This window comes from Cylindrospermum stagnale PCC 7417, assembly GCF_000317535.1.
Classification (GTDB): domain Bacteria; phylum Cyanobacteriota; class Cyanobacteriia; order Cyanobacteriales; family Nostocaceae; genus Cylindrospermum; species Cylindrospermum stagnale.
In genome coordinates this window covers 115,344-173,014 of record NC_019757.1, presented here as the reverse complement: position 1 = coordinate 173,014, position 57,671 = coordinate 115,344, and the positions used below count along the sequence as shown (strand labels likewise).

At 43.0% G+C, this 57,671-nt stretch carries 49 protein-coding genes and 2 pseudogenes (2 of these 51 cut by a window edge); 30 read left to right on the top strand and 21 right to left on the bottom strand.

What is annotated here, in order from left to right; translation table 11 throughout:
• A protein-coding gene (locus CYLST_RS00775; RefSeq protein ID WP_015205803.1) for a 2-isopropylmalate synthase crosses the window boundary here: on the top strand, window positions 1–11 show its 3' end. Its footprint begins 1,594 nt before the window's first position; the window shows 11 of its 1,605 coding nt (coding positions 1,595–1,605); its start codon lies beyond the left edge, outside the window; it ends in the stop codon at window positions 9–11.
• Window positions 12–74: 63 nt separating this feature from the next.
• On the opposite strand, the gene CYLST_RS00770 is transcribed toward CYLST_RS00775, so the two are convergent.
• Window positions 75–2,585 (bottom strand): HEAT repeat domain-containing protein, encoded by a 2,511-nt coding sequence (locus tag CYLST_RS00770; protein ID WP_015205802.1) that lies wholly within the window; start codon window positions 2,583–2,585, stop codon window positions 75–77.
• Between the two features lie 79 nt (window positions 2,586–2,664).
• Here CYLST_RS00770 and CYLST_RS00765 point away from each other — a divergent pair, with 79 nt between their 5' ends.
• Together CYLST_RS00765 and CYLST_RS00760 are read left to right on the top strand one after the other, a co-directional pair.
• The gene (locus CYLST_RS00765) at window positions 2,665–4,131 is read left to right on the top strand and encodes a RecQ family ATP-dependent DNA helicase (RefSeq protein ID WP_015205801.1); all 1,467 of its coding nucleotides are present in this window, start codon (window positions 2,665–2,667) and stop codon (window positions 4,129–4,131) included.
• A 724-nt stretch (window positions 4,132–4,855) separates the two neighbouring features.
• Window positions 4,856–5,491, top strand: coding sequence for a glycine-rich domain-containing protein (locus tag CYLST_RS00760; protein ID WP_015205799.1), 636 nt, complete (start codon window positions 4,856–4,858; stop codon window positions 5,489–5,491).
• A gap of 78 nt (window positions 5,492–5,569) precedes the next feature.
• Here the strand turns inward: CYLST_RS00760 and CYLST_RS00755 are convergent, their stop codons facing one another.
• Together CYLST_RS00755 and pheS are read right to left on the bottom strand one after the other, a co-directional pair.
• Window positions 5,570–6,043 (bottom strand): P-loop NTPase family protein, encoded by a 474-nt coding sequence (locus CYLST_RS00755; RefSeq protein ID WP_015205798.1) that lies wholly within the window; start codon window positions 6,041–6,043, stop codon window positions 5,570–5,572.
• Window positions 6,044–6,169: 126 nt separating this feature from the next.
• The gene (pheS, locus tag CYLST_RS00750; RefSeq protein WP_015205797.1) at window positions 6,170–7,162 is read right to left on the bottom strand and encodes a phenylalanine--tRNA ligase subunit alpha; all 993 of its coding nucleotides are present in this window, start codon (window positions 7,160–7,162) and stop codon (window positions 6,170–6,172) included.
• Between the two features lie 218 nt (window positions 7,163–7,380).
• Between pheS and surE the strand changes: the two genes are divergently transcribed.
• The 6 genes from surE to CYLST_RS00720 all read left to right on the top strand — a co-directional run bounded on the left by surE (window position 7,381) and on the right by CYLST_RS00720 (window position 14,887).
• A complete protein-coding gene (gene surE, locus CYLST_RS00745) occupies window positions 7,381–8,178 on the top strand; it encodes a 5'/3'-nucleotidase SurE (protein ID WP_015205796.1) in 798 nt (265 codons plus the stop codon).
• 285 nt (window positions 8,179–8,463) lie between these two features.
• Window positions 8,464–9,357, top strand: a complete 894-nt coding sequence (locus CYLST_RS00740; protein WP_015205795.1) for an MBL fold metallo-hydrolase — start codon at window positions 8,464–8,466, stop codon at window positions 9,355–9,357.
• A gap of 438 nt (window positions 9,358–9,795) precedes the next feature.
• A complete protein-coding gene (locus tag CYLST_RS00735; RefSeq protein WP_015205794.1) occupies window positions 9,796–10,884 on the top strand; it encodes a bifunctional riboflavin kinase/FAD synthetase in 1,089 nt (362 codons plus the stop codon).
• Window positions 10,885–11,062: 178 nt separating this feature from the next.
• Window positions 11,063–11,971 carry an AAA family ATPase gene (locus tag CYLST_RS00730; RefSeq protein ID WP_015205793.1) on the top strand — a complete coding sequence of 303 codons (909 nt, stop codon included), beginning with the start codon at window positions 11,063–11,065 and terminating at the stop codon, window positions 11,969–11,971.
• Between the two features lie 35 nt (window positions 11,972–12,006).
• Window positions 12,007–12,450, top strand: coding sequence for a hypothetical protein (locus CYLST_RS00725; RefSeq protein WP_015205792.1), 444 nt, complete (start codon window positions 12,007–12,009; stop codon window positions 12,448–12,450).
• Window positions 12,451–12,868: 418 nt separating this feature from the next.
• Entirely contained in the window at window positions 12,869–14,887 is a 2,019-nt protein-coding gene (locus tag CYLST_RS00720) for an NACHT domain-containing protein (protein ID WP_015205791.1), read from the top strand.
• Between the two features lie 375 nt (window positions 14,888–15,262).
• Here CYLST_RS00720 and CYLST_RS00715 read toward each other — a convergent pair whose 3' ends face one another.
• Window positions 15,263–16,582 (bottom strand): IS4 family transposase, encoded by a 1,320-nt coding sequence (locus tag CYLST_RS00715; RefSeq protein WP_041233356.1) that lies wholly within the window; start codon window positions 16,580–16,582, stop codon window positions 15,263–15,265.
• Between the two features lie 187 nt (window positions 16,583–16,769).
• Here CYLST_RS00715 and CYLST_RS00710 point away from each other — a divergent pair, with 187 nt between their 5' ends.
• From CYLST_RS00710 to CYLST_RS00670, 9 genes are all read left to right on the top strand, one after another.
• On the top strand, window positions 16,770–17,309 hold the full coding sequence (locus tag CYLST_RS00710) for a periplasmic protein (protein WP_015205789.1): 540 nt from the start codon (window positions 16,770–16,772) through the stop codon (window positions 17,307–17,309).
• Window positions 17,310–17,637: 328 nt separating this feature from the next.
• Window positions 17,638–20,430, top strand: coding sequence for a preprotein translocase subunit SecA (gene secA / locus CYLST_RS00705; protein ID WP_015205788.1), 2,793 nt, complete (start codon window positions 17,638–17,640; stop codon window positions 20,428–20,430).
• Window positions 20,431–20,721: 291 nt separating this feature from the next.
• On the top strand, window positions 20,722–22,197 hold the full coding sequence (locus tag CYLST_RS32925) for an alpha/beta hydrolase (protein WP_051056086.1): 1,476 nt from the start codon (window positions 20,722–20,724) through the stop codon (window positions 22,195–22,197).
• A gap of 386 nt (window positions 22,198–22,583) precedes the next feature.
• Entirely contained in the window at window positions 22,584–22,808 is a 225-nt protein-coding gene (locus CYLST_RS00695) for a hypothetical protein (protein WP_015205786.1), read from the top strand.
• Window positions 22,802–23,188: a type II toxin-antitoxin system VapC family toxin gene (locus CYLST_RS00690; RefSeq protein WP_015205785.1), complete on the top strand. Its 387-nt coding sequence runs from the start codon at window positions 22,802–22,804 to the stop codon at window positions 23,186–23,188. Before CYLST_RS00695 ends, CYLST_RS00690 begins: the two co-directional genes overlap by 7 nt.
• A gap of 26 nt (window positions 23,189–23,214) precedes the next feature.
• The gene (locus CYLST_RS00685; protein WP_015205784.1) at window positions 23,215–23,427 is read left to right on the top strand and encodes a DUF6887 family protein; all 213 of its coding nucleotides are present in this window, start codon (window positions 23,215–23,217) and stop codon (window positions 23,425–23,427) included.
• 279 nt (window positions 23,428–23,706) lie between these two features.
• Window positions 23,707–24,057 (top strand): hypothetical protein, encoded by a 351-nt coding sequence (locus CYLST_RS00680; protein ID WP_015205783.1) that lies wholly within the window; start codon window positions 23,707–23,709, stop codon window positions 24,055–24,057.
• Window positions 24,054–24,461, top strand: coding sequence for an HNH endonuclease (locus tag CYLST_RS00675; protein WP_015205782.1), 408 nt, complete (start codon window positions 24,054–24,056; stop codon window positions 24,459–24,461). Before CYLST_RS00680 ends, CYLST_RS00675 begins: the two co-directional genes overlap by 4 nt.
• 29 nt (window positions 24,462–24,490) lie before the next feature.
• The gene (locus tag CYLST_RS00670; protein WP_015205781.1) at window positions 24,491–24,823 is read left to right on the top strand and encodes a low molecular weight protein tyrosine phosphatase family protein; all 333 of its coding nucleotides are present in this window, start codon (window positions 24,491–24,493) and stop codon (window positions 24,821–24,823) included.
• 263 nt (window positions 24,824–25,086) lie between these two features.
• Here CYLST_RS00670 and CYLST_RS00665 read toward each other — a convergent pair whose 3' ends face one another.
• Window positions 25,087–25,530 carry a hypothetical protein gene (locus CYLST_RS00665; protein WP_015205779.1) on the bottom strand — a complete coding sequence of 148 codons (444 nt, stop codon included), beginning with the start codon at window positions 25,528–25,530 and terminating at the stop codon, window positions 25,087–25,089.
• A gap of 477 nt (window positions 25,531–26,007) precedes the next feature.
• Here CYLST_RS00665 and CYLST_RS00660 point away from each other — a divergent pair, with 477 nt between their 5' ends.
• Both CYLST_RS00660 and CYLST_RS00655 read left to right on the top strand, forming a co-directional pair.
• A complete protein-coding gene (locus tag CYLST_RS00660) occupies window positions 26,008–26,766 on the top strand; it encodes an RNA methyltransferase (RefSeq protein ID WP_015205778.1) in 759 nt (252 codons plus the stop codon).
• A gap of 174 nt (window positions 26,767–26,940) precedes the next feature.
• Entirely contained in the window at window positions 26,941–28,512 is a 1,572-nt protein-coding gene (locus tag CYLST_RS00655) for a serine hydrolase (protein ID WP_015205777.1), read from the top strand.
• A gap of 95 nt (window positions 28,513–28,607) precedes the next feature.
• On the opposite strand, the gene CYLST_RS00650 is transcribed toward CYLST_RS00655, so the two are convergent.
• Both CYLST_RS00650 and dprA read right to left on the bottom strand, forming a co-directional pair.
• Window positions 28,608–30,782 carry a PAS domain S-box protein gene (locus tag CYLST_RS00650; protein WP_015205776.1) on the bottom strand — a complete coding sequence of 725 codons (2,175 nt, stop codon included), beginning with the start codon at window positions 30,780–30,782 and terminating at the stop codon, window positions 28,608–28,610.
• A 189-nt stretch (window positions 30,783–30,971) separates the two neighbouring features.
• Entirely contained in the window at window positions 30,972–32,087 is a 1,116-nt protein-coding gene (gene dprA, locus CYLST_RS00645; protein ID WP_015205775.1) for a DNA-processing protein DprA, read from the bottom strand.
• A gap of 116 nt (window positions 32,088–32,203) precedes the next feature.
• Between dprA and CYLST_RS00640 the strand changes: the two genes are divergently transcribed.
• Window positions 32,204–33,343, top strand: coding sequence for an SGNH/GDSL hydrolase family protein (locus tag CYLST_RS00640; protein WP_015205774.1), 1,140 nt, complete (start codon window positions 32,204–32,206; stop codon window positions 33,341–33,343).
• 18 nt (window positions 33,344–33,361) lie between these two features.
• Here CYLST_RS00640 and CYLST_RS00635 read toward each other — a convergent pair whose 3' ends face one another.
• The 3 genes from CYLST_RS00635 to CYLST_RS00625 all read right to left on the bottom strand — a co-directional run bounded on the left by CYLST_RS00635 (window position 33,362) and on the right by CYLST_RS00625 (window position 35,572).
• Window positions 33,362–33,931 carry a peroxiredoxin gene (locus CYLST_RS00635; protein ID WP_015205773.1) on the bottom strand — a complete coding sequence of 190 codons (570 nt, stop codon included), beginning with the start codon at window positions 33,929–33,931 and terminating at the stop codon, window positions 33,362–33,364.
• An 11-nt stretch (window positions 33,932–33,942) separates the two neighbouring features.
• Window positions 33,943–34,599 (bottom strand): DUF2301 domain-containing membrane protein, encoded by a 657-nt coding sequence (locus CYLST_RS00630; protein ID WP_015205772.1) that lies wholly within the window; start codon window positions 34,597–34,599, stop codon window positions 33,943–33,945.
• A 178-nt stretch (window positions 34,600–34,777) separates the two neighbouring features.
• The gene (locus CYLST_RS00625; RefSeq protein WP_015205771.1) at window positions 34,778–35,572 is read right to left on the bottom strand and encodes an SAM hydrolase/SAM-dependent halogenase family protein; all 795 of its coding nucleotides are present in this window, start codon (window positions 35,570–35,572) and stop codon (window positions 34,778–34,780) included.
• Window positions 35,573–35,697: 125 nt separating this feature from the next.
• Between CYLST_RS00625 and pirA the strand changes: the two genes are divergently transcribed.
• Both pirA and CYLST_RS00620 read left to right on the top strand, forming a co-directional pair.
• The gene (gene pirA / locus CYLST_RS35050; protein WP_015205770.1) at window positions 35,698–35,853 is read left to right on the top strand and encodes an arginine synthesis PII-interacting regulator PirA; all 156 of its coding nucleotides are present in this window, start codon (window positions 35,698–35,700) and stop codon (window positions 35,851–35,853) included.
• 397 nt (window positions 35,854–36,250) lie between these two features.
• A complete protein-coding gene (locus CYLST_RS00620; RefSeq protein WP_015205769.1) occupies window positions 36,251–37,273 on the top strand; it encodes a tetratricopeptide repeat protein in 1,023 nt (340 codons plus the stop codon).
• A 580-nt stretch (window positions 37,274–37,853) separates the two neighbouring features.
• Here CYLST_RS00620 and CYLST_RS00615 read toward each other — a convergent pair.
• Both CYLST_RS00615 and CYLST_RS32095 read right to left on the bottom strand, forming a co-directional pair.
• Window positions 37,854–38,222, bottom strand: a pseudogene (locus CYLST_RS00615) (hypothetical protein); the annotation flags it as partial.
• An 85-nt stretch (window positions 38,223–38,307) separates the two neighbouring features.
• Window positions 38,308–40,287: a hypothetical protein gene (locus CYLST_RS32095; RefSeq protein WP_015205766.1), complete on the bottom strand. Its 1,980-nt coding sequence runs from the start codon at window positions 40,285–40,287 to the stop codon at window positions 38,308–38,310.
• A gap of 258 nt (window positions 40,288–40,545) precedes the next feature.
• Here CYLST_RS32095 and CYLST_RS00605 point away from each other — a divergent pair, with 258 nt between their 5' ends.
• A complete protein-coding gene (locus CYLST_RS00605) occupies window positions 40,546–41,865 on the top strand; it encodes an IS4 family transposase (RefSeq protein WP_041233351.1) in 1,320 nt (439 codons plus the stop codon).
• A gap of 171 nt (window positions 41,866–42,036) precedes the next feature.
• On the opposite strand, the gene aspS is transcribed toward CYLST_RS00605, so the two are convergent.
• Window positions 42,037–43,824 carry an aspartate--tRNA ligase gene (aspS, locus tag CYLST_RS00600; RefSeq protein ID WP_015205764.1) on the bottom strand — a complete coding sequence of 596 codons (1,788 nt, stop codon included), beginning with the start codon at window positions 43,822–43,824 and terminating at the stop codon, window positions 42,037–42,039.
• Between the two features lie 237 nt (window positions 43,825–44,061).
• Window positions 44,062–44,535, bottom strand: a complete 474-nt coding sequence (locus CYLST_RS00595) for a DUF29 domain-containing protein (protein WP_015205763.1) — start codon at window positions 44,533–44,535, stop codon at window positions 44,062–44,064.
• Between the two features lie 204 nt (window positions 44,536–44,739).
• On the opposite strand from CYLST_RS00595, the pseudogene CYLST_RS00590 reads away from it, so the two are divergent.
• Together CYLST_RS00590 and CYLST_RS00585 are read left to right on the top strand one after the other, a co-directional pair.
• Window positions 44,740–46,411: pseudogene (locus CYLST_RS00590) on the top strand (pentapeptide repeat-containing protein).
• A gap of 206 nt (window positions 46,412–46,617) precedes the next feature.
• Entirely contained in the window at window positions 46,618–47,199 is a 582-nt protein-coding gene (locus CYLST_RS00585; protein WP_015205760.1) for a Uma2 family endonuclease, read from the top strand.
• A gap of 67 nt (window positions 47,200–47,266) precedes the next feature.
• On the opposite strand, the gene CYLST_RS00580 is transcribed toward CYLST_RS00585, so the two are convergent.
• Together CYLST_RS00580 and CYLST_RS00575 are read right to left on the bottom strand one after the other, a co-directional pair.
• Window positions 47,267–47,659 carry a hypothetical protein gene (locus CYLST_RS00580; RefSeq protein WP_015205759.1) on the bottom strand — a complete coding sequence of 131 codons (393 nt, stop codon included), beginning with the start codon at window positions 47,657–47,659 and terminating at the stop codon, window positions 47,267–47,269.
• A 70-nt stretch (window positions 47,660–47,729) separates the two neighbouring features.
• Window positions 47,730–48,602 carry a zinc metalloprotease HtpX gene (locus CYLST_RS00575; RefSeq protein WP_015205758.1) on the bottom strand — a complete coding sequence of 291 codons (873 nt, stop codon included), beginning with the start codon at window positions 48,600–48,602 and terminating at the stop codon, window positions 47,730–47,732.
• A gap of 337 nt (window positions 48,603–48,939) precedes the next feature.
• Between CYLST_RS00575 and CYLST_RS00570 the strand changes: the two genes are divergently transcribed.
• The 3 genes from CYLST_RS00570 (at window position 48,940) to CYLST_RS00560 (ending at window position 52,558) form a co-directional block, all read left to right on the top strand.
• Window positions 48,940–50,247, top strand: a complete 1,308-nt coding sequence (locus tag CYLST_RS00570) for a voltage-gated chloride channel family protein (RefSeq protein ID WP_015205757.1) — start codon at window positions 48,940–48,942, stop codon at window positions 50,245–50,247.
• A gap of 399 nt (window positions 50,248–50,646) precedes the next feature.
• Window positions 50,647–51,951, top strand: coding sequence for an AAA family ATPase (locus CYLST_RS00565; RefSeq protein ID WP_015205756.1), 1,305 nt, complete (start codon window positions 50,647–50,649; stop codon window positions 51,949–51,951).
• The gene (locus CYLST_RS00560; protein ID WP_015205755.1) at window positions 51,944–52,558 is read left to right on the top strand and encodes an RloB family protein; all 615 of its coding nucleotides are present in this window, start codon (window positions 51,944–51,946) and stop codon (window positions 52,556–52,558) included. The genes CYLST_RS00565 and CYLST_RS00560 overlap by 8 nt, the downstream gene beginning before the upstream one ends.
• An 18-nt stretch (window positions 52,559–52,576) precedes the next feature.
• Here the strand turns inward: CYLST_RS00560 and CYLST_RS00555 are convergent, their stop codons facing one another.
• The 4 genes from CYLST_RS00555 to CYLST_RS00540 all read right to left on the bottom strand — a co-directional run bounded on the left by CYLST_RS00555 (window position 52,577) and on the right by CYLST_RS00540 (window position 55,944).
• Window positions 52,577–53,185 (bottom strand): Uma2 family endonuclease, encoded by a 609-nt coding sequence (locus tag CYLST_RS00555; protein ID WP_015205754.1) that lies wholly within the window; start codon window positions 53,183–53,185, stop codon window positions 52,577–52,579.
• 19 nt (window positions 53,186–53,204) lie between these two features.
• A complete protein-coding gene (locus CYLST_RS00550; protein WP_041232899.1) occupies window positions 53,205–53,849 on the bottom strand; it encodes a Uma2 family endonuclease in 645 nt (214 codons plus the stop codon).
• Between the two features lie 67 nt (window positions 53,850–53,916).
• Window positions 53,917–55,152, bottom strand: coding sequence for an LL-diaminopimelate aminotransferase (locus CYLST_RS00545; protein WP_015205752.1), 1,236 nt, complete (start codon window positions 55,150–55,152; stop codon window positions 53,917–53,919).
• Between the two features lie 177 nt (window positions 55,153–55,329).
• The gene (locus CYLST_RS00540) at window positions 55,330–55,944 is read right to left on the bottom strand and encodes a PEP-CTERM sorting domain-containing protein (protein ID WP_015205751.1); all 615 of its coding nucleotides are present in this window, start codon (window positions 55,942–55,944) and stop codon (window positions 55,330–55,332) included.
• Window positions 55,945–56,907: 963 nt separating this feature from the next.
• Here CYLST_RS00540 and CYLST_RS00535 point away from each other — a divergent pair.
• Window positions 56,908–57,618: a TIGR04283 family arsenosugar biosynthesis glycosyltransferase gene (locus CYLST_RS00535; protein WP_015205750.1), complete on the top strand. Its 711-nt coding sequence runs from the start codon at window positions 56,908–56,910 to the stop codon at window positions 57,616–57,618.
• Window positions 57,619–57,626: 8 nt separating this feature from the next.
• On the opposite strand, the gene CYLST_RS00530 is transcribed toward CYLST_RS00535, so the two are convergent.
• Window positions 57,627–57,671: the 3' portion of a hypothetical protein gene (locus CYLST_RS00530; RefSeq protein WP_015205749.1), read on the bottom strand. 627 nt of this gene lie beyond the right edge of the window; the window shows 45 of its 672 coding nt (coding positions 628–672); the start codon falls outside the window, past its right edge; it ends in the stop codon at window positions 57,627–57,629.

Sequence of the window (57,671 nt, the reverse complement as noted above, 5' to 3'; positions counted from 1 at the left end):
AGAAAGTGTAAAAATACCTCAAATATTAGGGTGGGTCAACAGCCCACCCGCAGATAAGCCTGTAATTTAACTAATCATGGTATTACAGTTTGCACAGTAGTAAATGGTGTATTTACAGAAGGTACCAACCCAGTCAGCTTACCCAACTTCTGAGGTATAAAGTCTGCTTCTTTGCTGCCTTGAACCTTAGATAAGTAGCAATCTCGCACTGCCAAAAGAAAGCCTTTGATCGCATCTTGTGCGCCTGTTTTGACTAAATCATCTGCCTTTTTGAAGAAAGACGATCGCCATTTGCCATCATTATTGCCATGCAAATCCACTAGATACAAAGCTGCAAGATACTCAGCTAAAGGGTCAAGACAGAAACGGATGCGGTCTTTAGCAGAACCGATAGTTTGAATTAGGTGCAGGCGGTTTTCTAGATAATCGAGGCGGGAATCGGGGTCGTTAACTCCTATTGCTGCTAATGCAGCGATCGCATCTGCACGCTTTGCTGTTGTTGGTTGATAACTTTGCTGCAAGCATTCCCAGGCGATGATTTTTGCATCTTGGTGAACAGTGCGGTCATCAAGTTTATCATCTGTAACATCACGATTGAGTTCATTGAGGTAACCCAACATCAGACTGGAGACAGTCTCCGGCAGATCAGCAACATTCGCTGTCACATCTCGACTCGCTATTAACTGTTCAGCGTAAAGTTTAGCCAGCAAGACAGTAATATTATGTTGACCAACCATCAGGGAAAGGCGGTTACAAGCGTCAAAAAATTCCTGATCGGTAAAGCGATCGCGTTTACCCCGCTGCATCAAATAAGCTTCCATAAAAGAAGATAGCTTATTAGCCTCAATCCGCAGGGGTTTAATTGTCGTCTTATTAACGCGCCCCAACTTTTCCTCAATTCGGGAAGTAATCACCAATGCATTCACCGGAAACTCTGGCGACTCAGGCTCAATTGCCTTTCGTGTAGTGGCATTCATTTCTGAGAAGCGGTCTACAATCACCAGAATCCGTCTCTTTCTTAACAACCGTAACAGTAATTCTTGGCAAATCGGCTCTGGCTCATCAATTAAAGCTTGCAACTGTCCGCGGATAGCTTCTAAAAGCGGCGATTTACCTTCAGTTACCCGAAATTCCTCTTCTAACAGCACCGGCAGCATCAAGTGTTTGCAGAGTCGGTTGTCCTCCGCCTCAGCCACTGCCCACCCAGCCATCTGACACGCTAAACTGGTTTTACCTATACCCCCTTCCCCGCAAATTACCAAGCAGCTACGTTGTTTCTCGAAGGTTGAGCGCAAATTATCAGGGGAAAGTTGGGGAACTGTTGTGCCATCGAGAACAACAGGAATGGGGATGTAATCGGCACGACTGCTAACTGTATCCTTTTTAGGAAATTGTTCGCGGGCTGATTTGATGTATTTAGCTACCCACGCATCTATTACTCTGGGATGGTAATGAAACCACCCAATAAACAGTACATATCGCAAAGGTACATTGACACTGACCAATGGCAAGGAAAAATCTGTGTAGGGTTTAAGGGCATTATTAATTTTCAACAGCCACAAAGGTGCTACCCGCAAAAGAATTAACCACAGAGAAGGCAATAGAATAACGTAGGCGGCAATTCCCAAGACTAATTTATGCTTAAACAGCCATTCCAGAAATCTATCGAATAAGCGAGTTTCTTTTTCTGCTTTCAAGGCATTAAGAGGGCGACGTATCCGCCTAATGTCCGTCTCTGTGAATTTATCTTTGTGTTCTTCTATAGTTGTCAAGACTTGCTCAAAGTCTGAGATGATTTGATTTAACTTTGAGGTGTGTAGAGCATTTCCTTTGTCCTGAAAACCTGCGGCTATTCCTCCCAAACCTTTTAGGGCACCTAAACGCACGTAAAACAGGTTGTCATTCAGCAGTGTAATTAAATCGGGGACAGCCGATGCTGCTTCTGTACCCATTGCTCCCAAAGCGTAGGCAGCATTGTATCGTACCCTGGGGTTTTGATCTTTTAATGCAGCAGTGATTACTGGGACAGCTACTTTCGCTTCTGCGCCAATTTTCCTGAGTGCAGAAGGGACATAAATGCGGACGTATTGCTCCTTGTCCTGCAATGCCGCAATCAACGATGGAACTGCTGCTTTCGCTGCTGTACCAATATTTCCCAAGGCTAAGGTGGCGTACAGGCGGACTTGTCCATCTTCATCTTGCAATGCCGCAGTTAAAGCGGGGACGGCTGGTGCTGCTTCTGCACCTAAATCCCCTAAAATCGAAGCGGCGTGCCAGCGAAGATTATGATCCTGATTTTTCAAAGCCTCAATTAGAGATGGAACTGCTGGTGAACCGATGTTAACCAACGCGTCGGCGGCAATGCTACTGATGTGAGCATCGTTGTCTATTAGCTTCTCGATTAGGGGAGCGATTTTGCTGTCAGTGATGATTTGCGCCCAACTATTACTTGTCGATAGTAGGAACAGTGTCAGGCATAAGACAACCACCTTGAGCGTAGCAAGTAATATTTGCCTGGTGTGCTTTGTCATTGGATCGGATTGAATCACCCGATAAACAACTCCAGTCAGAAAAACTATACCCATTGTAATCTAACTGTCAATATAGCTCTGCTATGGTTAGGGATTATACTGATTTGCGATCGCTTGCGCTTGATATGAATGTATGAATCAACCCTTAACCAAATCTTGGGATGAAGTCCGCACTGCCTTTAAAAAAATCTGGGGTTATGAAGATTTCCGTCCACCACAGGGAGAAATTATCCGCTGTTTATTGGCACAAAAAGACGCATTAATTATTATGCCCACAGGTGGGGGAAAGTCGATTTGTTTTCAACTTCCGGCACTGCTACAAACAGGTTTAACCTTGGTAATTTCGCCCTTAGTGGCGCTGATGGAAAACCAAGTTGAAGAACTACGTCAAAAACAGCAAAAAGCGGCACTTTTGCACAGTGAATTACCTTCATTCCAACGCCGTGCAACGTTGCAAGCTTTGGAAAGGCAACAATTAAGATTACTATATTTATCCCCAGAGACTTTACTAAGTGCGCCAGTTTGGGAAAGATTGTGTGAGCCACAATTGCAAATTAACGGTTTAATTTTGGATGAAGCACATTGTTTGGTGCAGTGGGGTGATACATTTCGTCCTTCTTATCGGCGTTTGGGGGCGGTGCGTTCGGCTTTGCTAAAATCAAAACCACCGGGAACAAAAATTAGCATTGCTGCTTTTACTGCTACGGCTGATCCTTTAGCCCAAAAAATTATTTCTACAGTTTTACAATTACAAAAACCTGAAGCTTTTCGCCTTAATCCCTACCGTGATAATTTGCATTTGAGTGTCCGCATTGCTTGGACTCCCAGAGGTAGGAAGCAACAACTATTAAAGTTTATTCAAAATCGACCAAATCAAGCTGGATTAATTTATGTTCGCACTCGGCGAGATAGCGAGAATTTAGCGCTGTGGTTAGCAGAGTTGGGTTATGTTACTGCTAGTTATCATGCAGGTTTGGGTGCAACAGAACGCCGCGCTGTAGAAGCCGGCTGGCTAAGTGGTAAAATGCCCTTTGTGGTGTGTACCTGCGCCTTTGGAATGGGGATAAATAAGCCTGATGTGCGGTGGGTGCTTCATTTTCACTCACCAAATCTGCTGTCTGAATATGTGCAAGAAATTGGCCGCGCTGGAAGGGATGGTAAACCGTCTGAAGCGTTGATGTTGATCAGTGAACCGACGGGATGGTTAGATCCGGAGGATAAGCAGAGACAGCGGTTTTTTGCGGAAAAAGTGCGATCGCAACAGCAAACAGCACAACAACTCATCAAAAAGCTGCCGCAGCAAGGAGAAGTCAACGCTGTAACCAAACAATTTCCCGATGGTGCGATCGCACTTTCCCTACTCCACAGCAGTGGACAACTCCAGTGGCTTGACCCTTTCCATTACACTATTACCCAAAAAACGGGAACTCAGCCACCAACGCAAATACAAGCCGCCCAACAAATGAATAAGTACCTTACCACTAAACAATGTCGTTGGCAGTATTTGTTAACCGCCTTTGGTTTCGTAGGGTCTCCCCGCCCTTCTTCTTCTTCTTCTTCTCCTTGGCGTTGTGGACATTGTGATCATTGCCGAAATTAGAACTACGCGATAATTTCCGGCTTTTTGCCCTTAAATTGCTGAAACCTTCAGCAATGGGATGAAGAATCAAATTGTTTATCTCGTTTTTCATTCAAAAGGTTGTTTTTATCAATTACCTCTACATTTCCTACTTGATGCCTAAGTCATAAGGTAGTGAAAACCCAAAAGATCAACAATTTAATATCTACCAAAAGAAGCATTATTATCTGTTTTATTTCTACCATCAGAGTTATGAATTTAAAACAAACAATGCCTAACCTTTGATTATGAGGTGGTTACCTACAAAATATCATTAGGTGGTAACCACATAATTAATAACTTTGACTGATTTTCAACACTCTATCAAGGAGTAGATAACTATGCTTCAAGATAATCAAGATCGTCAAACTGCTATTTCTACTTCCAAGCACCAGAGTGAATCTTCCCCCAACGAAGTTATTGAACTGTCCTTAGAAGACTTGTTGCAAATAACTGGTGGTAGACGTGGGGGATGCGGCGGCCGGGGATGCGGCGGCCGGGGATGCGGCGGCCGGGGATGCGGCGGCCGGGGATGCGGCGGCCGGGGATGCGGCGGCCGGGGATGCGGCGGCCGGGGATGCGGCGGACGCAGGCATTGAGTTTTAGTGCATTGTCATTACTGAATTAGTTTTAACTTAGCCACTTATTTTTGTTCGCGATAAGTGGCTATGCCTTTCACTAATTTAGGATTTTAGGAGAGAAGAAAATGGCTAACTTAAATACAATCCATCCTCAATCTATTTCAAACTCCAACTCAAACTCTTTATTGCCAACGGTTAAACTCTGCTCTCTTGATGAAGCAATCAGCTATCAAAATGAGGAAGTTATCTATCGATTTATCAACACCTATGATATCAGCTTTGGAGAAGCAAATGATATCTTTGTAGAAACCAAAAAATGGCTTTGGTTATGCGCTCAACCAGACATTGAAGAGTTATCAATGACAGAAGCGTTTTTTGCTATTGACGAAATGTGGCATACCTTCATTGTTTTTACACCTGAGTACACTGATTATTGTTTGAAATACTTTGATCAATATATTCATCATTTGCCTACCACTCAACGTGAGAAGGATGAAATCAGGAGACTCCAAGAAGAAGACCCTGTGCTGGCAATGGAGAAGCATAATCAAGAAATGCTTCAACAATATGCTGTAATTTATGACAAATTAGGTGCTGAAACTTTGCTCAAGTGGTTTGTTGAATATCCAACACGTTATAGTGAAGAACTTTTAAACCAGCGTCGCAAAGCTAAATCCTTCAATAGTAAACCAACACCAGAGCTTGAAGCTTTAGCTGCTTATTTGCAAGCTGGAAAAAAGGTAGTTCTAAAAAAGAACTAAAAAAGTAATATCATTCAAATTACCAAAAATTGCGGCAAATTGGAGTTGTGAACATTGTGATCATTGCCGAAATTAGAACTACGCGATAATTTCTTGCTTTTTGCCATGAAATTCCTGAAATATTAAGCGATGGGATGAATAACCAAATTCATCATCGCGTTTTTCATATTCTTGAATCCAATTTTGGAGAAACTCAAAAGTTTGTGCTTGCTCCTCTGGTGATTTGAATTTGTGTGGTTCCCAAGGACGATTGCGGTTATTTTCAAGACACTGATTCACGCCAGGATTTAGGAAATAGATTTCGGTTGAGAATTCAATAGCAATTTTAATTAGCGTACTATAACAACCTTCAATTATCCAAGAAGGATTATTTTTTATAAAGTTTCGCAGGTCATTCTCAGCATCGCTGTGAGGACGCCGGATGGCGATTTTGTTTGGTTCCCAGACAATAGTATCGAGATCGAGAACAGGAATATTCAAATCTTGTCCAAGTTTATTTGCCAGAGTGCTTTTTCCAGAACCGGAATTACCAAATATTAGAAATCGATGCATTGTATTGTAATGTTTTGATAATAAATATCTGTCGGGCGTTTAATTTTAGTCCTGGCGAATAGAATTCGCGGCTACACAAACAAAGTCCGCCTACGCGGACTAAGAGTTGCGAATTCTATTCCTACGTTAAAACTGCCGCAAAAAGCGCAAATCGCTATTGTATAAACGGCGAATATCATCGATTTGGTGTAACACCATTGCAAAGCGTTCGACACCAAAACCGGCGGCAAATCCAGTATAAACTTCTGGATCGTAACCCACAGATTTAAGCACATTTGGATCGACCATACCGCAACCCATAACTTCTAACCAGCGGCCATTCCACTGCAAATCTACCTCTGCGGAAGGTTCAGTAAATGGGAAATAACTGGCACGAAAGCGAATTGGCAAGTCGCCAAACATTGCTTGCAAAAATACCTTAATTGTGCCTTTGAGGTCTGTAAAAGTCAGTCCTTCATCAATTGCTAACAATTCTATTTGATGGAAAACTGCTGAGTGGGTGGCGTCGACATTATCTCGCCGATAAACTCGCCCTGGGGCAATAACCCGGATAGGTGGTTCCTCTTTTTCCATGTAACGAATTTGCACTGAGGAAGTATGAGTCCGGAGCAAATTACCATCTGGCAGGTAAAAAGTATCCTGCATATCACGGGCGGGGTGGTCAGGTGGGGTATTGAGAGCTTCAAAATTGTAGTAATCTGTTTCCATTTCTGGCCCTTGAGCCACGGTGTAACCCATACCGACAAAGATATCTAAAGCGCGATCGATAATGCCGTTGAGGGGATGGATGCGACCTTGGGGTCGGTAAATTCCCGGCATTGTCACATCGATTGTTTCTGCCTCAAGCTGTGCCTGAATTTGAGCGGATTCTAAAGCGGCGCGTTGCTGGTCAAGGCTGGCTTGCAAGGCTTCTTTGACTGTATTAGCGATCGCTCCAATTTTCGGTCGTTCCTCCGCACTCATCTGCCCCATGCTTCGCAACAGCGCTCCCAGTTGCCCCTTTTTACCCAGATAGTTGACTCTGAGTTCTTCTAGGCGTTCTAGGGTATCGGCGGCGGCGATCGCTTTTTCTCCTTCCTGCCGCAGTGCTAAAAGTTGAGCCTCTAAATTGCTAGTCATTAGTCATTAGTCAAGAGTCATTAGTCTATAGTCTATAGTCCAAACCTGTGAACTGGATAACAAATCACCTGTTTTTTATGCCATTAATAAACTAAACGACTTCTTTTTTTACCTGTTTAGCGTGGTAATTTGTTTTGTGGTTGTGACCAGAGACACTGACAATCCACCCTTGACTAATGACTAATGACTAATGACTAATGACTAATGACTAATGACTAATGAAATTACTAATTAGCAACGATGACGGCATTTCTGCCTTAGGTATCCGTGCCCTAGCCAATTGCTTGGCAGAAGTGGGTCATGATGTAACTGTAGTTTGTCCAGATCGGGAGCGATCGGCAACTGGACATGGACTAACCTTACACCAACCAATTCGCGCCGAAATTGTCGAGTCAGTTTTTCATCATGCTGTCAAAGCTTGGGCTTGTGATGGCACTCCCTCAGATTGTGTGAAATTGGCGCTGTGGGCTTTGTTAGAGTCTCCCCCCGACTTAGTGCTCTCTGGCATTAATCAAGGGGCGAATTTGGGAACAGAAATTCTCTACTCAGGCACAGTTTCGGCGGCAATGGAAGGCATGATTGAAGGTATACCCAGCATCGCCCTCAGTTTAACGAGTCACACTTACAAAGACTTTCAACCTGCTGCCAAGTTTGCCCAAATTTTGGTCGCACAACTAGCAGTAAAACCTCTACCAGATTTGATGTTGCTCAATGTCAATATTCCGGCAATCAAATCGGAAGATATTGCTGGCGTCACTCTCACCCGTCAGGGAGTGCGGCGCTACATTGATGTTTTCGACAAGCGAGTTGATCCTAGGGGCAAAACCTACTACTGGTTAACTGGAGAAGTCTTAGAGGATGTTGAACAACCAACAGGGTTAAATCTGCCGCCAAATATCCCGTTTGACGTCCATGTAATTCGGAAAAATTACATCAGTATCACACCACTGCAATACAATCTCACCTATGGAAATGCACTAGAGCAACTGTCAGGATGGGACTTCCAGTTTCCGTAAATTATTTGACTCGCAGGACAATATCTGTGATTAGTTAAATGCATCACTGCCAAATTTAGGCTATAAAGTAGGAACTAAGATTGAAAAAGACTGTAAACATCAGCCCACTAAAATTGAGTCTTCTGCCAAGCAGTACGTTATTGATGTCTATCACACTAACCTTAAACAGGATATGGGATTTTACCAACAAATCCCCTCTACCAAAGGTGGTAGGACAGCATAAACTTAACAAAATAAGTAACATTTTTGTGATTTATCGCCCGCTCAGTCCAGCAAACAACACCAATGTCTAGGATAGAGAATCAATTTACTGTGCAATTTTGGGGCGTTCGCGGCAGCATCCCCAGTCCAGGGCCACACACCGTCCGTTACGGTGGTAATACTCCTTGCGTAGAGATGCAAGTGGGCGGTAAACGCTTAATTTTTGATGCTGGTACAGGACTGCATGTTTTGGGGCAATCTTTATTGCGCCAAATGCCGCTAGAAGCTCATATTTTCTTCACACACTCCCACTGGGATCACATGCAAGGGTTTCCCTTCTTTAACCCTGGGTTTGTCAAGGGGAATAACTTTCATATTTATGGTGCGATCGCTCCGGATGGTTCCACTATAGAACAGCGGCTGAATGACCAGATGCTCCACCCCAACTTCCCTGTGCCTTTGCAGATTATGGAGGCCAACATGAAGTTTTACGACATTGGGGCGGGGGAACCGATACAGATCGATGACATCGTCATAGAAACGGCACGTTTAAACCATCCGGGTGAAGCCATAGGCTATCGAGTTAACTGGCGTGGCGGTGCTGCTGTTTACATTACCGATACAGAACATTTTCCTGATCGCTTAGATGAAACCGTCTTGTGGTTATCTCGCAATGCCGACGTGCTAATTTACGATTCCACCTATACAGACGAGGAATACCACAACCCGAAAACACCGAGAATTGGCTGGGGACATTCTACTTGGCAAGAAGCGGTGAAAGTAGCAAAAGCTGCTAATGTCAAAACTCTGGTAATTTATCACCACGACCCCGCCCACAATGATGATTTTCTTGATCGTGTAGGGGAAGAAGTATTTGAGAAATTTCCTGGTGCAATTATGGCACGGGAAGGATTAGTACTTCAGGTTCCAGTCTCAGTTTCTTTATCAGAACCTAGAACTGTCGGCCAATCCCTATAAAGATTGCTGTCGGAGGGATGATGGATTTTAGATTAGATTGGTGATTAGCAGGTCTTTTGCGTGAGAGCATACCTGTTGAGTACGCGGCGACAACGGTCGGATGCGCTTTATGGGTTGACTCTTAAGAGCACAGAAGCCACAAGATGCCCTCGACCAGTGGCTGATGGTATGCTAAAACCTAACCTCAGCCTGATGAGTCAAAAGAGAGCCTTTTCGGCTTTGGTGTGTTGAGTCCTATAGACTCGGCAATTAGCGGTCAAGCTAATAGCAGAAGCAGCCCAATCAAGCGACTTGAACCAGTGTAGACTTTTGGCTGATAGCTAAAAGGGGTGAAATAAACACCCATAAGCTGCGTGCTTGGTGGAGTCAGAGGTGGTTGCCGATCACAGGGTAGCCGACCGCTGATAGCTAAAATAAACCTAAAATCCCAGAATCCACGTGCTAAATTTGTCTCAAAATGGGTGTTCTGTGTGGGTTGCTTCTTCGACTGAAGGGCTGCTAACACCAACTGCTGTTGCTCTTGGCAAATTTGATGGTGTCCATCTTGGTCATCAAAGAGTAATTCAACCAGTTTTGCAGCCAGCCAGGGGTGAAGAGAGAAGGGGTAATGGGGAGAATTTACCAGAACACTCACCCGATGGGGAGAACTCCCTAGCATCAGCAACCGAACATATACACTCAACAGTTGTTACCTTTCATCCCCATCCACAGGAGTTTTTTACGGGACAACCCCGTTCTTTGTTAACTCCACTCGATGAAAAAGTGCAACAATTGCGATCGCTTGGGGTAGAACAACTAGTACTACTACCCTTCGACAAAGAATTATCCGCTTTATCTCCCGAAGATTTTGTCGAAAAAATTCTCGTGCAACAACTCCAATGTCAACGCATTAGCGTCGGGCAGGATTTTTGTTTTGGCAAAAAGCGCCTAGGTACCGCCCAAGATTTGCAATTACTCGCCGCCAACTATGATATCCCCGTGACGATCGTTCCCTTAGAAACTTATACAAATGACTTGCCCATAGAAAGCGGTTGCGTCAACGGTAAGCCGACTGATGGTCGTATTAGTACTTCATTAATTCGCGAAACTCTGGAAAGGGGCGGCATTCCACAGGCAACCCTCCTACTAGGACGCCCTTACACCCTCACAGGTATAGTAGTGCAAGGTCAACAACTCGGCAGAACCATTGGCTTTCCTACCGCCAACCTCCAACTACCAAAAGACAAGTTTGTACCCCGTCAAGGAGTTTACGCCGTCCGGGTTTTCACCCACAGTGAGACAGCAAATGCAGCTACTCAGCGTTTAGGCGTGATGAATATCGGCAACCGCCCCACAGTCGATGGTACTAATTCATCTGTAGAAGTACATTTGCTAGATTGGGTCGGTGATTTGTACGGACAAACGCTGACCGTACAGCTAGTAGAATTTTTGCGCCCCGAACAAAAATTTCCTTCTCTAGAAGCCTTGAAAACCCAAATTCAACTTGATTGCACTGTAGCTAAACAAGTTTTAACTGCTGAACCCTGAGTTCGGAAAAGTAATTGGGAACAATGTATATATGGGTAATTGGTAATGGGTAATTGGTAATTGGTAATTGGTAATTGGTAAACGACTATTTACCCATCAATCATCACCCATTACTCATCACCCATCACCTATCACCCATTACCCATTACCCATCACCCATTACCTCTTTCCGTAGTGCATGAGAGAAAAAATTGACGCTTTAACACAAAATCTAGCTCGTACCATCGTTGGTAAAAGCGAGGCTATACGCTTAGTGCTAGTTGCCTTACTTGGTGGCGGTCATGCTTTGCTAGAAGATGTCCCTGGTGTGGGCAAAACCCTCCTCGCTAAATCTTTAGCCCGTTCTGTGGATGGCAAGTTTCAACGGCTACAATGTACCCCCGACTTACTACCCACAGATATCACCGGCACTAACATCTGGAACCCCAAAAGCGGCGAATTTAGCTTTATGCCTGGGCCAGTATTTGCCAATGTGCTGCTAGCTGACGAAATTAACCGCGCTACACCCCGCACCCAGTCAGCTTTGTTGGAAGTGATGGAAGAGCATCAGGTAACAGTTGATGGTGTTTCTCGTGCGGTTCCTCAGCCTTTCTTTGTGATTGCGACTCAGAACCCCATTGAGTACCAAGGTACTTTTCCCTTACCAGAAGCACAAATGGATCGGTTTATGCTGTCTTTGAGTTTGGGCTATCCTTCAGAAACAGAAGAATTGCAAATGCTGCAAAGTCTGCAAAAGGGTATCAAGGTTGATGATTTGCAACCTTGTATTACTTTGGCAGAAGTAGCAGAATTACGCAAAATGTGTTCCCAGGTAAAAGTTGAAACTGTTTTGCAACAATACATTTTGGACTTGGTGCGGGCTACAAGGGAAGATGAAGAAATCACTTTGGGTGTTAGTCCCCGTGGTACTTTGGCACTACAAAAGGCTAGCCAAGCGCTGGCTTTTTTGTCGGGGCGTGATTATGCCATTCCTGATGATGTGAAATTACTTGTTCCTCACGTTCTCTGTCATCGTCTTATTCCTAGAGGGGGAAGGAATGCGAGAACTATTGTAGAACGAATATTGCGATCGCAACCCATCCCTTAAAAATATAAAAAAGAATCTCTCACCAGGAAAAATCTATGTTTGGTAAAAAGCAGCCAGAACAACCAAGCCAATCGCAAAGTATGAGTGGTGTAACAGCGACTGGTGGTTTGATTCAACAAACACAAGCAGGGCGTGATGTCCAGCAAAGTCAATCAGGAAACCTGGAAACACAGCAGCAAATCACTAATACCGATGTAGTTAAGCAATTAGAAAATCTAGAAATAGCCGTTAAAGCCGCAACACTAACTCAAGATGAAAAAGATGAACTGTTGGACTATTTGCGACCTGCCAAGCGCGAAGCAGCTAAAGAAGGTGTGAACAAAGACATGGTGGGGCAATACCTGAAACCAGTCAGTGAAACGCTCCAAACCATGAAAGACACCACAGAAGCAGGAAAGAGCTTGTGGCAAACCGGACAGGAAGTTTTTGGGGCGATCGCACCTTGGCTAGGAGTCGCAGCCAAATTGCTCGTAATGTAGAAATATTTATAGCGGTTCTCGTTTGGATGCAGTACGCTTTGACCTCTCTCCTAGGAGGAGAGAGGCTTTGAATCTTACTCCCCATTCCAGCAACAAAAGTTTTTCCTTTCCCCTCTCCTCTTAGGCTACGGTGTACACACAAGTCTCTCTGAATGCAATTTATGCTTTACCGAACAGAGGAAAAAACCTCACCCTGTCCTGACGGACATCCCTCTCCTTCACAAGGAGAGGGAAAGGTTTTGCGTAGCACAACCAGGGTGAGGTTTTGGAGGACTTTTGGGTAATCGGATACCTTGGTGTACACCGTAGCTCCTCTTAGGAGAGGGTTAGGGAGAGGTAGGGAAGGGGGCTGGGGGGTTAGGTCTTTCTTTCTCCGCTGATAAAAGACATCTGGTGCTATTTCTTGTGGGTGTGGGTGATGGGGCAAAATCAGAATATTGACAATAGCTCACTTGAAAATAGTGCAGTTCAGCAAACTCAAGCAGGGCGAGATACAGTCAGCTTTCAGAATAGCCAAAAGAATCAAGTCACCATTAATAACATTATCCTGCGGCTTTTTGGTAATTCAGAGCCACGGCAAGTTGACTGGGATTGGGGAAAGTTGTTACTAGAAAAAAAGCAGTTACCTGATATCCGTCAACGCTTGGCTGATACCTTGGGACAGAAACACCTTTCTCTGAATGTCTCCCTTGAAGAACAGCCATCTTGGGTAAGTCGAACATTGCAGATTAATGGACAAGATTACGGAACCCTGGATGCAAATAAACTTCTAATTGAGACATTTGGACGGGATGATATTAAAGGAAAACTGCTGATTTTAGGAGCGCCGGGAGCAGGGAAAACAACCGCGCTGTTGAGTTTAGCAGAAGAATTAGTGTGTGGTGCGATCGCAAATCCCAAAACCGTAATTCCCGTTATCTTTGAGCTTTCCACCTGGCGCGATGACAACCAAAGCATTGAAAAATGGCTGATAGAGCAACTTTATGAACTACACGGGGGAAACCGCAAATATCAAATTTATGAACGCTGGTTAGAAAAAAGGGTGTTATTACCTCTGCTGGATGGGTTAGATGAACTGGGGTTAGAAAGACAGAAAAAATGCACCATCAAGCTAAATGAATTTGCAAAGCACTATCCGCAAGTGGTGGTTTGCTGTCGAATCAAGGAATTTGAAGCCGCAAACCAGAAGCTAAACACCCTCAGAGGTGCGGTGTGTCTTCAGCCGTTATCTGACATACAAATTCAGAATTATCTCCACAGCCTGAAACGCCCAGAGTTATGGTCAGCGATTCAGACAAATCCTAATCTGCAAACCCTGCTAGAACCGACCCCAGAAGGTGATCCAGGCTTGTTGAGAGTGCCTCTGTTCGTCAAATTGACCGCCGATGTGTACAACCCACAGCAGCCCATTAGCAGCAAAGCAGACTTGTTAGAGAAGTACATTGATCGCCAGTTGTCCAAAGATACCCGTGAGCAAGATCGCCGGCAAGACCTGAAACAGGGCTGGGCATACAAAACGGTGGAAGAGGAACCCCACTGGCAGAAAACCCGCAGCACTCTCAGATGGATAGCACGGCAGTTGCAAGCTAACAACAAGGTGGAGTTACTCATTGAGCAAATCCAGCCGAGTTGGATTGAGTCTGAACAGTTACGGCGGCGCTATCGGCTGATTGTCAGGCTGATTATCGGGCTGATTTCCGGGCTGATTTCCGGGCTGATTTCCGGGCTGATTGTCGGGCTGATTGTCGGGCTGATCGTCGGGCTGATTGTCAGGCGGATTTCCGGGCGGATTGTCGGGCTGATTTCCGGGCTGGATAAGGTTGAACCTGTAGAAGTGTTTCAAATTTCGAGGTCACGCGCAGCGAAGCAAAAAATCTTACAGTATTCGTTCTTTGGGCTGATTTTTGGGCTGATTTTTGGGCTAATTACTGCGCTAATTGGTGGGCCGATTTTTGGGCTAATTACCGCGCTGATTACTGTGCTGATTATTGCGCTGATTGGTGGGCTGAAGCAGGAATTAAAAATGCGATCGCGTCCTAACCAGGGCATCTGGAACTCATTGCAAAATATGCTGGTGACGACTGTCTTTGGTTATCCTCTCAGCGTGATTTATGTAATGGTAATTCCAGTGGCTGGGAGATTGCCAGAAAAGCAAGACTGGCTGGATTTACCAGGTATTTTTTTTCGCAACCTGCCTCAGTTTTGGTTGCCGGGACTGTTCATGGCGCTATTATTCGCCTTCAATGTGGGCGGTGGACTAGCCTGTGTGCAGCATCTTTCCCTGCGCTTCGTCCTTTGGCAGAGTGGAGTTCCTTGGAATCTTGCCCAATTCCTCAACTACTGCGTCGAGAGGCGCTTGCTGTTGCGTGTCGGTGGGCGTTACCGCTTTTTGCACCGCGAACTCCTCGATCATTTTGCTGAGTCCAATAATTCCTGAATTTGTAGTTCATAATCATATCCGGCAAATCACCCATTCTGTAGAGACGTTCCATGCAACATCTCTACATTAGTTAGCAGTTTTTTATTCTGCTCCCCAGAACTCGGAACTTCGAGCTTTGAACTCGGAACTTCATGCTTTGAACTCGGAACTTCATGCTTTGAACTCGGAACTTCATGCTTTGAACTCGGAACTTCGTGCTTTGAACTCGGAACTTCATGCTTTGAACTCGGAACTTCGTGCTTTGAACTCGGAACTTCGTGTTCTGAACTCGGAACTTCGTGCTTTGAACTCGGAACTTCATGCTCAGAACTCTAAGAGACTGCCAACAAATAAATTACCCAGTCTTGTGGGGTGGGCGTCTCGCCATTGGTGTCAAGTTAAGGCATCAGCCCAGATGTCAAGTGACCGAGCAGCCGTTCGTCGGTGACGTTGACGGACGGCTTTGACCAACCCCATCGAACGATGATGTTCTACGAGCCAAGGAATAAGTTGTAACCCAGGGTTACGTAAAAGTGCGCGGTGGAAAAAATAGAAACTGCGAAAAACCATTTCTACAGAAATGCGCTCAATTGGCTGTTGTAAAGCTACTGCGACATCGGCACACAAGTCATTAAGAACAGCGTAGAAAATCCAAGTAGCATATATTTGCATCTGCACACCATTAGTGCCACCAACCCACAGATAGGACAATCCCAATAAACGCTTAGTCAATAAAAATGCATCCTCAATGCGCCAGCGTCGACGGTATAATTCGCAAACTTCCTGTGCCGAAAGTTGTTGTGGGTCAAGAACATTAGTCAAGTAATGATACCAAGTCTTGCCCCACAATACGGAAACTTGGCGCATGGGATGGCGACATGGGTTGGTGTGATGCCATCCCATTTGAATAATTTCGTCTTTGTAGTGAGAGCCGTCAGAAAGTACACGTGCTACCTTATATCTCACCTTTTCCTTTTGGCGTGTCAGCACATACTTATTAGCTGTAGTCAGAGAATCAAACCATTCAAAACCATAAAATCCCATGTCTACTACGAGTAAACCGCCTGAAGGTAAACGTTCTAACAGTGCTTGCCACCAACGAGTCTCATTTCGTTTGGCATCGGCATCATACCAAACTGCCACGGGAGTGTGAGTGAAAGCTTCAACCACCATCAGCATTTTTCCTGCCAACACCGCACCTGTTTTTTCTTGCAGTTGTCCGAAGTGTTTTTTCATGGCTTCGAGTGTCGAGGCGTCTCCAATCCAAATGGCGGGAAATTTCTCGGACACTGATGCCCAGGCTGGGGCTAATTCCCTTACACTCCTTTTAGCTGCTAGGCACTCTATGACCTGCTCTAACAGTTTGGCAAATAGATGAGCCGGTAGGCTGTTGAGTCTTTGAGACAAAGCTTGCTTACTCACTTTCGTTGCCTCTACCCACATCAATCCTTCTACTTCTAGGATTCGCAATACATCTGTTAAGTGCTGTACTTGTCTATACACTATACTCAACACTATTGCTGCCATTACTGGTAGGGTCAGTACTCGTGAGCGCAAGCTCCGTTCTTTATCTTTTACTTCTTTGAGGTTGGTAAATGTGCCTGGACTTACCAACTCAAACAACCTTGATTCTATCTCTTCACTTGCCGGAGCCGGTACGTTGACTCGATGGCGAAAATCTGGATTCCCTTGCTTTTTCCGTGGTTTACTCATGGCTCTTTTCAACACCCCTGTGTTGACTTCTACCATTAGGTTTCCCTCTCTTGACACAAATCCATTTTTCTTAACTTGACACCAATGGCAGGATGCCCACCCCACAAGAGATAGTTGGGGCTTTTTTTATTTGGAAGTCCCTTATGATTAGCTAGAAGCACGACATCTATCTGTGAGTGTGAGGTGTATGTCAAATCAGGTTAAGCGTAAATTCAATAAACGCCAACTCAAAGGCCGTCCCCTTGGGCTAATTTTGGTAATTTTAGCTTGGAGTCTGGCTATGGGCTGGCTGCTGTCCCTCGCAACCAGCGCCCAAGGTGCTAACCCCGTTTCCACTATTGGCACTGTTGACGTAGTACCGGCACAATACCAACTAGGGCAAGAACTGTATATAGAAAACTGCTCAAGTTGCCACATTGCTTTACCACCAGCCGTTTTCCCCAGCCAAACTTGGCAAAATCTTCTGCAAGACTCCCAGCACTACGGCGCACAACTCAAGCCGTTAGTAGATCCGCCGCGTCTCTTGGTGTGGAGGTATCTAGAGACTTTCTCCCGTATCCAGCGAAAAGACGAAGAAACACCCTATCGCGTCGATAAATCCCGTTATTTCCAAGCCTTACACCCTGGAGTTAAGCTGACACGTCCTGTGCAACTAGGCAGTTGCGTTAGTTGTCATATTGGCGCTAATGATTACAATTTCCGCCAACTTACCCCAGAATGGCAGTAGAAGAGGCAAGGGGCAAGGGGCCAGAGGCCAGAGAGAATTTATCGCTCATCGCCCCAATCTGCACAAGGTGAGTAATCGCTACTTGAGGATGGGCGGGGTTCTCTGCCTCATCTGGGGGTGAAATGATACTATAAAGAGAGTGCAAATATAAGATATAAGTTAAAACCAATCATTTTAGTGAATGATTTGGTTCCTTTTTCTGCCGTTTTTGAGTAAATTCTCATTTCATACCCATCCACAACCTAGACAGTTGGGCTGGGTTAAATGTTTATAATCAAATGCCAAACCTTTTATTCTCATCCCCCTTGATTCAGTTCTATAACTTGCCATGCTAAAACTTCTGTTGGGCGATCCCAACGCTCGTAAACTTAAAAAATATCAACCGTACATTACGGAAATAAACCTTTTAGAGGAAGATATTCAAGCTCTCTCTGACGAAGAGTTAAAAGGTAAAACCGCAGAGTTTAAACAACGCCTTGCCAAAGGTGAACCTCTAAATGACATCTTGCCAGAAGCTTTTGCTGTAGTCCGGGAAGCAGGAAAGCGGGTTTTAGGGTTGCGGCACTTTGATGTTCAACTCTTAGGCGGGGTGATTCTCAACTCTGGGCAAATTGCCGAAATGAAAACCGGTGAGGGTAAAACCTTAGTGGCTACCTTACCGAGTTATTTAAATGCCTTAACTGGTAAAGGTGTCCACGTCATTACCGTTAACGATTATCTAGCTCGTCGGGACGCGGAATGGATGGGACAGGTGCATCGCTTCTTGGGGTTAAGCGTGGGGTTAATCCAAGCTAGCATGAATCCCAGTGAACGCCAGAAAAATTATGACTGTGATATTACTTATGTTACCAACAGCGAGATAGGCTTTGACTACCTGCGGGATAACATGGCGACATCAATGGCGGATGTGGTGCAACGCCCGTTTAATTACTGCGTGATTGACGAGGTTGACTCAATTTTAATTGATGAAGCCCGGACACCGCTGATTATTTCTGGTCAGGTGGAAAGACCGACAGAAAAATATCTCCAAGCTGCGGAAATTGCTTTTACACTCAAGCCTGAGGAACATTACGATGTAGATGAAAAAGCTCGTAACGTTCTTTTAACTGATGAAGGGTTTGCGGAAGCGGAAAATCTTTTGGGTGTGACAGATTTATTTGACCCGGAAGATCCGTGGGCGCACTTTGTTTTTAATGCTATTAAAGCTAAAGAATTATTCCTCAAGGACGTAAACTATATTGTCCGCAATGGGGAAGTGGTAATTGTGGATGAATTCACCGGTCGGGTGCTACCGGGGAGACGTTGGAGTGATGGACTGCACCAAGCTATTGAAGCTAAAGAACATGTAGAAATTCAGCCAGAAACCCAAACTCTAGCGACGATTACTTATCAAAACCTGTTTTTGCTGTATCCCAAATTGGGGGGAATGACGGGAACAGCGAAGACGGAAGAACCAGAGTTTGAAAAAATATACAAACTAGAAGTGGCGGTGATTCCCACCAACCGGGTGAGAAACCGCCAAGACTGGTCTGATATGGTGTTTAAGACGGAACCGGGTAAGTGGAGAGCGATCGCAAGTGAATGTGGCGAAATGCACGAACTTGGCAGACCCGTACTCGTGGGAACCACCAGTGTAGAGAAATCGGAATATCTCAGCCGACTCTTGAAAGAGATGGAAATTCCCCACGAATTGCTCAACGCCCGACCAGAAAATGTGGAACGGGAAGCGGAAATTGTCGCCCAAGCAGGACGCCGGGGGGCTGTGACGATCGCAACTAACATGGCTGGTCGGGGAACGGACATTATCCTTGGTGGTAACTCCGAATATATGGCGCGTCTGAAGCTGCGGGAATACTTTATGCCGCGAATTGTCAGACCAGATGATGAAGATACCTTTGGTGTCCAAAAAGCCGTCGGATTGCCCGGTGGTCATGGTGGGGGACAAGGCTTTGTTCCTGGCAAGAAAGTGAAAACTTGGCGGGCTTCACCAGAAATTTTCCCCAGGGAGTTGACAAAAGAGACAGAACAGCTATTGAAAGATGCGGTAGAAGTTGCGGTCAAGGAATATGGCGATCGCAATTTACCAGAACTGGAAGCAGAAGATAAAGTTGCAGTAGCAGCCGAAAAAGCGCCAACAGATGACCCAGTAATCAAGAGATTGCGGGCAGCTTACAACCGCGTTAAGCATGAGTATGAAGAATTCACCGTCCGCGAACATGAAGAAGTAGTGGGACTGGGCGGTTTGCACGTAATTGGTACAGAACGCCACGAATCGCGCCGGATTGATAACCAGTTGCGGGGAAGGGCTGGAAGGCAGGGTGACCCTGGTTCGACAAGATTCTTCCTCAGTTTAGAAGATAACCTATTGCGGATCTTTGGTGGCGATCGCGTCGCTGGCTTAATGAACGCCTTCCAAGTCGAGGAAGATATGCCGATTGAGTCAGGAATGCTCACCCGCAGTTTAGAAGGCGCACAGAAAAAAGTCGAAACCTATTACTACGACATCCGTAAACAGGTGTTTGAGTATGACGAGGTAATGAACAATCAACGCCGCGCCATCTACGCTGAACGCCGTCGGGTGCTAGAAGGTTACGACTTAAAAGAACAGGTAATCAAGTACGCCGAAAAAACGATGGATGACATCGTTGATTTCTACATCAACCCAGAATTGCCCTCGGAAGAGTGGGAATTAGATAAGTTGGTGGAAAAAGTCAAGGAGTTTGTTTATTTGTTAGCGGACTTGCAACCCAGTCAATTAGAAGATATGGGTGTCAGCGAATTAAAAGCTTTTCTCCATGAACAAGTGCGAATCGCTTACGACATGAAGGAAGCGCAAATAGACCAAATTCAGCCCGGACTAATGCGCCAAGCTGAACGTTTCTTTATCTTGCAACGCATTGATACTTTGTGGCGGGAACACTTGCAACAAATGGACGCCTTGCGTGAGTCGGTGGGGTTACGTGGTTACGGTCAAAAAGACCCGCTGATTGAGTATAAGAGTGAGGGTTATGAGTTGTTCTTGGATATGATGGTGAATATCCGCCGAGATGTGGTTTATTCGCTGTTCATGTTCCAGCCTCAGCCTCAGCCGGTGGTGCAAACTTCATCTGAGATGGTGTAAAGAAGGGAAGATTTCACGCAGAGACGCAGAGGCGCAGAGAGTCGCTTTCTGCGTCTTTGTTTTATGTAGGACTCATGCACTTTACAAATGGGACATCCTCTGTGTTAACTGAAGTCGGTCGTTTCAGACTTTTGGCTATTACTAACAGATGGGTGGCGCTCTTTCTCTAGAGTGGAAAAATCAAACGTTAATACCTAAAAATCTCTACCCCATGCCTGATGATGTCTGTCGATGCGTAAATTCTATTATGGTGAAAACAGGTGTTGTGTTTTTGAATATGACATAAAAAATATGGAAGAACGAACCGACAAAATTGTATATTTCGTCTTAGGCAAGTTCATTACAGGGGTAGAAAGTGAACTGGCGAGGAATTTTACTGAAGCGGCTACTTCCCAGATGGAACAATTGTACCAATTGATTTGGAAGAAATTTCATGGCATCACCGAGGTTGAAACCGCACTGCTAACTGCTGTTGAAGAGCGTTCAACATCAGACTTTAACAGGGCTGTGGAGTACTTACAAAAGGCGATGAATGAAGATCCGCAATTTGCCAATGATATTCGGGTGTTAGTGCAGCAAATTAGCGCAAGCATAATCCAAGACGCTTCTGCACTTAAGCAAATCGATTCCTACAACTTCCGCAGCGAAATCAACAAAGGCATCAAATACGAGTTAGATGTATCGACAGACGACATCATTTACGGGTCACAGGTAGGCGACAGGACTGTAGTTGCATATACAAGATATGTACGTCAAAGGCAAGATTTCGTAAAGATACCTGTTTTTTTCGCTACAGATCGGAAGCAAAAAGACAAGACCTCACCAAAAAAACTTTATGGTGGAAAAAGAAACCAGACAGGTGATCTCGAATTTGGGCTTGCCACAGTGAGCATTCCCCATGATCATCGGATGGGCAATCTCGAAAGACCCAAGTTGTGGACGTTTGAACGTAGTGAAGATCCGACTAGGCACGTCATGCTTTTGGATGTTAAAACTTTTGGGCAGGACAAGTTTCTCACTGATCTTCGTGAGTCCCTAAAAAAGCTAAAAAAGTCAGATGCACCAGATTTGCTCGTTTTTATTCACGGCTATAACACTAGCTTTAAAGATGCAGTACGCCGTACCGCACAAATTACCTACGATCTTAAATTTCCAGGACAAGCAATACTCTATAGCTGGCCTTCTGAGGCAAATTTCCTACATTACACTACTGATGAAAATAATATCGAGTGGACAATTCCCCACCTTGAGAAATTTCTTCTCCTCCTGTTAACTGCTACAAATGCTCGTGCTGTAAATGCGATCGCTCACAGTATGGGTAATCGTGCTTTGGCAAGAGCTATTAACAATCTAGATCGTTCTCAGCTTCCACAGGAAGCAGCAATTTTGCGCCACATTGTCTTTGCTGCACCTGATATAGACGCAGACACTTTCCGGGATTTTGCGAAAGAGTTCCACAAAAAAGCAGAGCGCTTTACTCTTTATGCATCTTCCCAAGATAAAGCTCTCAGGGCATCTAAGGTATTCCACGGTGGTTATCCAAGAGCAGGAGACTCAGGTCAAAAACTAGTTATAGTTGATGGCATTGACAGTATAGATGCTTCCCAAGTAAATACAGATTTGCTAGGACACTCCTACTTTAGTGATAACCGCTCAATCCTCAGCGATATATTTTACCTGCTTAAACATAGCCTACCCCCTGATAAGCGTGCTGGTTTACTGTCTCGGACTCTAAACAATTTACGCTTTTGGCTGTTTCAACCATGAAGAGATAATTTAAAAATTTCTAAGCAAAGATACAATATAACCAGCAGTCAAGAGGTCTGACTTTTTCAGATCGTGGTAGCAAGGTCTACCCTTGACCGTGCCAATTTTAGATTTTGGATTTTGGACTTCGTCGTGAGCGCTCAGTCGAACGATTTTGGATTATTTTCGGTACAAGCCCCATCCCTTGTGGGTGGAATAAATCTAAAATCGTCAATTTAAAATCCTCAAGCTGTGTCCCAAGAGTGGGCGCAGTCAATCCAAAATCGCAAATCTAAAATCCAAAATTGTTTGACTGACTTTTATTTTTACAGTCGATACAAAAACGCTTAACTGAAGCGTATTGGAATATATAATATTGTTAAAGCCTGAGGTTATAAATCAAAATCATGCTTGCACATCGCATAGAAACAACTGTTAAAGACGACAGAACACTAACACTAGAAAACTTACCTTTTACCTCTGGTGAGCAAGTTGAAGTCATAATTTTATCTCGACCGCGTAAGATATCTGAACAAAACAAATATCCCTTTCGTGGTTTTCCTGTTCAATACATAGAACCGACTGAACCTATAGCACAAGAAGATTGGGAAGCAGCACAAGGATTGTGTTAGATACCCATATTTGGGTTTGGTGGATTTATGGTAATAATCAACTTAGCCAGAACTACTCTGAATACATTCAAGCACAAGAAACTCAAGGATTAGGTGTTAGTATTATTTCCTGTTGGGAAGTTGCAAAATTAGTTGAGCGCAGTAGACTAATTTTACATTGTCCTGTAGAAGAGTGGTTAAATCAAGCCCTAGCTTATCCTGGTATCTGTCTTTTGGAACTAACACCAAGAATCTGTGTAGAATCTACTCAACTACCTGGTGAGTTTCATAAAGATCCTGCTGATCAGATTATAGTTGCAACAGCAAGAGTTTATGATTGTCCACTTGTGACAGTAGACAGCAAAATTCTCAACTATCCACACGTTCAAAAGCAGCCGTAAAGTTTCCTAAGACTACACTGCATTTTATGACACCAAACCTTGACCAAATGACTAACGCCGAATTAAAACGGTATATTTCAGAAAATAGAAATAATCAAGAAGCATTCCGCGCAGCGTTAGAGGTTATTATCAGTCGTCGTGACCCTAACACTCCTCTACAACCTTATCCTTTTGACTTAGAAAATCCAGAAGTTCAAGTTGAAGCTATTTTTAGATCGAAGTTAAATCAAGCTGAGTAATTAAAGTCTAACACTCTACTGATTAGCTGGTTTAAGCTTCCGTTGAGTCTCCAATATTTCTATTATAATATGAATAGCAGTCAAGAGGTCTGACTTTTTCAGATCGTGGTAGCAAGGTCTACCCTTGACTGACTTTTATTTTTAAAGCATATATAATTTACGTTATTAACACCACATAACAAAACAAATATCTTCTTTGCGGAAGTCCTGTTCAATTTTCATTTATATGAAGATGCACAATTACAATATAGGAAGTGACACACTTCAGGTAAGCAAACTATGCCAAAAATCACCCTAGAAGTATCAGACGAATTATCTCAACAATTAGCACAAATAGGCAATGAACGCCTACCTGAATTACTTGCTTTGAGTCTCCAACAACCAGCAGTACCAGCACAAGTTTACCGATATATCCTTGATTTTCTAGCCAGTAACCCTACTCCTGAAAAAATTTCTGAATTTAAACCCACACCGGAAATGCAAGAACGGTTGCGTACCTTATTAGCACGCAGCAAAGCAGGAGAACTCACACCCACAGAGTTAAAAGAACTGGATGAGTATGAGCGCATAGAACACCTGATGGTGATGATTAAAGCAGGTAACTTATCTTATTTAACTAGTAGACAGTGAGCGGAACCTATATTCCGGCTGCGCTTCGCCGTTTAGTTGAAGAACGCGCAAAATACAGATGTGAGTATTGTCTGCTACCTGCTGGAGTTTCCTTCTTCCCTCATGAGATTGATCACGTTATCGCCGAAAAACATAACGGTGCAACAAATGCTGATAATCTAGCTCTCACCTGTTGGCGTTGTAACCGTTATAAAGGCACTGACTTAGGTTCATTCGATCCTGAAACAGGAGCTTTTAGCTTTCTATTCAACCCACGTAACCAAGAATGGGTTTTTCACTTCACCTTTTCAAAATTAGTTCTGGTGGGATTAACCCCTCAAGGACGTACAACAGTTAAATTGCTGCAAATAAATAGTGAAGAACGACTAGCTGAAAGGCAGAGATTACAGTCAACTGAATTCTGAGCAAACATACCTCAGCGTTTTGTGAGTGCATGAAAAAGCTGTTATTCCTTTGTAGCAAAAATAAATTACGCAGTCCTACCGCTGAGGCTGTGTTTTCTGAATATGCAGAACTAGAGGTAGAATCAGCAGGTTTAGACAGATATGCTGAAGTACCAGTTTCCACAGAAGCCATTGAATGGGCTGATATTATTTTTGTCATGGAAAAATCCCATAAAAGCAAGTTGTCGAAAAACTTTCAACCTTTTCTCAAAGGTAAGAGAGTTATCTGCTTGGATATTCCAGATGACTATGAATATATGGAACCAGCTTTAATTGAGTTGTTAAAGCAGAAGGTTTTGCCTCTATTAAAAATTGCCAATTAAAATTAGCTCCTGATTATTTAAAATGGAGCTAATACTAATTCCCTATAAGGTTGAAACAAATGAGATCCCCCCAACCCCCCTTTCCAAGGGGGGCTAAGATTCAATCATAATGTATCAACCTGTAAGAGAAATAGTATAGTGTAGCGGGTTAGATTTAAATGTAATAAATCAAGAGCATGAAATCGCTAAAGCGAAGATTACGAACTTGCATTTCATCCAAATTATCACCGCTATATCTGATATCAGATTTAGTACAAAATTGCTCAACTACCATTGCAGTAATTATTAATTTCTTTCACTAACGCAGTTTCATCGCTAGCGCTCTTTTTCAGGGATGCCAAAAGGCGATTTGCACCTGGGATATCTTTCTTATCCAAAGCTTTTGCAGTATTCTTCATCCCCGTGCTTGTGTCCTGATAAAGTTTGAGAAAGCGTGTTTGAAATCCTTGAAGTTTTTCATCCTTGACTTCCACTGCTTTCAAATCATTGGCAATTTTATCTACCTTACTAGCGGCTTCAGTCAAGGCTTTAGAACCTTTTTTCGGCTGGGGATTTTTGCCGAATTCTTGCCCTACTGTAACTGCCTGATTCGCAACTTTTACGATTTTGTTACATTGCGAAACTTTACTCTCTCCACAACCTGTAAATAGTAATGCGGTCGCCGCAGTTGCGGCAAGCAAAACATTTTGTTTACACACACGTTGCATCTGTTCTGTTATCTCCGGATATCTTCTGGTAAATTTGGTTAGAGGAAATAAATTGATGATTGAGAAAAAGTTGTTTTGAAGTATGAAGTATTCTTACCACAGGAGTTTTTATACTTCATTCTTTTTGCTGCTGACTTTCTTTCAGCACACATACGTTATACTTCATCTTTTAAGAAAATAGTATTAAATTATACTAAGAGAATAATGTTCGCTATTGCCATCTTTAGGGTGGGTTGCTAATACCACTGCACAAGACATTTGATGGCTCTGGGAGATTAAGCTGTCACTCAATGCAAGTATTTGAGATTTTTCTTCGAGCCAAAATCTAAACTTGGCATAGTCAGCCAGGCGACAGAAGTGATTTTAAATACTAAATATAGGTGCTCGCCCAGCACAGCTACAATATAATCAAGATAATCAAGCAAAGTCTGCGGTAGTAGGCATGATGCTGAAATTTAGCCTAAAAATATTTTAAACGTGCGATCGCGGGAGGTAAAACAGTTGGCTGGGTTAAGAATTGTGTTGGTAGAGCCAGCCGGACCGTTAAATGTGGGTTCGATTGCCAGGGTAATGAAAAATTTCGAGCTACATCACTTAGTATTAGTAAATCCCCAATGCGATCCGCTGTCGGCGGAAGCGATGAAAATGGCAGTTCATGCTAAGGAGATTTTAGAATCTGCGGTAGTAGTCAAGACATTACCAGAAGCCTTGCAGGGATGTGTCCGGGCAATTGCCACTACCGGACGCTCGCGCAGTTGGGAGGTACCCTTAGAGAACCCTCGCACAGCCCTACCCTGGTTATTGGAGGAACCAGAAGAGCTTTCAGCACTGATTTTTGGTAGGGAAGACAGGGGATTAAGTAATGAAGAATTAAACTATGCCCAGAGGTTTGTTCGCATACCTACAAGTGAGAGTTATTCATCGCTGAATTTGGCGACTGCGGTGGCGATCTGTTGTTACGAACTGTCACAATCTGCTGAGATATTTGCGACTCAGTCCATACCCGCAACTGAACTGGCGCCAATAGATGTTGTCGAAACCTACTATCAACAACTAGAAGCCCTACTGCTCAGGATAGGATATCTGTATCCCCATACAGCAGCTAGTCGGATGGAAAAATTTCGCCATCTATATAATCGCGCTCACCTGCAACCTGGGGAAGTAGCAATGCTGCTAGGGATTCTGCGACAGGTAGAATGGGCGCTTAAGAGTCAAATTAATCCAGAAAACTTGTAATTATTCGTTTAATATATACGCAATCATTTCCCAAAAGAATTAATATGGCTTACACTAGGGACAAAAATGTTACTTAGTACCATAAGGGTAATCTGAGTATCAAGGTGCTTGAAGAATCGGTTTTGGGTCGAAAATCTGCAAGAAATAAAGTCGAGTGGGTCACAAGGAGTAGCGGTGTCAGAGTCAATTGACAAATTAACAGCAATCTGGGGGCGGCAACCTACACAGCGTCGCCAGCGTCCGCGCCAAGCCAAAAAGGCGGCACCCAAGAAAGCGAACGTTAACAGCCAGCAGCCGATTGCCTCTACACCAGAAGCAACGGCCCTAGCACGCGTAAATAATCATATCAGTCCTCCGGCCATCCCCACTGGGGGGCGGAGGCCACGATCGGGGGTATTAATGCCCACAGCGGTCAAACCAATGCCTACTGCTAAGGGGAAGATTCCACCTTTGCAACCCAGCACTAAGAAATTTAAGACAGTGCGGGTACAGAAGCAGGCTATGCCAAGTATAGACAGGCGATCGCGCAAGACGCGGTTAAAGCCAATGGCCAGAACACTGTTGTACGGCTTGCGGTTGTTGATTGTGGGAGTTGGCATGGGGGCGATTGTGGGGACGCTATTGTCAGTCCTAGACCCCGCTAATCGCGTTACACCACCTGCATCGTTGCTATCTAATACGAATCAATCCCCGTCACCAGCTAATCCAAATCCCTCAGTAGGAGCTTCTGGCTTATACCTATCTCAAGAAATGATGCCGTTGAAAACTGCTGTGCAAAATCTGGCGGCGGCGAACCCCAATCTGACCCCCGGCGTTTTTCTTGTAGACCTAGATACTGGCAGTTACATAGATGTGAATGGCACTACCAGTTTTCCTGCGGCCAGCACAATTAAGATACCGATTTTAATTGCTTTTTTCCAAGATGTGGATACGGGGAAAATTCGCCTGGATGAAATGCTGACCATGCAACAGAATATGATTGCTGGCGGTTCGGGAAATCTGCAATACAAACCCGCTCTCACCCAGTACTCAGCGCTGGAAGTCGCCACGAAAATGATTACAATCAGCGACAATACGGCGACAAATATGCTGATTGCCCGATTGGGCGGCATGGAGGCGCTGAATGAGCGTTTTCGCACCTGGGGATTGGCAAGCACGGCAATTCGCAATCAACTTCCAGATTTGCCAGGGACAAACACCACCAGCCCCAGAGAATTGGGGAATTTGATGGCTATGGTGAATCAAGGAAATTTTGTGAGTATGCGATCGCGCGATTTGATGCTCGATATCATGCGTCGTACAGAGAGAGACAATCTGCTGCCCTCTGGTTTGGGAGCCGGTGCCCGGACATATCACAAAACAGGCGACATTGGTACAATGCTGGCAGATGTGGGTTTAGTTGATATCCCAACAGGCAAGCGCTACATCGCTGCTATCATGGTTCGACGTCCGAATAATGACCCCCGCGCTGAAAAACTAATTAGCTCCATCTCTCGTGTTACTTACCAACAGTTGAGCCAAAATCCTGTTGCACCAAGCAGTCCGACAAGCACTGTGCCTGCAACTGGTTATCAAGCCCCAGTGATGAGTCCGGCTTTACCCAACGGCACAATGAACACCATGCCCCTAACAGGTTATCCACCCCCAGTGATCAGTCCGGTTTTACCCAACGGCACAATGAACACCATGCCCCTAACAGGTTATCCACCCCCAGTGATCAGTCCACAGTATTATCCCCCAAGATAAATGTCCCAATTTTAAATTGAAAATTAGAGCCAGAGCGTTACCGAAGAAATCCTTTGGTGGTGTTGGGTTTTGTCCCTCAATCCCACCCACACTTTTTATTTCTGGCGGAGGGGAATGGCGATCGCAAATTCAGTGTCTTGTCCAGTTTCGGAAACACAGTTTAACGAGCCACCGTGTTTCTCTGCAACAATTTGGTAGCTAATCGACAATCCCATCCCAGTTCCCTTGCCAACAGGTTTGGTGGTGAAGAAAGGGTCAAATAACCGTTGCTTGGCTAAATCTGGAATACCTACTCCATTATCAGCAATCCCAATTACCACATAATTTTGCTCAACGACTTGCGTGCGAATTTTAATCGCAGGCGTGAATTTTTTGCCCCCAGCCACTGCTTCTTCCAAAGCATCGATAGCATTGGCGATGATATTCATAAACACCTGATTGAGTTGCCCTGCATAGCATTCCACCGCTGGCAGGTTGCTGTACTCTTTAATAACTTTAATTTCCGGGCGATGGCTATTCTTCTTCAGGCGATGTTGCAAGATCATCAAAGTTTTATCGATGCCCTCATGAAGATCGACCGCTTTCCTTTCAGCTTCATCCAAGCGCGAGAAATTCCGCAAGCTCAGGACAATATCACTAATTCTTTGGGTACCCACTTTCATCGATGAAACCAGCTTGGGTAGGTCTTCTTGTAAAAAATCTAGTTCAATAGCTTCGACAACATCTTGAATCTCCGAGACAGGATCGGGGTAATGCTGCTGGTAAAGTTGCAGCAGTTCCAGTATGTCTTGGGTATACTGATCAGCATAGGAGAGATTAGCATGAATGAAATTGACTGGGTTATTAATTTCGTGTGCCACTCCCGCCACCAGTTGGCCTAGACTGGACATTTTTTCGTTTTGCAACATCTGGGCTTGGGTGCGTTGCAATTCTATCAAGGCGGTTTCTAGTTGTTCTTTCTGCTGCTTCAATTGGGCTTCTGCTTGTTTGCGTTCCGTAACATCCCGGCAGACAACCACCCCGCCTTTAAAGATATTATGAGCATCTCTGATCGGTCTGCCACTAGTGCTCACCCAAATGCCATCTGGTGACTGAGGATGGCGGATAAACATCTCAATATTATCTACATCTTTGCCCTGAATCGCCTGTAGCAGGGGCGTTTGTGCTTTTGGGAATGGGGTTTCCATATCGGGCAAAAAGATCCCATATTGCTGTGACAATTCCGATGTCAGGGAATCAGGCTCTGCCTTGATAAATATCCGTTCAGCCGCCGGGTTAAATACCAGAACCTTTCCCAGTTCATCAGCAACAATCACGCCATCGCTCATGCTATCCAAGATTAATTGCAGGATGTTGGTTTGTTTTTGCAACTCTGCCTCAATCCGTTCGCGTTCGCGTAGGGCAGCTTGTTGATCGCTAATATCAATTAAGCAACCATCCCAAAGAATCGAACCATCTGGCTGGGATGTCGGACGAGAAATCGCTTTTATCCATTTTAGTTGACCATCAGTACTGAAAGCTCGATGCTCAGATTTCCATATTTGCAAAGTTTGGGCAGAGTAGGCGATCGCAGATTGTAAAGCTTCAGCATCATCCGGATGAACCGTAGCAAACATCAGCGCTGAATCTTGTTGTACCGCTTTTGGCTCTAGTTTGATGATATCTCGACATCCAGAAGAGACAAAAGGAAAAGACATCGTCCCATCGGCATCAAGTCGAAACTGGTAAATTATTCCTGGGACGTTATCTGTCAGGCGTAGCAAACTGGCTTCGCTCTCTAATAGCGCTTGAGTGCATTCCCTAACAGATGCCAGCAGTCGCTCATTTGTTTGCCGCAGTTCAGCTTCAACTTGTTTACTGCAAGTCACATCTCGCATCACACCAAGCAGAAATTGATTACCCACCTCATCTTCAAACAGCGATTTTCGGATAGAGAAGATGTGGTTTTTGCCTTGAGTCTCAATCAAAAATTCCTCATCTTCATTGGGAATACCTGTAATGAAAACGAGTTCATCTGCCTCATAGTCCGGCAAAAAATCTCGGTCTGACTTGCCACTCAGTTCTGTTTGAGAGCAACCCATAAAGTTGCAGAAGGCGTCATTCAGCAAAACCCAGCGGTGCTGACGGTCTTTGACAAAAATCAGATCCGTCATTTTGTTGATCATAGCCTTGAGAAACTCAGGCGAGCCTCCCTGCCTAAAATCTGGTTCAGTGGACTCAGTACCATTGGGATCTGGAGATCTCTTGATACCTGAAGGCTGTATCTGCACTGTACGACTCCGATATTCTCTCTGGAGAGATGAACGCTGAAATATTCATCTCTGACTATTCCCTGATGATTATCGGATTAATTTTACCCCAAGTTCGTAGTGATAAACACTAAGCTTAAACCACATTTAATTTGTACTCATTCGTCAGCCTTAGTGCTTGCTAATAGGAGCTTTTAAATTTTGAATTGCTTATGAACATCGTTGATATCGCATTCCTGGCAGTTGGGACACTAAACCCATAAGTTCCAACTGTAACAAAGCACTAGAAACCAAGCCAGCAGACATATCTGTTTGTTGGACAATCAAATCAAAAGATACAGCATCCAGTGCAAACGCATTCATTACCCGTTGTAATTCTGGTGGTAAATCAGGCAAAGGTGCAGACGCGATTAATTGTGTATCTACATCGAGTTGCGGTATTGCTCCCAGCATTGTTAACAATTCGCTTAGTTCTGGGAGAATTAAAGAAGCTCCTTGACTAAGTAGCTTTAAACACCCTTGAGATGGCAAATCGTCCAGTCTTCCCGGCAGTGCATAGACATCTCGTCCGAATTCATTCGCATAGGAAGCTGTTATTAAGGCACCTGATTTCATCGGTGCTTCTATCACCAAAACAGCACGGCTTAAGCCGGCAATAATCCGATTACGGCGCGGAAAATGGGTGCGATTTGGGGGAGTTTTGCCGGGATATTCACTCAGAACTAATCCAGCCGTCAAAATTTGCTTGTACAAATCCCGATTTTTGTGTGGATAGATGACATCAACACCTGTACCTAAAACAGCTAAGGTGCGTCCTCCAGCCTTCATCGCGGCGAAGTGGCTTTCAGTATCAATGCCCTCAGCCATGCCAGAAACAACTGTAAAGCCATTTTTAGCCAAAGCTGTGCTGATTTTGCGAGTCCAACGGATACCATACTCTGTAGGTTGCCTTGTCCCCACAATCCCAACTAGAGGTTTTTGACCAAGATTTTCTTGCAGATCTACTTCACCGCGATAGTACAAAACTGGGGGTAGGCTGGGAGTTTCTCGCAATAAGTGGGGATAATCGGCGTCTGCTGGTGTCCAAAAATGGGGGTTTTCTTGCTGGTGCTGGGTGAGTAGTTGTTCTGGATGCAATCGCGATCGCTGTTGTACCACTTTTTCTAATGTCTGAAACCCAAACCCCTCAACACTTCGCAACTCTGCTGCACTAGCTTTCCACGCTGTCCCCAAATTACCAAAATGCTGTTGCAACCGTTGCAGCAATACTGGCCCAATCCCGGAAATTTGCGCCCAAGCTAGCCAGTAAGCACGTTCTTCTACCACTTTTACATCCTCACATCCACTGGCTTAATTATTCCCAAATTAGATTTGTCTGTTAAAGTATCAGGGAAACAGGCGAAGATAGGGAAGAAAACCCATGATGGAAGCATCTATCTTCAGTGATAAAATATCCCTCTCGCCTTCTTTTAAGCTTATCTGGTTGCTTAATTCCCTTACTTCTAGATAGTCTTTTTGGTTCATTACCTAGTTTGGCAGCTAAAACAATTGTTCTCAGATACGGTTTGTTGGAGCAATCGCTGCCTGTGGCAGATCTCCGCAGGTATGCTGAAACACAACAAGTTTCTAGCGAGCTACAATCTTTTCTGAGTTACCTCAAACCGAAAGAGAAACAGATGTTCCAAGGCGTTCTTCAGGTAAAGAAGTTTCTTGATATTGGGGCTTTTAGTAAATTAGTAAATACCCAAATTGGCGAGCAATTTTTAAATGTTTATTCCCCAACTATTGCCCGTCGTGATCAAGCAGGTATCCCTGCACTAAAATCTGCCCTTGTCCTCGGAGCCACCTCACCAGAAGGCTTGGGAATAATCAGCTTTCTCGAAGCTTATCCTAGTAACAGAATAGTAATTGACTTGGCAAAAACTTCAAAGTTACTCAGAATGCCCAAGTTACCTGCTGGTTCAACTAATCCGCCACCAAAAGATAATTTAACTGCTTCACCTTTATGGCAACTTGAACTGCAATATCAGACATTTGCTACCCAAGATAAGAAATTCTCAGGTTGTTTATTTGGTGATTCTATTTCTGCTGGACTTGGCAATAGTCTTGGTGAAGGCACTTTTAACTTTGCTTTCAATGGTGTGAGTACAATTTCATTAGTAGAACAACTGCAACGTTTAATTCCTACCAATGCGAAATGCCAAAAAACCGTGATTGCTATTGGGGGAAATGATGCTTGGTATGGGATGAGTGATGAGTTATTCGTCCAAAAGCTGCAAGAGGCGATTGCACTTGTCCGCGCCACGGGAACTAAAGAGATTTTTCTCATTCCTGCCTTTTACTCAACAGTCGCAGCTAGCTTAGATCCAAACAAAGCCGCCCCACTGTCTAGAGTCGAAAAAATTAATGCTTTGATTACTCAAGTTGCAGCAACCGAAAAAGTGACAGTTGCAGCAGAAGGTGTAGCACCGCTTTATGAAAATAATGTTCTCAAAGAGAATTTAACCAGTGATGGCCACCATCTTAATGCTGAAGGTCTAAACATTTATCGAGCAGCATTGTTAAAACTACTAGGAAGTTAATTAGAAATTAAAAAAAAATTATTCCTGGTTTTCCGAAAGCCAATTAATTACTTTTTCTGCATTTTGATTTGGTGGAAATACAGGATAAAATACTTTTTGAATTTGCCCATCAAAGATGATTAATGTTAGCCTCTTAATCAAGGTCATCGACTCTATTTCAAAAGTTGGTAATTTTAAAGCTTTCGTCAAAGCTAGTTCTAAATCGCTCAATAATTCAAAGGGGAGGTGAAGCCGCTCAATTGCCTCTTGCTGATATTCTGTATTCTGTGTGCTGAGACCAAAAACCATTGCACCAAGTGCTTGTAAATCTTGATAATAATCTCTAAATGCACAAGACTGTGGTGTACATCCTCTAGCTCCTGGAATTTCATTCCAACCTTGAGGCAGGTCTTGATCAGGTCTACCGGTGCGTGGATAGCAGTACACCACTGTTCTGGCAGTTAGGCAGGCTAAATCGACAATTTTTCCTGCTGTTGACATCAAGGGAACAGAAGGAATTTGCATTCCTAAAAGATGGTTACAAGCTCCATCATCAACTGGAACTAGAAGATTTTGGGGCAATTCATAGAGATTATCTGGTATTGTCATGAAATTTATTTTTAAACTTTTGCTGAACGTTGTTCATGCAAATAAGTAAATACAGATTTATCGCCAATATCTGGAGGAATTGCTTGGACTACCTTACGCAGGGCAAACACTAAAAATAAAATCGCCCAAATGCCTAATAAAAACTGTTCTGCTTGTGTTGGTAAAATTCCTAGCAAATGCCCTAGCAAAAGTAACGGCACGAGTGGGGTTAATACCTTAGTTTCTAGACGATTGAAGCAAAAAGCTTCTTTGAAATAAATGCCTGTCAAAGCAGCAAAGGTACAACCGACTCCAAATAAAGTAAGGGGTTGATTGTAAACGGTGACAGCTAAAGGTGTACTGCTAGAAAGTGCCAAAACTATTGATGTGATGCTACCAATCGCCCAAAAGGCTTGCAAAAGTCGGTGCAGCGGTTCCATGTAGATATGAATCATCACTAAACTCACACCAAGTCCGAGGCTAAAACAGGCATAGAGAGGCGTTAGTGCCGTGAAAACAGCGGGCTGAGGATTGAACAAAACTAAAGCGCTGGCGATCGCAAAACTCAGTGCAGCTACCATTAATCCTGTACGGTAGATGATCACGCTTTGGCGATCGCTTTGATTTATGGTAAATTCTCCAAACTGGCCTTGATAAATTAACGGTGCAGATCCGGTTTGCGTAGTCATAGAAAATTTCTGAGAAGTACTCCCACTATCTAGTGTGACACACTCCACACACTGACCTGAATACAGCTACAGTGGTGGCTCTCTCAACCAATCCGGCTATTGCTTCGGAGGCGTTAATGCAGCAAGGCCAAAATAACTAACCAGTGAGATAACTCAAAAGCTTTTTAATTTTTAATTGTTAATTTTTAATGCCGATGAATTCTACAGCATCTTGCAAGTTTAGCTGCAACTGTATCTGTGCATTACCGCTATTGATGGCAATTTCTACCCAACCGTGACTACCAACTAAAGCAAGAGCTTCCCCAAGTTGGACATCGCTGTAAGTTGTACCCCCTGGTATCCTCAAGCCAGATGCTTGCACACACCAGGTTTTACTCTGCACAGAACTTCCGGGAATGTTGCTGACTAAGTTGCCAAAGTGGTCTATATATTGAATGTAACCCCTTACCCCTGTTGTTGTCTGTTGACATTCTCCGATATCCAGATTAACCAAAGTAGCTGGATCGATTTCTTGTCCTAGTTGTTGTAGAGAAACACCACTAGCAAGATGAGCCGCGACAGGTGCAAAAATATCTCTACCGTGGAATGTGCCGCTGGGTTGAGGAGTGCGCCAATAGTTAAGATTTGTAAGTTCCACAGCGGAAATTGCCGAATTTTGAGCAAGTACGCCGCTGAAAATCCCATTATCTGGGCCGACGAGAAAACCTTGAGCCAATTCTATGGCGATCGCTTTTCGCTGACTTCCCACACCCGGATCTACCACCGCTAGATGCACCGTACCCACGGGAAAATAGGGGTAAGCATTCATCAGGCAAAATCTAGCCGCAGGAATATTTTGTGGTGGAATCTGGTGCGTCAAGTCGACAAAGCTGATCTGGGGGTTGATTTGGGCAATGACTCCTTTCATCACACCCACATACACATCGCGATCGCCAAAATCGCTCAATAAGGTCAGAAGTGGTTGTTGAATCATCTGCTGATCGAACAAGGCTCGACTATTAATATATAATGCATTTCGGATTTCTGTAACAACAGCTACAAAATATGTGTTATGTTAGGATTACAAGACATAAAAATAAACTTAAACAGGCATTCGCTATGAGTAGCAACAGAGCGCAAGCTGCTGTCAAAGCAGAAGCAGTTCACAAACAGAATATTCAAAGAAGCCTAGAGCATCGTTTGCAAGTAGCCAGAGCTACAGGTAACGAACAACTGATTCGCCAACTAGAAGTAGAGATGGCGTGCTACGGCTAATTCAAGTTTTCATTGTTGATAGTTTGTTGTGTATTACCCCGCTTCGGCGGGTTTTCTTTTTTTTGGTAGTCAGAACCAGCGCCAAAACTGCTGTGATTGGAAAATTAGAAAAAACTTTTAAACTCCCCAAGCGGCTGAGTTGAGGGAAAAATAAGCTTGTGAATCACGCCCATGCTGGCTTAATCTAGCATTTTCGCCAGTTATCATGGCTTTCTTGATTTGAGACAACTTGCCTCCTAAGTATGTAAAAATACCACACTTTACCCTTTACGTCTTACCTCTAAAGGTAGAAAATAATGGTTAACTCAAATTGAGGAAACCGAAGAGGGATTAATTCCCTAGAGGTATCCACCAAGGACTAACCTGCCTATTTACCCAAGAGTGCAACCAAGGTCACATGACGCAATCTTTAAATCAAGTCAAAGAGTGGGAACAACGTCGTGAGCAAGCAAAACCCTACTACAAGCAGGGTAAATTTCAAGAATATATTGATCTAGCAACTGAAAATTTACGGCTAGCTAGAGCAATTCGCGATCGCGCCAGAGTTGGTTATACATTAAACGATATCGGTTTAGCTCACCTCGGTTGCTGGCAACAGCAAAAAGCCTTAGAGTGTTTTCATCAGGCGCTTTCGGTTGCTCTAGAACTGGGTAATGCAGCAGCAGAAGCAACTGCACTCAGCAATCTGGGTTCCACCTACAACCGGATGGGACAGGTTGAGCAAGCGTTAGTGTATTTTGACAAAGCGCTGCAAATCTTCAGAAAATTGAAAGACACTCAAGGGGAAGTTTCTACTCTCAATGATGTAGCACTAATTTATACCAAGTTGGGAGAACCGAAACGCGCACTATTGCTACAGCATCAAATTTTGTCGATGCGGCGATCGCTAGGAGATTTTTCTGGTGAGGCGACAACGCTAAATGGGATTGGATATGCCTACACCACCTTAGGAAAGTTTGAGAAAGCTCTAGAATTTTTGCGAGCAGCCCTACCAATTCAACGAGCCTTCAAGAATATTGTGGGTGAAGCCACCACTTTAAACAACATTGCCTCGATTTATAGTGATTTAGGTCAACCGAAAAAGGCGTTATTGCTTTACTCTCAAGTTCTGTTGACACGTCGGACAATCGGCGATCGCGCCGGTGAAGCCACAACTTTAAACAACATTGGCTTTATTTATAGCAATTTCGCCAATCACCATCAGGCACTGAAGTACTACAAGCAAGCGATCGCCATTTATCAAGAACTGGGCGATTCTCTGGGAGAAACTTCAACTTTGCTGAATATGGGGAGTCTTTACGCCACAACAAAACGCAAAAAGTCAGCCCTATGCTGCTACCAAAAAGCCCAAACATTAGCCGATAAAATCCAACATCAGCCACTCTCAGACAAGGTACAGCGGTTCATGGACTGCCTGTAATTAGGGGATAAAAGCGAGTCTGATGCACTCAAACCTCAGGCTCTACTCCCAAGGCGCTTGACACTCTCAGGTCTAAAGACACTGAGATTCTTGGCTCAACGAAACCACTTAATCTAGATTCCTTGCGTTTTCTAAACCAGAGGTGGGGTTCTCCCCAAGCGACTTCGGGTATGCCCTACCCTAGTTGCATTGCTGCAAGTTCTTTTTTAGTTGAAGCAAATACGCCTCAAAATGCTTTGTGCCTAGTCCCTGTAAATCTTTTACCTATTACCAGAAGGAAGCTAGAACAATGTAATAGAACCCTATAGATTTAATTGTCAAGGTACAGCGTCTGCGTGTTAGGCAGCAATCGGGTTTTTAGACAGGTTGATTACCCTTCCTGTATATCTAAAATATTATCTATAAAAGGTTAAATTATGGCAAGTAAAAATAAATGTTGCAGTTAGAGAAGATGACAGGGATTAAAATCCCACGTATCGCTTATATCTCAGGGAAGACAGCCGCGCTCGTTTTACGCTTACCGGGTAGTCCTGTAAATAACCCGCATCTGGGCATAATCCAGCATTTTGCGCCCAGTTTAGTTGCCTTCTTTATTAGAGACAATTTCAATTACTACTTCTGGTGGTTTGCCAAATTCCCAGAAAAAATAAGAACGATGGCCTTTTTCCCACCAGTTTTCAGCTATCTGCACATCCAGACTTAAAAACACATCTGGCACAACTGGCGGTTTTTTGCTGCTGAAATACAAAGCTACATTAGCCGCAGCGAGAAACCCTTCAGCATTACTTGCGCCACTCCAAGAACTGTAGAGGGGTTCTGTGAGCAGCCGTTGCTGTTTTTCCGATGGTAGATTATCCAAAGGCTGATCATCCTCTGTAATTAGATGATTGACATCTGGTAACAAATCTTCTGGTAATAAGGCAGTGTCTGTCAAGGTGATATCAGTCATAGGGCAATTTGGCGGTTAAGCGATAGCGAAGCGCTGCTGCTTTCAGCAGATCGCAACTTAATTCTATTTTAAATTCCCTTTCTGACTATTTGTTCTGACTGCGGACGAGTCCTGTAAACCCAGCAACCGACAAAGAGGTTAATATCCATCCAAGGACGATATGCAGCCAGAAATAACGACGTATTATTTGGCCTGAAGGGATTTTAAGGAAGAGGAAATTTTTATCACTTCCTGGTTTGCTATTTGGCAACCAGTGGCTCTCCTGATGCAAATCAACAATTGGCAGGAAGACATCAATAGAATAAAGTAGTGGGTTGAAAACTGGATAATCTTCTGAGACTTCAGACTCCGAAGAATCAAATGGCCCTACATTTGAGGAGGGTGAGATTAGCTTATTTGTATAACCATAATTAAATACAACCGTACCAAAAATCACGAATCCAAATGAAAAAACCAAGGCATATTGAGGCCGATATCCATGAGCAATAGTAACTCCTAGGAAGCGATTCCAGAGGTAACTAAATATATTCAAACTGCCATATTCTAATCTGTCTTGCTCTTTACCAATTAAAACCTCTATAGCAGCAGCTTCATGGCCACTAGCCTTCAACACTGCTGCTAATTGCTCATAGGGTTGTAATGTAAACTCTTTTGTGGGTTGAAGCCGTAGCCACTCCAGCCGACGTTTACTATCAATGGGAGATGTTTCGCTAATCGCATTGTAAGTAAAGCCATTGAGATACAACCCATCTTTATCAGGCCAGCTATTAGCCTTATCAGCCAGAGTACCAACCCTAGCAAATCTCAGATCCAATTTCATCTGCTGGAAATTCTTTAGGGAGCATCGCATTTTGGAGGAAACATACTTCATTAAGCTGTATGAGTTTGATTTTATCGTCCACCTAAAAAAGTAGATTTGCCCAAATCGAATGCTCCAATTATTGATCTCTTGAAGAAACAGGGTGTCATCTATTCTTGCACTGACTAAGGAGACTAGCCCCTCAGCTGTAAAATCTTCGGTAAAGTACACATCTCCTTCAATATTTGCTCCATCAATTGAGAGAGCAATTGAGACAGCATCCTCTTTCTGATTGAAGAACCTGCCTCCACTGCAATTGAGTTCACCACCAATGGCAGATCCCGCCAGATGGACTGCGCCCCTAGCCTCAAATCCATTGTTTAGTCTGACGCTAGCCTTGATATTTGCACTATCAGCAGATAGGGCTATTCTTCCCTTGTTGTAGAACTTGCCTCCACTACAGCCTAGCTCACCGCCAATGGAAGCTCCCCGAAGACGCACTTCACCCTTAGCCTTAAATTCATCATCTAGGAAAACGCTAGCCGTAATATTTGCATTATCAGCACACAGGGCAATTTCTCCCCCGCTGTAGAACTTGCCTTTGCTACAATGGAGATTCCCGCCAATGGAAGCTCCCACCAGAAGCACTGCGCCCCTAGCCTCAAATTCATCGTCTAGGAAGACGCTAGCCTTGATATTTGCACTATTAGCAAACAAGGCACAATCTTCAAGAATTCTCTTATTTCCTTGATAGTTCAAGTCTTTATAGTTGAAAAACTTGCCTTTGCTACAATAGAGATTGCCGCCAATGGAAGATCTCGCCAGACGCACTTCACCCATAGCCTGAAAGCCATCACTCAGGAATACAGAACCCTCAACCTGTATCTCATCAGCATTAATGGATAAAACTTTACTTCCTTTTAGGCTCAAAGAGCGTAATTTAGCTTGCTGGAGAGAAATGGCCTTGGAGAAAGTACAATTAATAAACTTGAGAGGAATTTCTAGAGTTACAAAACTCAAATTCAGTTCTCCCTTAACTTTAGCGCCAACAATTTCTAGCCCTCGATAACTTAAAAATTCTCGCGCTTTTAAATTCGTACAAAGCCAGATAATTCTGTCAACATTCAAAGTGAGTGCATCAGCATCAGCGCTGAAGTCAGCCTCTTTACCCTCAAACACAGCAGGAAACAATTTTTTATCTGCTTCGGTGAGTTGATAAAACTCTTTCTCCGCTAACGTCAGCAACTCTTCTAGGCTGTTTGTCATTATTACGCTGTCTGGATTTGAGAAAATTAATCAGAGCTTGTGCAATGATAACCTGATTTCATGTATACAGCGGTTATTGACTACTACAGATAGATACTTTATCAATACCATCCCTAGTGGCAAGGCTAAAATAATGCATAAAATATAGCTCTTGTGGGGTGGGCGTCTCGCCATTGGTGTCAAGTTAAGAAAAATGGATTTGTGTCAAGAGAGGGAAACCTAATGGTAGAAGTCAACACAGGGGTGTTGAAAAGAGCCATGAGTAAACCACGGAAAAAGCAAGGGAATCCAGATTTTCGCCATCGAGTCAACGTACCGGCTCCGGCAAGTGAAGAGATAGAATCAAGGTTGTTTGAGTTGGTAAGTCCAGGCACATTTACCAACCTCAAAGAAGTAAAAGATAAAGAACGGAGCTTGCGCTCACGAGTACTGACCCTACCAGTAATGGCAGCAATAGTGTTGAGTATAGTGTATAGACAAGTACAGCACTTAACAGATGTATTGCGAATCCTAGAAGTAGAAGGATTGATGTGGGTAGAGGCAACGAAAGTGAGTAAGCAAGCTTTGTCTCAAAGACTCAACAGCCTACCGGCTCATCTATTTGCCAAACTGTTAGAGCAGGTCATAGAGTGCCTAGCAGCTAAAAGGAGTGTAAGGGAATTAGCCCCAGCCTGGGCATCAGTGTCCGAGAAATTTCCCGCCATTTGGATTGGAGACGCCTCGACACTCGAAGCCATGAAAAAACACTTCGGACAACTGCAAGAAAAAACAGGTGCGGTGTTGGCAGGAAAAATGCTGATGGTGGTTGAAGCTTTCACTCACACTCCCGTGGCAGTTTGGTATGATGCCGATGTCAAACGAAATGAGACTCGTTGGTGGCAAGCACTGTTAGAACGTTTACCTTCAGGCGGTTTACTCGTAGTAGACATGGGATTTTATGGTTTTGAATGGTTTGATTCTCTGACTACAGCTAATAAGTATGTGCTGACACGCCAAAAGGAAAAGGTGAGATATAAGGTAGCACGTGTACTTTCTGACGGCTCTCACTACAAAGACGAAATTATTCAAATGGGATGGCATCACACCAACCCATGTCGCCATCCCATGCGCCAAGTTTCCGTATTGTGGGGCAAGACTTGGTATCATTACTTGACTAATGTTCTTGACCCACAACAACTTTCGGCACAGGAAGTTTGCGAATTATACCGTCGACGCTGGCGCATTGAGGATGCATTTTTATTGACTAAGCGTTTATTGGGATTGTCCTATCTGTGGGTTGGTGGCACTAATGGTGTGCAGATGCAAATATATGCTACTTGGATTTTCTACGCTGTTCTTAATGACTTGTGTGCCGATGTCGCAGTAGCTTTACAACAGCCAATTGAGCGCATTTCTGTAGAAATGGTTTTTCGCAGTTTCTATTTTTTCCACCGCGCACTTTTACGTAACCCTGGGTTACAACTTATTCCTTGGCTCGTAGAACATCATCGTTCGATGGGGTTGGTCAAAGCCGTCCGTCAACGTCACCGACGAACGGCTGCTCGGTCACTTGACATCTGGGCTGATGCCTTAACTTGACACCAATGGCGTCTCGCCCGCCCATAACAGGCGAGACGCCTGTTCCACAAGAAAATTATAATGCACTAAATTAGTTCGTAACGCACCGAATTTTTGAAGATGGTGCGTTGGGAACGCACCCTACACTTTAAGAATTTTTGAAGATGGTGCGTTGGGAACGCACCATACACTTTAAGTTTTGGGTTTAAAAGTTGAAGAAACGTGTAATTCTTTCAACTGTTTCGCATCTACTGTTGAAGGTGCATCTGTTAACAAACAACGCGCTTGTTGTGTTTTTGGAAAAGCAATGACATCGCGAATAGATTCTTCTCCAGTCAGCAACATCACCAAACGATCTAAACCGTAGGCGATGCCACCGTGGGGGGGTGTACCATATTCAAAAGCTTCTAACAAAAAGCCAAATTTATTTTGTGCTTCTTCAGGAGAAAAACCAATCGCTTCAAATACCTGTTCTTGAATTTCTCGCTGATAAATCCGCAGACTTCCACCGCCAACTTCAAAGCCATTAAATACCAAGTCGTAAGCTTGAGCGCGTGCTGTTTTTAAGTCGCTCAAATCATCAGGATGGGGTGCTGTGAAGGGGTGGTGCAATGCTTCAAGACGCTTTTCGTCAGCATTCCACTCAAACATCGGGAAATCTGTAATCCAGAGCAAGTTGATTTTTTCAGAATCAATTAACTTAAATTCCCTGGCGATAACTTGCCGCAATCTGTCTAAAGTTTTATTGACAGTTGGCGCATCAGCAGCAGCAAATAATAACAAATGACCGGCTTTTGCACCTGTGCGGCTGATAATTTCTTGTTTTTGTTCTGGCGTGAGGTTGTCTTTGATTGCGCCAATGGTATCAATTTCACCATCTTCTCTAACGCGGATATAAGCTAAACCTTTAGCACCGGCTTCACTGGCTTCTTTAAATAAGTCACCACCTGGTTTAATGCGGACATTAGAGATGGCATCGTTACCGTTAGGAATGGGGAGGATTTTGACGATACCGCCATTTGCGACAGCTTCCCGAAAGACTTTAAAACCGGAGTCTTTCAAGATATCCGAAACATTGACTAATTCCAAACCATAACGCGTATCAGGTTTATCACTACCGTAGCGATCCATTGCTTCGGCGTAGGTGAGACGGGGAAAAGGATGAGGTAACTCAATGTCTTTAACGCTTTTGAAGATATGAGCAACTAACTTCTCGTTAAGTTCGATAATTTCTTCTTGGGACATGAAGCTCATTTCCATGTCCAATTGGGTAAATTCTGGTTGTCTGTCGGCGCGTAAGTCTTCATCGCGGAAGCAACGAGCAACCTGATAGTATCTATCCATGCCGGATACCATCAATAATTGTTTGAATAGCTGCGGTGATTGGGGTAAGGCGAACCATTCACCAGCATTAACCCGACTGGGTAGGATGTAATCACGCGCACCTTCGGGGGTGGAACGGGTGAGGATGGGGGTTTCTACTTCGATGAAATTGGCGATATCTTCTAGGTAGCGACGGACGGCTTTGACGACTTGGTGACGCAGTTGCAAGTTACTCGCCATGCGATCGCGCCGCAAATCCAAATAACGATATTTTAACCGCAAGTCTTCCCGCACTGGATCGTTGTTGCCGGTAGCGACTTGGAAGGGTAATTGCTTATGGATGGCGTTGAGTAAAACGATTTTATCGGCGTAGATTTCGACATCGCCTGTAGGAATGCGGGAATTTAGGGATTCTTCAGGACGTTGTGTTACCCTGCCTGTGATTTCCACAACATATTCACTTCGCAGTGTGTTAGCCTGTTCGTAAGAATCGGGAGTCCGTTGTGGATCACTGACGATTTGGACTAGCCCAGAGCGATCGCGTAAATCCAAAAATGTCACGCCCCCATGATCGCGGTAACGGTCTACCCATCCGTATAAAGTAACAGTTTCTCCAATATGTTCTTTTCGGAGTTCGCCGCAATAGTGAGTTCGCATAGCTATTAGTTCTTCTTTTCCGGGCTAGATGGTTTGGTAAATAGTCAAAGCCTTCCCATTATCTAGCATCAACACTAATTGTAGTAATTCTGAGTCAATAAAATTCAGCAAAAACGGCAAACTGGCAACGAAGAGGTGAATCTTGCCTCAAGTCACACGCTGTAGAAAACAGTGCTGCGCCATATTGTGTGTTGTTTTTTACAAAATATACGTATCCAACCCAGACTTTTTATGTGCTTAATCATTGTCTCCATAAAAATCTTCATCTAATAACTGATCTATCAGAAAAGGACAATCGAGAGGATATTCTTCTTCAGCAGGTTTTCTAACTCCTAATTTAGCCTTTTTACCTTCCTTAATCGCCAGTTTACGAGCATCGAAATATGCTTGAGAAATAACTTCAGTAATATAGTTTTTAAAAGAAGGATTTTCTTCCAAATCCTTTTTGATTCGGAAACGATGTTCTGTCACAGAACTATACCAGCTTCCTTTCATCATCTCAGGAGCATCAGATTGAACGGTTAGTTTTAGTAAATGTGCAATCAGGATTGTTAAATTACTAATAAATGACCGTTTCTCTGATTTTCCCATATCTTCTAATTCTAAAAGCAAATGCTCCCAATCGATATCATTAAATTGATGCTGTTTAATTTGTTCAATAATGCTTTCTCGCCAAAGATTAAAATCTTGTTCATACAGTTGATTATTCATAGTTAATCTTGTGATCGCTATTGACTGGCGTAATCTAATTTTATCTCAAAACTCCAATCCCCCTCCAAGCCGTGGTGAGGGTTTAGAGGTGGAGTGCTACGGGAATGGTGCAACAGATAAATCTAACCAAATCTTGCCAAAAACCGGAATAATGCCCAGCTAATATGTATAAAATATCATCAATAACCTCTTGCTGACGCGATTATGCCGCCAGATTACGACCGTCAAAATCTCCGAGGGCGCTCTTTTAAAGGTCAAAATCTGACAGGCGCCAACTTTAGCAAAGCGGATATTAGAGGAGCAGATTTTACCAACGCTAACCTTAAAGGTGCTGACTTAAGTGGTGCTAGGGCTGGACTACAGTATCATTCAGTTATTTGGTTACTCATAGTCTCATGGCTGTTGTCGGGATTATTAGGATTTTTCTCAATCTTCATGGGAGTATGGATAGCAGTTATTTTTGAAGCTTTTAAGACTGACAAAACTCAAATTTTTATTATCGGGGTAGTCTCCCTAGTTTTAGTGGCACTCTTTTGCATTGTCACTATTCGCAAGGGTTTCACAGCAGGTTTAGGAGCCTTTGCCTTTGTCATCATAGTTGCTATGGCTGTTGCCTTTGCGGGAGACATAGCCGGAGCTGTCGCTGGAGCTATTGCTGGAGGCATTACTATAGGCATTACCACTTCGATTATAAATGCCACAGCCTTTGCCTTTGCTATCTCCATCGCTGGAGTGTTTGCTGGAGTCGGAGTTTTTGTCAGCTCCTATGCTGGAGTCTTTGCTGGAGCCATAGCTACAGACTTCGTTGGAGTCACAACTAGAGTCTATCAAGCGATTGCTATCAACTATGCTATGGCTATCATTGATGCCTTCATCTTTACACTATTTACTATTTACATAGGGTGGGGTAGTCTCACGAAAAATGAGAAATACACTTTAGTTCGCTTAGTCGCTCTTACCTTAGCTGCTACAGGTGGCACAAGTTTTCGTGGTGCTGATTTAACTGATGCTGATTTTACTGGTGCAATTCTCAAAAACACAGATTTCAGAACAGCAAACCTAACGCGCACTCGTTTTTATGAAGCGAAAAAACTTGATTTTGCTAGACCAGGTAATACGATACTAACTAACCGCGCTGTTCTCAATTTGCTCATTAGCTGCAATGGTAGAGGTAAATCTTACGTTGGTGCTAACCTCAGAGGCGCAAACCTGAAAGGTGCAGACTTGAAAGAGGCTAATTTAAAAGATGCTGATATTATTGAGGCCACTTTCCAAGGCGCTTGTTTAGAATGGGCAAACCTGACTCTTGCTCAAGCAGTCGGTACTAATTTCAGCAATACTCAAATGACAGGTGCTTGTGTGGAAGCTTGGAATATTGAAAATACCACTATATTAGATAATGTAGATTGTCGGTTTGTCTATCTTTTAGATAATCCTAAACCAGGAACCGATGACCGTGAACGCCGCCCCAATAGTGGTTGAAATTGGTAGTGTTGGCAGAGATTTTAATGCTAGTGGACAAGCTTTGAATTTAGGTGAAATGGATATTAGCGGTGTGGTAACAAATACCATCAGCCAATTACCCGCTTCACCAGAACCAGATAAACCGGGAATTAAGGAATTATTGACGCAATTGCAAGCAGCGATTGAGGCGGATAAAAACTTAAATCAAGAAGATAAAGCTGAGGCATTAGAGCAAGTTAAAGCCTTAGCAGAAGCGGGTAAAAATCCCCAAGAAGGAGCAATGCAAAAGGCGGCGAAAACAGCGATAAAGATTTTAAAAGGGACAATTTCTAGTTTACCCACAGCGACAAAATTGGTTGAAGAATGTAGTAAAATTCTGCCGCTAATTTCTGGATTTCTAGGTTTAGGTTAGAGAATGTCTGAGAATATTTAAAAAATGGCGATTAGAAATCGCGTCTACACAGGCAAAACCCACCTCCGTGGGTTTCAAACTCTTGATTTTATATCGTCCGGCATTTATTGCTAGGATGGGAGGTAGAACCTCCCTGATGAGCATTCCCAGTCTCCGACTGGGAACGAGATATATAGAGGTAGAGGCAAAATGTCTAGGTATGAATTATGACTGCTGTAACTGTACAAATACCACCATCGCTTAAATTCACTGATGATGAATTTCTGCAAATAATTGCTGCTAATAAAGATTTGCGTTTAGAATTATCGGCTCATGGGGAATTAATTGTTATGTCGCCAACGGGAGGAGAGACAGGAAACCGGAATTTTGAAGTTTATCTTGATTTAGGGTTTTGGAACCGCAAAAATGGTTTAGGAAAAGCTTTTGATTCTTCTACCGGGTTTAAATTACCTAACGGTGCAACTCGTTCACCTGATGTCTCTTGGGTAAGCATAGAAAGATGGAATGCACTCACACCAGAACAAAGAAAGAAATTTCTGCCCTTATGCCCTGATTTTGTAATTGAATTACTTTCAGAAAGTGATGATTTAGCAGATACTCAGTCCAAAATGCGGGAGTATATTGATAATGGTTTACTTTTAGGCTGGTTAATTAATCCTAAAGATAAACAAGTAGAAATTTATCGCCCTAATCAAAAAGCAGAAGTTTTACAATCTCCTACCAGTTTATCTGGGGAAGATGTATTGCCAGGGTTTATTTTAGATTTACAGCCGATTTTTGGCTCATGACTGGAAAACAAAAAAACGATTAGGGACACAGCAATGCTGTATCCCTAGGAATGGTTATGTATTGCACTTAAGTTTGAGAACGAGGCGCATTGAAGGCTTCCCAGGCGGCTTTTGCGGCTTTTTGCAAGCGATCGCTAAAATTTATCGCTTCTTTCATCATCAAGTACCAGTTTCTTTCCGCTTCATCCTGCATTACTGCCCAAGTGTACTCTAGGCGATGATCGCGTTCCATCAGTTTCTGCCGTTCAATCGCTTCCCGTGCTTGGCGTACAGCATTCAAATAGGTTTCACGGGTAATAGTACCAGCAGCCTCAGCTTGCGCGCGTTTAGCGATCGCCTCAATTAGCGCTGTAGTTTCCCGCTTAACTTCCTCAGTTTCCCCAGCCAATGCGGTTTCAAGTTGATGGGTTTGAAAACTGATTTCTAATTTCTCTCTAGATCCGATGTTATTAGCAGTCATAGTTCGAACATCCTTGTTGCAAAGCTTACTCTCGGATGAAAACTTTACCCTGGACTGAAATTACAAACACTTAATAAGCTGTTGTAGGCAGTTGTTGCTCTAACTTCAGCAACGCTTCAACTCGCGCCTCAGTCGCTGGGTGGCTGGAGAACAAATTACCCAAAAATTGCCCAGAAATTGGATGGATAATCAATAACGGTTCAAAGGCTGGGTTAGCATTTAAAGGCATTTGTCGGGCTGTAACTTCTAAGCGTTGCAGTGCTCTAGCTAAAGCGCGGGGATTACCAGTCAATCTCGCAGCACCAGCATCAGCAGAAAATTCTCTAGTGCGGGATATTGCTAACTGAATGATCGTCGCCGCCACAGGTGCAAGTACTACCGTTAATAGCACTCCCAAAGGATTTCCACCTCTGTTGTCATCTCGCGAACTAGCACCGCCAAACCATGAGCTGTAACTCACCATTTGCGCTAGGAAAGAGATAGCCCCGGCGACAGTAGCAGCTACTGCTTGTGTGAGGGTGTCACGATTAATTATATGGGTGAGTTCGTGGGCAAGAACGCCTTCGAGTTCATCCTCTGGTAATATATTTAAGATTCCTTCGGTGACAGCAACAGCCGCGTGTTCTGGATCTCGTCCTGTAGCAAAAGCATTGGCACCTTGGCTAGGAACAATGTAAACTCCCGGCATGGGAATCTTGGCACGCTGAGACAATCTCTGCACCATTCTATAAAGTCCCGGTGCTTCGGCTTCAGTCACTGGTTGAGCGCGATAGACTGCCAAGGCAATCTTATCAGATTGATACCAAGAAAACAGGTTTGTAACTGCTGCTAATCCAATCCCCACAATCAAGCCAGTAGTACCACCAAGTACCCAGTAACTAATTGCAATTAATAGGCCGCTGAGTGCTGCTAGCAGTGCAGCAGTTTTCAATTGATTTGTCATTTTTTTGCTCTCCTGACTAATGCTGTATAGTTTTTTAGTCCTTTCTAGACAACAGCATTTACTTTAGCCCCTCCTTAACAGTATCCAGTTAAACTCAGATATTACAGTGCAGAAAACCTCTCACAGGAGTTCGGTTTTCCCGATTAAGTTCTGAAAATACATCTGGACTCATGAGGACTTAATTTAGTTTTTTAAATAGTTCAACAGCAATAATACTTATAATTGTATATGTTAAAAAAAGCATCTATCTTTGGTCGTAAACATTGGATTAATCTGCTGATAGTGACACAGCTAAATGGCTTAATTTATTTCAACGAATAGCGTCAGATTTTTACAAATGAAACACCTGCGTCAATTTGAACTATTTATTGCCTTACCCCATCTAATCAAGTGGTTGCCAATCTCCTTTGCAATTGGCATATTTGCCGGCACAGCTTCTGCTGCTCTTTTGGCATCACTAGAATGGGCAACGGATTGGCGCGAATCTCATCGATGGATTATCGCCTTGCTGCCGCTAGCCGGTTTTTTGAGCGGTTTGATTTATCATCACTTTGGTCAGAGTGTAGAAGCAGGAAATAATCTTTTACTAGAAGAAATCCATAACCCAAAAGATATTATTCCCTTCCGTATGGCTCCTTTAGTTCTACTAGGAACAGACCTCACTCATTTATTTGGTGGTTCAGCCGGACGTGAAGGCACAGCGTTGCAAATGGGTGCTTCTCTAGCAGATCAGTTAACTAAAATATTGCACTTTAAAGGGGCAAATCGACGAATTTTGTTAACCGCAGGTATCAGCGGCGGATTTGCTTCAGTTTTTGGTACTCCTTTAGCAGGAACAGTGTTTGGTTTGGAAGTTTTAGCAATTGGTAAAATTCATTATGATGCTCTTTTCCCCTCTTTAATTGCAGCAATTGTCGGGAATCAGGTAACTTTGCTATGGGGTTTACATCATACAGCATACCGACACGCTCCAATTATCCCCACAATTACAATTTGGCAACTGATATCTGCGATTATTGCCGGCGCAATTTTTGGAATTGTGGCGAGACTTTTTGCTCAAGTTACACATAAAATCAATCATTTATTTAAAGCCAAAATATCCTATCCGCCAATGCGTCCTTTAATTGGTGGTGCGATGATAGCCGCAATTGTTGGTTTGAGTGGTACAACCAAATATATTGGGCTGGGTATTCCAACTATTGTCGATTCTTTTTACACTCAGCTACCTCCTGGGGATTTTGCAGCCAAATTGAGTCTTACCGCTTTAACTTTAGGTGCAGGTTTTAAAGGAGGAGAAGTGACACCGCTATTTTTTATTGGTGCAACTTTAGGTAATGCTTTATCGTTACTTTTGGCGCTACCCACACCACTATTAGCCGGAATGGGATTTGTCGGTGTGTTTGCCGGTGCAGCGAATACACCTATAGCTTCGACTTTAATGGGAATTGAACTCTTTGGACTGGAATCTGGTGTATATATTGGTATTAGCTGTGTGGTGAGTTATCTATTTTCGGGACATTCAGGAATTTACACTGCACAGCGCATTGGTTTGAGCAAGTATTCTTCTGTGCAATTGGAAGAAGGACTGACTTTGGCTACTCATAAACAGGCAAAAGTTGAGCCATCTGATGATATCAAATCTTAGACATAGCAGAATCCTTGTAGAGACGTTGCATGCAACGTCTCTACATTCTTTCCCTCCAAATGTCTAATTGATATATAGCAATCCTATTTTAGTTGTTAACAGCAGTATTTTTTTAACGTTCGCGCAGCGTGCCGGAGGCATTACCGCAGAGACGCAGAGAGCGCAGAGGAAGAGAAAAAAGAGATGTGATGCCTACGGCTCCCGTTAGGGATACACATCTAATTTAGGATTGCTATAGTTCGTGTTGTCAGCGGTTAGCGAGATTTAGAATCTTTGTTTTCAGAATAAGTGACGATTAATTTCTGATCTAACTAGCTCATATAACTTGATATCCGCTATGCTTAAATTATATATTTGTGAAAATCTCACAAATGTGCTGTTTAAGAATAGGAGGTTACTATGCTCATAGAGTTTAGTATTGGTAATTACAGATCCTTTAAGGATAAAGTTACTTTTAGTATGGTGGCGGCTAATATTGTCTCTAAAGAAAAGGAACTTGATAATAATAATGTTTTTGCAGTAGATGATGAGCTTAAATTACTCAAAAGTGCTGCGATTTATGGGGCTAATGCTAGTGGTAAAAGCAACATAGCCAAAGCATTAAGTTTTATGAAATGGTTTATGATTAACTCCTCTAAAGATACTCAAACTACAGAAGAAATAGGAGTTGAACCATTTAGGTTAAGTACAGAAACTGAAGCACAACCATCTTTTTTTGAAATTGTGTTTATATTAGATGGCAAAAAGTATAGATATGGGTTTGAAGCCACTAAAGAAGATGTAGTTTCAGAATGGTTATTTGTTGTTCCAAAAACTAGAGAAACTCGGCTTTTTGAACGGAGTTATGATGGAAATCCTGTTACATTTAATTTATCTAAAAGGTTCAAGGCTGAGGGGATTTATCCAAGAACTAGGCATAATGCACTTTTTCTTTCAGTAGCGGCTCAGTTTAATGTTGAAATGGCTGAGAAAATTCTAGATTGGCTAGCAAGAAAATTAAATATAGTTTCAGGGTTAGATGATAGAAGTAATTTGGCTTATACAATAAAATGTCTAGTAGAAGATAATAATAGAGAAGAAATTATTCAATTAATTAAAAAATTAGATTTGGGTATTAGTGACATAAGAGTAAAAAAAGAATCAGAAATTACCCTTGATTCTTTGCCTCTAGCAATAGCAGATGAACTCAAAAACTTCATTCTCAAGAGTGGAGCCAAGAAACCACCTTCAATTTATACTGTTCATCAAAAATTTGATAAACAAGGTAATTATGTTTCTATGGAATTATTTGATTTAGAAGCTCAAGAATCTGAAGGAACTAAAAAAATAGTTGCTATTGCTGGGCTTTTGGTAGATACTCTTAAAAATGGCAAAGTTTTGATATTTGATGAATTTGATGCAAGACTTCACCCTTTAATTAGTAAGGCAATTCTTGAATTATTTAACTCAAAGGAAACAAATTACAATAATGCACAACTAATATTTATGACTCACGATACAAACCTGCTGAGTAACCAACTCTTTCGTAGAGATCAGATTTGGTTTACCGAGAAGAATAAATATGGTGCTACAGATTTATACTCCCTGGTTGAATATAAAATTAGAAATGATGCCTCATTTGAAAGTGACTACATCAAAGGCAGATATGGCGCTATTCCTTTTATTGGAAACTTAAGTCAAATTATCGGTGAACCTAATGCCTAGAAAAAGTGAAGGGAGAACGCCATCTCGTGGTTATTCTGATAGAAAAGTAGAAACAACAGATACAAGAGACACATTCCTAATTATTTGTGGAGGTGAACAAACAGAAGTAAATTACTTTAAAAGGTTTCGTGTTTCCACAACTGTTAAGAAAATTCAGGTTGAAGGATTTGGATATAATCCTAGTAAATTAGTGCAAGAAGCAAAAGAATTTAAAGCTCAAGGAGATTATGATCAGGTTTGGTGTGTATTTGATAGGGATGATTTTCCTAAGCAAGATTTTAACAATGCTATTGCAAGTGCTGAAATAGCAGGATTTAAAGTTGCCTATTCTAATGAAGCTTTTGAATTATGGTATGTATTGCATTTTGAATTTCTAAATACTGGGATTCCTCGTAAAGATTACATCTCTAAATTAGACTTTTTACTGAAAAAGAAATATGAGAAAAATAGTGATACAATTTATGAGGAGATAGAAAATCTACAACCTACTGCTATCAGAAATGCTAAAACTCTTCTCAAGCAATATAACCCTTCTAATCCAGAAAGTGATAATCCTTCAACAACAGTACATTTGTTAGTTGAGGCGCTAAATAAATTTATTCGATAATGCTTATCTGTTTACAGATTAACCTAACAGTTCTCTAACTTTCTCCCGAAACTCTAACGCTGCATCTAGAGGATCATCTGCAATTGCATATTGCGCCAAGATTGTTAAATCCAAATTTGGTAATAACTCGCTCTTTGCAACTTGTTCGTAACTGTCACCGCACAGATGGTAAATTTTAAATTGATTATTTTGGAAAAACCAAACTTCCTTGACACCTAATCTTTTATAAACCTCTAATTTATCTATCCCCCCACTTGTTATAATTACTTCAATTGCTAAATCAGGAAATTCTTTTTCTGTACCTATACAGTAAGATTCATCTGGCTCTACACCACCTTTTTTTGTTTGTTTGCGAAAAGTAGTAGAACCTAGAGGAAAATAACGAATGCGTTTTTCTTGAAAGTAAGCTTCTAGCAAAGAACCAATAATTGTTTTATTGCGTTCATGTCGGTAATTTGGTGACACTAATTCTATCACTCCATCTAAATATGTGACTCTATATTGCAGGCTGTCACCTAAATCATTGAGTAAAGCTTCATAACTCTCCCAACTAACACCAGTGATTGTTTGTCGTTCTTCTGGATCTTCTGCTTGTAACAGTTCAGATAATTCTTGAAGTAATACCATATAAGTTGTTAATCTCTAATTACTGTTCAATCATTGCAGCAAATTCTTCTAAAGCTTGAAAACTTCCCACTTGCCAACTACGTTCAATAGTAGCAGGGATAATCTGAGTAATGGCTATATCCTCAAAATAGGGACTTTGTTCAGATTTGATATATTTGCGATTTTTCAACAAATAAATGGCAAGTCTACCACTATCATATATCCATAATTCGGGGACTCCAATAGCTTCATAAGCATCAAGACTGGTTTTTGATGTGACATCAATTTCTATGGCTAAGTCTGGCGGTGGATTATCAGGTTGTAAACGCCTGCGTCCGATCATTTGTTGATAATTTTGAATATAAAAGCAAGCATCTGGCTCAACTCCTGCTGTACCTTGTCGTTTAAAAGTTGTTGAACCAAAAGGTTGATATTTAATTCCTTTTGCTTTCAGCAATATTTTGATAATATCAGAAATTAAATCTTTGGAAATTTCATGCTCAGGTAAAGGAACCATAATCTCTAAATTACCCTGATTATAGGCAATTCGTGAAGCTCTTTTTTCTCCCAGTTCTTGTAAAATAGATTCAAATTCTTCCCAGGTAACATTTGGAATGGTAACTGTACTACCAGGTGTTAGTTGCATCTGGCTAACGGGTTTGAAGATGGGGATAGCTACACTCATAGCATTTATGATTTTTGATAGATTAAGTCTAACAAAAAGTAGGGTGGGCATTGCCCACCACAACTTACTAAACCTTAAATTTTTCGGTGATGCGCTTCATTGCTTCTTCGACGTTTTCTCGGCTGTTAAATGCAGAGATGCGGAAGTAACCTTCACCCGCAGCACCAAAACCAGAACCAGGAGTTCCCACTACATTTACGGTTTGCAGTAGTTTATCGAAGAATTCCCAACTGGATAAATTATTGGGAGTTTTCACCCAAACGTAAGGTGCATTTACGCCGCCATAAACTGATAAGCCGGCGGCTGTTAATTGCTCTCGAATGATTTTGGCGTTTTCTAAATAGAAACTAACTAAGGCTTTGATTTGCGCTTGTCCTTCTTCCGAGTAAACCGCTTCAGCACCCCGTTGGACGATGTAAGAGACACCGTTAAATTTGGTTGACTGGCGGCGGTTCCAGAGTTTCCACAGTTCGACGTCGGAACCATCAGCGGCTTTGGCTGTGAGTGTTTTGGGGACGACGCTTAAGGCGCAGCGGGTACCGGTAAAGCCGGCATTTTTGGAGAAGGAGCGAAATTCGATCGCACAATCTCTTGCACCTTCAATCTCGTAAATCGAGTGGGGAAGGGAAGAATCGGTGATATAAGCTTCGTAAGCAGCATCAAAGAAGATGATGGAACCGTTGGCTTTTGCGTAATCTACCCAAGCTTTTAGGTGTTCTTTGGTGGCGGTGGCACCAGTGGGGTTGTTGGGGAAGCAGAGATAGATTAAGTCAACTTTTTGGGAGGGAATCTCAGCAGTAAAGTTGTTTTCAGCGGTGACAGGGAGATAAACTAAACCTTCAAACTCGCCTTTATCGTTAGCTACCCCGGTGTTTCCCGCCATGACGTTGGTATCTACGTAGACGGGATAAACTGGATCAGTCACAGCGATCGCATTATCATGACCAAAAATGTCGAGAATATTGCCGTTATCGCACTTGGAACCGTCAGAAATGAAGATTTCATCAGCTTCTATCGCTGCTCCCCTTGCTTGGAAATCGTGAGCAGCAATTTTCTCCCGTAACCAGCTGTAACCTTGTTCTGGGCCATAGCCTTTGAAAGTTGTGCGATCGCCCATTTCTTCCACAGCTTTAATCATAGCTGTGCGGCAAGCTGCTGGTAAAGGTTCGGTGACATCGCCAATACCCAACCGGATCACCTTAGCATCAGGATTTGCTTGGACAAAGGCATTCACCCGGCGAGCAATTTCCGGAAATAGATAACCTGCTTTTAGCTTCAGGTAGTTGTCGTTAATGGTTGCCATAAGTAGATTGTGAAAAACGCCCTCAAACAGCTTACTCCTAATTGATATCTGCAATATCTTTGTTGCTCTTGCCGATGTTAGATGATCTTTGGGAGATGCAAATAAGAAATCGCTACAGGTATTACCCTGTAACGACTTGAAAATTGACTAAAAGGCAAATTGTGAAGCATTGAGGTATTAACCAGCAACACGGCGACGACGTGTAAAGACCATACCACTTGCTACTAAACTCAAGCCAACGAGTGCAGTTGGTTCAGGAACCTCAGTTACGGGCGGAGTTTTTGGTTTGTTAGAGATGTACAATGAGGCGTGAGACAATCCCTGAGCTTTGCCTTGGCCATTTACAGAAACACCAATGGTATTAAATATCCCTGTTAAACCTTTAGAGAAGTCATAATCGTTAAACAGATAGGCACTGTAAGAATTAGATGCCTTCAAGCTAACTACAAAAGTGTTACTGGACAATGGTTGTTTCAGACTCCAAGCGCCAGTAGTGGAGCCGTTAGCTGCTTGAATGAAAGGATTACTGCCTTGATCCGATTTGCCAGCCAAAGTCCATGCTACGCCAGCACCAACAATATCGCTAAACAGACCATTAGCTAATTTTGTATCTAATGCACCTGTATCATTGCCATTAAAGGCTCCCTCGCAATCTGTAGCAGAAACTCCTCCCAGGGAAACGTTAGTAATGCTACAATTTACGGCGGCGTGTGTAGGTGCGGCAGCCACTGTGGTGACAATACCTGTGGTTAACAAAGCGGAAGCGACAAAGGTAGAAAATTTAGTTTTCATTTTATTTTGACTGTCCTGAGATAGGGTTTTAATAGCCTGTAAGCAGTTCTTAGCTTTTTTCCTTAATGCAAACTATCATATGACCGATTCCGGAAAAGTATAAAGGGCGAAAGTAGCATTTTTATCATCTCTTTAATAAAGTGTTGGTAAATTTGAGGAGGACTTAAAGACGCTACCAGGTGTTCTTCAAAATCCTGTGCTGGAAATAGCTACTATTTTCCTCTGTACTATGCTCTGAAACTTCAGACTCGTAGGGATCATAGGCAAGATTCGTTCTTGGGTTTATAGTGAAGAAAATTAACGCCTTGATTTATGAAGAGTGTTGGGCTGAATCTACTACTTTAATACATAAGTAATTTTACTATATAAATTCTAAGATTAAGATACAGATTTTATCATCCTTAGAGGATGTTTGAAAAGTTGTTTGTGATAAATAAAACACTCGTAGATCCCCCCAACCCCCCTTAAAAAGGGGGGCAAAAACTTCTCAAAGTCCCCCTTTTGAAGGGGGATTTAGGGGGATCTCGATCAATTTTGATACTTCTCAGACATCCTCTTACACAGGGAGGCGTTTATAAAATCAAGAAAAATATGTATCTTTGATTTGTTGCGGGAGCGTAAACCGCGCCCGTAGGAGGCTCATATGTAGGGTGCATTTCTAACGCACCGGATTGATTAGCCCTCTTTTGTCACTTTCCGGGAGGGCAATCTCTGAAAGCCTGATCAACCAATCAATCCAACCTATTCTATTAGAAAAAAATGGGTGTGGTATTTGTTATTAGAAATAAATTGTGCAATCGCTTAGTAGATAAAAGCTCTAGAATTCAGAAATGGCAAATGTTTTCGGAGAGTGACAGAACAGGATTAGTTATCACTAGATATCATGTCGGACATCTTGAGCATTGATATTAGCCTCAAAATCTTCATTACAACCTCGCTCTCATCCGGATTTCAGGAGATATCGTGAGTCAGAACCTTGACGCTGCGACAATTTCGATTATTATTCCGACTCTCAACGAAGCGGGTAATATCAAAGACGCTTTAGCCAATACTCAACCGAGTACAAATATAGAAGTAATTGTGGTTGATGGTGGCTCAACAGATGACACTGTAAAAATTGCTCAGTCACTAGGTGTAAAAGTTATCTCATCTCCTACTGGTCGTGCAAGGCAAATGAACGCAGGTGCTTTGGTTGCAAATGGCGACATACTGCTGTTTCTCCATGGGGATACCCGGTTACCCGCAGGATTTGATCAGATGATTCGCACAGCGCTACAACAGCCTAAAGTTGTCGCAGGTGCATTTACTTTGCGGATTGATGCATCGCGCTGGGGTTTGCGGTTGGTGGAATCGGGGGTGAAATGGCGATCGCATTTTTGGCAAATGCCTTATGGTGATCAAGCAATTTTTTTAACCAAAAAAGTATTTCAGCAAATTGGTAATTTTCCTGAATTGCCTATCATGGAAGACTTTGAACTCATAAAGCGGTTAAAAACTTTCGGCAAAATCACCATTATTCCCGTGCCAGTGACTACTTCAGCCCGGAGATGGTTGCAAAAAGGAATTTTCCAAACTACCCTGCTGAATCAGATAGTCATCATTGCATATTTATTCGGTGTTTCACCAGAACGAATTCGTAGTTGGTATCGCCAAGAAAAATTTAGGAGGTTATAAAAATTAATTTAAATACTTGTTCGCCGCTGTTTGATTAACCATAATAAAGCTAA

Bases quoted from the DNA above. Each gene is read 5' to 3' on its own strand.
- CYLST_RS00770 (WP_015205802.1), bottom strand. From the start codon at position 2,585: ATGGGTATAGTTTTTCTGACTGGAGTTGTTTATCGGGTGATTCAATCC.
- CYLST_RS00765 (WP_015205801.1), top strand. From the start codon at position 2,665: ATGAATCAACCCTTAACCAAATCTTGGGATGAAGTCCGCACTGCCTTT.
- CYLST_RS00760 (WP_015205799.1), top strand. From the start codon at position 4,856: ATGGCTAACTTAAATACAATCCATCCTCAATCTATTTCAAACTCCAAC.
- CYLST_RS00755 (WP_015205798.1), bottom strand. From the start codon at position 6,043: ATGCATCGATTTCTAATATTTGGTAATTCCGGTTCTGGAAAAAGCACT.
- pheS (WP_015205797.1), bottom strand. From the start codon at position 7,162: ATGACTAGCAATTTAGAGGCTCAACTTTTAGCACTGCGGCAGGAAGGA.
- surE (WP_015205796.1), top strand. From the start codon at position 7,381: ATGAAATTACTAATTAGCAACGATGACGGCATTTCTGCCTTAGGTATC.
- CYLST_RS00740 (WP_015205795.1), top strand. From the start codon at position 8,464: ATGTCTAGGATAGAGAATCAATTTACTGTGCAATTTTGGGGCGTTCGC.
- CYLST_RS00730 (WP_015205793.1), top strand. From the start codon at position 11,063: ATGAGAGAAAAAATTGACGCTTTAACACAAAATCTAGCTCGTACCATC.
- CYLST_RS00725 (WP_015205792.1), top strand. From the start codon at position 12,007: ATGTTTGGTAAAAAGCAGCCAGAACAACCAAGCCAATCGCAAAGTATG.
- CYLST_RS00720 (WP_015205791.1), top strand. From the start codon at position 12,869: ATGGGGCAAAATCAGAATATTGACAATAGCTCACTTGAAAATAGTGCA.
- CYLST_RS00715 (WP_041233356.1), bottom strand. From the start codon at position 16,582: ATGAGTAAACCACGGAAAAAGCAAGGGAATCCAGATTTTCGCCATCGA.
- CYLST_RS00710 (WP_015205789.1), top strand. From the start codon at position 16,770: ATGTCAAATCAGGTTAAGCGTAAATTCAATAAACGCCAACTCAAAGGC.
- secA (WP_015205788.1), top strand. From the start codon at position 17,638: ATGCTAAAACTTCTGTTGGGCGATCCCAACGCTCGTAAACTTAAAAAA.
- CYLST_RS32925 (WP_051056086.1), top strand. From the start codon at position 20,722: ATGGAAGAACGAACCGACAAAATTGTATATTTCGTCTTAGGCAAGTTC.
- CYLST_RS00695 (WP_015205786.1), top strand. From the start codon at position 22,584: ATGCTTGCACATCGCATAGAAACAACTGTTAAAGACGACAGAACACTA.
- CYLST_RS00685 (WP_015205784.1), top strand. From the start codon at position 23,215: ATGACACCAAACCTTGACCAAATGACTAACGCCGAATTAAAACGGTAT.
- CYLST_RS00680 (WP_015205783.1), top strand. From the start codon at position 23,707: ATGCCAAAAATCACCCTAGAAGTATCAGACGAATTATCTCAACAATTA.
- CYLST_RS00670 (WP_015205781.1), top strand. From the start codon at position 24,491: ATGAAAAAGCTGTTATTCCTTTGTAGCAAAAATAAATTACGCAGTCCT.
- CYLST_RS00665 (WP_015205779.1), bottom strand. From the start codon at position 25,530: ATGCAACGTGTGTGTAAACAAAATGTTTTGCTTGCCGCAACTGCGGCG.
- CYLST_RS00635 (WP_015205773.1), bottom strand. From the start codon at position 33,931: ATGACAATACCAGATAATCTCTATGAATTGCCCCAAAATCTTCTAGTT.
- CYLST_RS00630 (WP_015205772.1), bottom strand. From the start codon at position 34,599: ATGACTACGCAAACCGGATCTGCACCGTTAATTTATCAAGGCCAGTTT.
- CYLST_RS00625 (WP_015205771.1), bottom strand. From the start codon at position 35,572: ATGATTCAACAACCACTTCTGACCTTATTGAGCGATTTTGGCGATCGC.
- pirA (WP_015205770.1), top strand. From the start codon at position 35,698: ATGAGTAGCAACAGAGCGCAAGCTGCTGTCAAAGCAGAAGCAGTTCAC.
- CYLST_RS00620 (WP_015205769.1), top strand. From the start codon at position 36,251: ATGACGCAATCTTTAAATCAAGTCAAAGAGTGGGAACAACGTCGTGAG.
- CYLST_RS32095 (WP_015205766.1), bottom strand. From the start codon at position 40,287: ATGACAAACAGCCTAGAAGAGTTGCTGACGTTAGCGGAGAAAGAGTTT.
- CYLST_RS00605 (WP_041233351.1), top strand. From the start codon at position 40,546: ATGAGTAAACCACGGAAAAAGCAAGGGAATCCAGATTTTCGCCATCGA.
- aspS (WP_015205764.1), bottom strand. From the start codon at position 43,824: ATGCGAACTCACTATTGCGGCGAACTCCGAAAAGAACATATTGGAGAA.
- CYLST_RS00595 (WP_015205763.1), bottom strand. From the start codon at position 44,535: ATGAATAATCAACTGTATGAACAAGATTTTAATCTTTGGCGAGAAAGC.
- CYLST_RS00585 (WP_015205760.1), top strand. From the start codon at position 46,618: ATGACTGCTGTAACTGTACAAATACCACCATCGCTTAAATTCACTGAT.
- CYLST_RS00580 (WP_015205759.1), bottom strand. From the start codon at position 47,659: ATGACTGCTAATAACATCGGATCTAGAGAGAAATTAGAAATCAGTTTT.
- CYLST_RS00575 (WP_015205758.1), bottom strand. From the start codon at position 48,602: ATGACAAATCAATTGAAAACTGCTGCACTGCTAGCAGCACTCAGCGGC.
- CYLST_RS00570 (WP_015205757.1), top strand. From the start codon at position 48,940: ATGAAACACCTGCGTCAATTTGAACTATTTATTGCCTTACCCCATCTA.
- CYLST_RS00565 (WP_015205756.1), top strand. From the start codon at position 50,647: ATGCTCATAGAGTTTAGTATTGGTAATTACAGATCCTTTAAGGATAAA.
- CYLST_RS00560 (WP_015205755.1), top strand. From the start codon at position 51,944: ATGCCTAGAAAAAGTGAAGGGAGAACGCCATCTCGTGGTTATTCTGAT.
- CYLST_RS00555 (WP_015205754.1), bottom strand. From the start codon at position 53,185: ATGGTATTACTTCAAGAATTATCTGAACTGTTACAAGCAGAAGATCCA.
- CYLST_RS00550 (WP_041232899.1), bottom strand. From the start codon at position 53,849: ATGAGTGTAGCTATCCCCATCTTCAAACCCGTTAGCCAGATGCAACTA.
- CYLST_RS00545 (WP_015205752.1), bottom strand. From the start codon at position 55,152: ATGGCAACCATTAACGACAACTACCTGAAGCTAAAAGCAGGTTATCTA.
- CYLST_RS00540 (WP_015205751.1), bottom strand. From the start codon at position 55,944: ATGAAAACTAAATTTTCTACCTTTGTCGCTTCCGCTTTGTTAACCACA.